Source organism: Bordetella genomosp. 11, from assembly GCF_002261215.1.
GTDB lineage: Bacteria > Pseudomonadota > Gammaproteobacteria > Burkholderiales > Burkholderiaceae_B > Bordetella_C.
In genome coordinates this window covers 1-57,141 of record NZ_NEVS01000001.1, presented here as the reverse complement: position 1 = coordinate 57,141, position 57,141 = coordinate 1, and the positions used below count along the sequence as shown (strand labels likewise).

General features: G+C 67.1%; 51 protein-coding genes. 30 read left to right on the top strand and 21 right to left on the bottom strand.

Annotation, left to right across the window (positions count from 1 at the left end):
- Positions 1-1,164: 1,164 nt before the first annotated feature.
- Positions 1,165-2,052 carry a LysR substrate-binding domain-containing protein gene (locus tag CAL28_RS00255; protein WP_094839440.1) on the bottom strand — a complete coding sequence of 296 codons (888 nt, stop codon included), beginning with the start codon at positions 2,050-2,052 and terminating at the stop codon, positions 1,165-1,167.
- A gap of 248 nt (positions 2,053-2,300) precedes the next feature.
- Between CAL28_RS00255 and CAL28_RS00250 the strand changes: the two genes are divergently transcribed.
- From CAL28_RS00250 to CAL28_RS00165, 18 genes are all read left to right on the top strand, one after another.
- Complete coding sequence (locus CAL28_RS00250) at positions 2,301-3,593, top strand: amidase (RefSeq protein WP_094839439.1); 1,293 nt, start codon at positions 2,301-2,303, stop codon at positions 3,591-3,593.
- 43 nt (positions 3,594-3,636) lie between these two features.
- On the top strand, positions 3,637-4,815 hold the full coding sequence (locus CAL28_RS00245; RefSeq protein ID WP_094839438.1) for an ABC transporter substrate-binding protein: 1,179 nt from the start codon (positions 3,637-3,639) through the stop codon (positions 4,813-4,815).
- Between the two features lie 58 nt (positions 4,816-4,873).
- Entirely contained in the window at positions 4,874-5,743 is an 870-nt protein-coding gene (locus CAL28_RS00240; RefSeq protein ID WP_094839437.1) for a branched-chain amino acid ABC transporter permease, read from the top strand.
- Positions 5,744-5,750: 7 nt separating this feature from the next.
- The gene (locus CAL28_RS00235) at positions 5,751-6,755 is read left to right on the top strand and encodes a branched-chain amino acid ABC transporter permease (protein WP_094839436.1); all 1,005 of its coding nucleotides are present in this window, start codon (positions 5,751-5,753) and stop codon (positions 6,753-6,755) included.
- Positions 6,752-7,534, top strand: coding sequence for an ABC transporter ATP-binding protein (locus tag CAL28_RS00230; RefSeq protein ID WP_094840530.1), 783 nt, complete (start codon positions 6,752-6,754; stop codon positions 7,532-7,534). Before CAL28_RS00235 ends, CAL28_RS00230 begins: the two co-directional genes overlap by 4 nt.
- Complete coding sequence (locus tag CAL28_RS00225; RefSeq protein WP_094839435.1) at positions 7,512-8,222, top strand: ABC transporter ATP-binding protein; 711 nt, start codon at positions 7,512-7,514, stop codon at positions 8,220-8,222. Before CAL28_RS00230 ends, CAL28_RS00225 begins: the two co-directional genes overlap by 23 nt.
- A 95-nt stretch (positions 8,223-8,317) precedes the next feature.
- The gene (locus tag CAL28_RS00220; RefSeq protein ID WP_094839434.1) at positions 8,318-9,229 is read left to right on the top strand and encodes a polysaccharide deacetylase family protein; all 912 of its coding nucleotides are present in this window, start codon (positions 8,318-8,320) and stop codon (positions 9,227-9,229) included.
- A gap of 496 nt (positions 9,230-9,725) precedes the next feature.
- A complete protein-coding gene (gene bcsD / locus CAL28_RS30250) occupies positions 9,726-10,199 on the top strand; it encodes a cellulose biosynthesis protein BcsD (protein WP_094839433.1) in 474 nt (157 codons plus the stop codon).
- Positions 10,196-10,840 carry a cellulose biosynthesis protein BcsP gene (gene bcsP, locus CAL28_RS00210; RefSeq protein WP_094839432.1) on the top strand — a complete coding sequence of 215 codons (645 nt, stop codon included), beginning with the start codon at positions 10,196-10,198 and terminating at the stop codon, positions 10,838-10,840. The genes bcsD and bcsP overlap by 4 nt, the downstream gene beginning before the upstream one ends.
- On the top strand, positions 10,837-11,616 hold the full coding sequence (bcsQ, locus tag CAL28_RS00205) for a cellulose biosynthesis protein BcsQ (RefSeq protein ID WP_094839431.1): 780 nt from the start codon (positions 10,837-10,839) through the stop codon (positions 11,614-11,616). The genes bcsP and bcsQ overlap by 4 nt, the downstream gene beginning before the upstream one ends.
- The gene (gene bcsA / locus CAL28_RS00200) at positions 11,613-13,844 is read left to right on the top strand and encodes a UDP-forming cellulose synthase catalytic subunit (protein WP_254925945.1); all 2,232 of its coding nucleotides are present in this window, start codon (positions 11,613-11,615) and stop codon (positions 13,842-13,844) included. Before bcsQ ends, bcsA begins: the two co-directional genes overlap by 4 nt.
- Positions 13,841-16,126, top strand: coding sequence for a cellulose biosynthesis cyclic di-GMP-binding regulatory protein BcsB (bcsB, locus tag CAL28_RS00195; protein WP_094839429.1), 2,286 nt, complete (start codon positions 13,841-13,843; stop codon positions 16,124-16,126). The genes bcsA and bcsB overlap by 4 nt, the downstream gene beginning before the upstream one ends.
- A gap of 5 nt (positions 16,127-16,131) precedes the next feature.
- Positions 16,132-17,364, top strand: coding sequence for a cellulose synthase complex periplasmic endoglucanase BcsZ (bcsZ, locus tag CAL28_RS00190; RefSeq protein WP_094840529.1), 1,233 nt, complete (start codon positions 16,132-16,134; stop codon positions 17,362-17,364).
- Positions 17,340-21,494, top strand: coding sequence for a cellulose biosynthesis protein BcsC (locus CAL28_RS00185; protein ID WP_094839428.1), 4,155 nt, complete (start codon positions 17,340-17,342; stop codon positions 21,492-21,494). Before bcsZ ends, CAL28_RS00185 begins: the two co-directional genes overlap by 25 nt.
- Positions 21,495-21,558: 64 nt before the next feature.
- Positions 21,559-22,221: an SGNH/GDSL hydrolase family protein gene (locus CAL28_RS00180; protein WP_094839427.1), complete on the top strand. Its 663-nt coding sequence runs from the start codon at positions 21,559-21,561 to the stop codon at positions 22,219-22,221.
- Positions 22,218-22,895: an alginate O-acetyltransferase AlgF gene (locus CAL28_RS00175; RefSeq protein ID WP_094839426.1), complete on the top strand. Its 678-nt coding sequence runs from the start codon at positions 22,218-22,220 to the stop codon at positions 22,893-22,895. Before CAL28_RS00180 ends, CAL28_RS00175 begins: the two co-directional genes overlap by 4 nt.
- 70 nt (positions 22,896-22,965) lie before the next feature.
- Positions 22,966-24,390 carry an MBOAT family O-acyltransferase gene (locus CAL28_RS00170; RefSeq protein ID WP_094839425.1) on the top strand — a complete coding sequence of 475 codons (1,425 nt, stop codon included), beginning with the start codon at positions 22,966-22,968 and terminating at the stop codon, positions 24,388-24,390.
- Between the two features lie 3 nt (positions 24,391-24,393).
- On the top strand, positions 24,394-25,569 hold the full coding sequence (locus tag CAL28_RS00165) for an alginate O-acetyltransferase AlgX-related protein (RefSeq protein WP_094839424.1): 1,176 nt from the start codon (positions 24,394-24,396) through the stop codon (positions 25,567-25,569).
- A 110-nt stretch (positions 25,570-25,679) separates the two neighbouring features.
- On the opposite strand, the gene CAL28_RS00160 is transcribed toward CAL28_RS00165, so the two are convergent.
- The 5 genes from CAL28_RS00160 to CAL28_RS00140 all read right to left on the bottom strand — a co-directional run bounded on the left by CAL28_RS00160 (position 25,680) and on the right by CAL28_RS00140 (position 29,724).
- Positions 25,680-26,672, bottom strand: coding sequence for an XdhC family protein (locus CAL28_RS00160; protein WP_094839423.1), 993 nt, complete (start codon positions 26,670-26,672; stop codon positions 25,680-25,682).
- A 377-nt stretch (positions 26,673-27,049) separates the two neighbouring features.
- Positions 27,050-27,355 (bottom strand): DUF4148 domain-containing protein, encoded by a 306-nt coding sequence (locus tag CAL28_RS00155; RefSeq protein WP_176463825.1) that lies wholly within the window; start codon positions 27,353-27,355, stop codon positions 27,050-27,052.
- Between the two features lie 232 nt (positions 27,356-27,587).
- On the bottom strand, positions 27,588-28,349 hold the full coding sequence (locus CAL28_RS00150) for a molybdopterin-dependent oxidoreductase (RefSeq protein ID WP_094839421.1): 762 nt from the start codon (positions 28,347-28,349) through the stop codon (positions 27,588-27,590).
- On the bottom strand, positions 28,342-28,887 hold the full coding sequence (locus CAL28_RS00145; protein WP_440588355.1) for a cytochrome b/b6 domain-containing protein: 546 nt from the start codon (positions 28,885-28,887) through the stop codon (positions 28,342-28,344). The genes CAL28_RS00150 and CAL28_RS00145 overlap by 8 nt, the downstream gene beginning before the upstream one ends.
- 210 nt (positions 28,888-29,097) lie before the next feature.
- Entirely contained in the window at positions 29,098-29,724 is a 627-nt protein-coding gene (locus CAL28_RS00140; RefSeq protein ID WP_094839419.1) for a hypothetical protein, read from the bottom strand.
- Between the two features lie 180 nt (positions 29,725-29,904).
- Here CAL28_RS00140 and CAL28_RS00135 point away from each other — a divergent pair, with 180 nt between their 5' ends.
- The 3 genes from CAL28_RS00135 (at position 29,905) to CAL28_RS00125 (ending at position 32,595) form a co-directional block, all read left to right on the top strand.
- A complete protein-coding gene (locus CAL28_RS00135; protein ID WP_094839418.1) occupies positions 29,905-30,600 on the top strand; it encodes a heavy metal response regulator transcription factor in 696 nt (231 codons plus the stop codon).
- A complete protein-coding gene (locus CAL28_RS00130; protein ID WP_094839417.1) occupies positions 30,573-32,030 on the top strand; it encodes a heavy metal sensor histidine kinase in 1,458 nt (485 codons plus the stop codon). The genes CAL28_RS00135 and CAL28_RS00130 overlap by 28 nt, the downstream gene beginning before the upstream one ends.
- 235 nt (positions 32,031-32,265) lie before the next feature.
- Positions 32,266-32,595 carry a DUF4148 domain-containing protein gene (locus CAL28_RS00125; protein ID WP_094839416.1) on the top strand — a complete coding sequence of 110 codons (330 nt, stop codon included), beginning with the start codon at positions 32,266-32,268 and terminating at the stop codon, positions 32,593-32,595.
- A 154-nt stretch (positions 32,596-32,749) separates the two neighbouring features.
- Here the strand turns inward: CAL28_RS00125 and CAL28_RS00120 are convergent, their stop codons facing one another.
- A complete protein-coding gene (locus CAL28_RS00120) occupies positions 32,750-33,460 on the bottom strand; it encodes a UdgX family uracil-DNA binding protein (protein WP_094839415.1) in 711 nt (236 codons plus the stop codon).
- Positions 33,461-33,596: 136 nt separating this feature from the next.
- Positions 33,597-34,526, bottom strand: a complete 930-nt coding sequence (locus tag CAL28_RS00115; RefSeq protein WP_094839414.1) for a LysR substrate-binding domain-containing protein — start codon at positions 34,524-34,526, stop codon at positions 33,597-33,599.
- Between the two features lie 186 nt (positions 34,527-34,712).
- Between CAL28_RS00115 and CAL28_RS00110 the strand changes: the two genes are divergently transcribed.
- The 6 genes from CAL28_RS00110 to CAL28_RS00085 all read left to right on the top strand — a co-directional run bounded on the left by CAL28_RS00110 (position 34,713) and on the right by CAL28_RS00085 (position 40,745).
- Positions 34,713-35,681 carry a Bug family tripartite tricarboxylate transporter substrate binding protein gene (locus CAL28_RS00110; protein WP_094839413.1) on the top strand — a complete coding sequence of 323 codons (969 nt, stop codon included), beginning with the start codon at positions 34,713-34,715 and terminating at the stop codon, positions 35,679-35,681.
- 30 nt (positions 35,682-35,711) lie between these two features.
- Positions 35,712-36,878, top strand: coding sequence for a mandelate racemase/muconate lactonizing enzyme family protein (locus tag CAL28_RS00105; protein WP_094839412.1), 1,167 nt, complete (start codon positions 35,712-35,714; stop codon positions 36,876-36,878).
- Complete coding sequence (locus tag CAL28_RS00100) at positions 36,875-37,930, top strand: D-2-hydroxyacid dehydrogenase (RefSeq protein WP_094839411.1); 1,056 nt, start codon at positions 36,875-36,877, stop codon at positions 37,928-37,930. The genes CAL28_RS00105 and CAL28_RS00100 overlap by 4 nt, the downstream gene beginning before the upstream one ends.
- A gap of 9 nt (positions 37,931-37,939) precedes the next feature.
- Complete coding sequence (locus CAL28_RS00095) at positions 37,940-39,037, top strand: mandelate racemase/muconate lactonizing enzyme family protein (protein ID WP_094839410.1); 1,098 nt, start codon at positions 37,940-37,942, stop codon at positions 39,035-39,037.
- Positions 39,038-39,146: 109 nt separating this feature from the next.
- Positions 39,147-40,127 carry a Bug family tripartite tricarboxylate transporter substrate binding protein gene (locus CAL28_RS00090; RefSeq protein WP_094839409.1) on the top strand — a complete coding sequence of 327 codons (981 nt, stop codon included), beginning with the start codon at positions 39,147-39,149 and terminating at the stop codon, positions 40,125-40,127.
- Positions 40,128-40,181: 54 nt separating this feature from the next.
- Positions 40,182-40,745 carry a PAS and helix-turn-helix domain-containing protein gene (locus CAL28_RS00085; protein WP_094839408.1) on the top strand — a complete coding sequence of 188 codons (564 nt, stop codon included), beginning with the start codon at positions 40,182-40,184 and terminating at the stop codon, positions 40,743-40,745.
- Between the two features lie 94 nt (positions 40,746-40,839).
- Here CAL28_RS00085 and CAL28_RS00080 read toward each other — a convergent pair whose 3' ends face one another.
- The 7 genes from CAL28_RS00080 to CAL28_RS00050 all read right to left on the bottom strand — a co-directional run bounded on the left by CAL28_RS00080 (position 40,840) and on the right by CAL28_RS00050 (position 47,431).
- A complete protein-coding gene (locus CAL28_RS00080) occupies positions 40,840-41,826 on the bottom strand; it encodes an NADPH:quinone reductase (RefSeq protein ID WP_094839407.1) in 987 nt (328 codons plus the stop codon).
- Positions 41,827-41,853: 27 nt separating this feature from the next.
- A complete protein-coding gene (locus CAL28_RS00075) occupies positions 41,854-42,615 on the bottom strand; it encodes a fumarylacetoacetate hydrolase family protein (RefSeq protein WP_094839406.1) in 762 nt (253 codons plus the stop codon).
- A complete protein-coding gene (locus CAL28_RS00070; protein WP_094839405.1) occupies positions 42,612-43,034 on the bottom strand; it encodes a nuclear transport factor 2 family protein in 423 nt (140 codons plus the stop codon). Before CAL28_RS00070 ends, CAL28_RS00075 begins: the two co-directional genes overlap by 4 nt.
- Positions 43,031-44,230 (bottom strand): alpha-hydroxy acid oxidase, encoded by a 1,200-nt coding sequence (locus CAL28_RS00065; RefSeq protein WP_254925943.1) that lies wholly within the window; start codon positions 44,228-44,230, stop codon positions 43,031-43,033. The genes CAL28_RS00070 and CAL28_RS00065 overlap by 4 nt, the downstream gene beginning before the upstream one ends.
- 26 nt (positions 44,231-44,256) lie before the next feature.
- On the bottom strand, positions 44,257-45,255 hold the full coding sequence (locus tag CAL28_RS00060) for a Bug family tripartite tricarboxylate transporter substrate binding protein (RefSeq protein ID WP_254925942.1): 999 nt from the start codon (positions 45,253-45,255) through the stop codon (positions 44,257-44,259).
- Between the two features lie 125 nt (positions 45,256-45,380).
- On the bottom strand, positions 45,381-46,256 hold the full coding sequence (locus CAL28_RS00055) for a TauD/TfdA dioxygenase family protein (protein ID WP_094839404.1): 876 nt from the start codon (positions 46,254-46,256) through the stop codon (positions 45,381-45,383).
- Between the two features lie 17 nt (positions 46,257-46,273).
- Complete coding sequence (locus CAL28_RS00050; protein ID WP_094840526.1) at positions 46,274-47,431, bottom strand: iron-containing alcohol dehydrogenase family protein; 1,158 nt, start codon at positions 47,429-47,431, stop codon at positions 46,274-46,276.
- A gap of 110 nt (positions 47,432-47,541) precedes the next feature.
- Here CAL28_RS00050 and CAL28_RS00045 point away from each other — a divergent pair, with 110 nt between their 5' ends.
- Entirely contained in the window at positions 47,542-48,447 is a 906-nt protein-coding gene (locus CAL28_RS00045) for a LysR family transcriptional regulator (protein WP_094839403.1), read from the top strand.
- Positions 48,448-48,628: 181 nt separating this feature from the next.
- Positions 48,629-49,774: a hypothetical protein gene (locus CAL28_RS00040; RefSeq protein ID WP_094839402.1), complete on the top strand. Its 1,146-nt coding sequence runs from the start codon at positions 48,629-48,631 to the stop codon at positions 49,772-49,774.
- A gap of 7 nt (positions 49,775-49,781) precedes the next feature.
- Here the strand turns inward: CAL28_RS00040 and CAL28_RS00035 are convergent, their stop codons facing one another.
- The 6 genes from CAL28_RS00035 to CAL28_RS00010 form a co-directional block, all read right to left on the bottom strand.
- Positions 49,782-50,693 (bottom strand): LysR family transcriptional regulator, encoded by a 912-nt coding sequence (locus CAL28_RS00035; RefSeq protein WP_094839401.1) that lies wholly within the window; start codon positions 50,691-50,693, stop codon positions 49,782-49,784.
- 142 nt (positions 50,694-50,835) lie between these two features.
- Positions 50,836-52,278 carry an MmgE/PrpD family protein gene (locus CAL28_RS00030; protein WP_254925941.1) on the bottom strand — a complete coding sequence of 481 codons (1,443 nt, stop codon included), beginning with the start codon at positions 52,276-52,278 and terminating at the stop codon, positions 50,836-50,838.
- A gap of 72 nt (positions 52,279-52,350) precedes the next feature.
- Entirely contained in the window at positions 52,351-53,529 is a 1,179-nt protein-coding gene (locus CAL28_RS00025; protein WP_094839400.1) for a CaiB/BaiF CoA transferase family protein, read from the bottom strand.
- Positions 53,530-53,538: 9 nt separating this feature from the next.
- Complete coding sequence (locus CAL28_RS00020) at positions 53,539-54,696, bottom strand: acyl-CoA dehydrogenase family protein (protein WP_094839399.1); 1,158 nt, start codon at positions 54,694-54,696, stop codon at positions 53,539-53,541.
- Positions 54,697-54,746: 50 nt separating this feature from the next.
- Positions 54,747-55,601 (bottom strand): FAS1-like dehydratase domain-containing protein, encoded by an 855-nt coding sequence (locus tag CAL28_RS00015; protein WP_094839398.1) that lies wholly within the window; start codon positions 55,599-55,601, stop codon positions 54,747-54,749.
- A 369-nt stretch (positions 55,602-55,970) separates the two neighbouring features.
- A complete protein-coding gene (locus tag CAL28_RS00010) occupies positions 55,971-56,303 on the bottom strand; it encodes a DUF4148 domain-containing protein (RefSeq protein ID WP_094839397.1) in 333 nt (110 codons plus the stop codon).
- A gap of 69 nt (positions 56,304-56,372) precedes the next feature.
- On the opposite strand from CAL28_RS00010, the gene CAL28_RS00005 reads away from it, so the two are divergent.
- Positions 56,373-57,124 (top strand): IS5 family transposase gene (locus CAL28_RS00005; protein WP_231885967.1). Its coding sequence is split into 2 segments (ribosomal slippage): positions 56,373-56,697 and positions 56,697-57,124, totalling 753 coding nucleotides; the frame shifts between segments, so codons are not numbered across the junction.
- Positions 57,125-57,141 lie beyond the last annotated feature (17 nt).

Below are 57,141 nucleotides of genomic sequence, written 5' to 3'. Positions count from 1 at the left end.
GATCGTCCGTCCCGGCGCGCGGGCGCCGGGCACCGCTACGCTAATCTCGTCCGGCGGGCGTTGGCTTGTGGTGTTCTTGGCGATGGCATCCGCGCCTCGCCTCCCTTCGATTCCGCTCGCTCGTCCTCAACGGGCTGGCCCCGACAGGCACCACCCCCGCCGGACTCCGGTTTGCCTTATTCACCGTTCGCTGGGACGGGCTGCGTTCTTGCGCTTCGTCGGCAGCGGATGCTGCCGTAGAAAGATTTTGTGGCGCACGTCGATCGCCGGCCGCCCAGCGCGGCCAGCGATCGCCTACACGGTACGTCATGCCGCGGGTGCTTTCGTGCGACGGTTTTGCATCCGGAGTGGATGCCGTTGCATGCGTACATTCGCATGAGCCATGGGCAAGATGGCCAACGAGCCGAGATGGTCAACGATACGCGACATGGGGACCGAGCCGCGACGCGGCCCAGGAGCGCGGACGGCACTGTCAGGATTGAGGAGTAGCCGTGGCATCCAAGCCTGTCGAGGCGTCAGGACCTTTGTGCCCGCGGCATCCAGAGCTTGCGGGGTGTCAGGACCGTCGTGTCCGCAGAATCCTGTGGCGGTGTCGAGACTGTCAGGATTTCTGTGTCTGCAGTCTCCCGACAGGACTGTCAGGATTCCTGCGTCTGCGACATTCGAGCACGTCGCATTCCACCGCCGCCCCCATCCCCACCGCCATTCGCATGCAGCCCGCCGCACTCAACTACGGCGTAGGCGCAGCGGGGCCGCGCTGGGCGGCCTCGATGCGACGTGCAATGCTGAATCTTCCAGCGGCAGCATCCGCCACCCACGAAGCGCAAGAACCCAGCTCGTCGCAGCGACCGTAATTAAGGCAAACCGGAGTCCGGCGGGGGTGGTGCCTGTCGGGGCCAGCCCGTTGAGGACGAGCGAGCGCAATCGAAGGGAGGCGTGGCGCGGACGCCATCGCCAAGAACACCACAAGCCAACGCCCGCCGGACGAGATTAGCGACGCGGTGCCCGGCGCCCGCGCGCCGGGACGGACGATCGGGCTGGCCCCGACAGGCACCACCCCCGCCGGACGGCATTAGCAAGACGCGCCCCGACAGCAACGATCAACGGATCGGCATCAGCAAAACACGCGCCGACACACCCGTCAGTTCCCCATGCCCAAGACAACTACCCTCGCTGAAGAATCCGCGCAAACGCCTGCGCGGTAGGGTTCAGATTATCCGGCCTGCGTGCGCAATACAGATCGACATCGAACGCATTCGGCAACCCCGACAACGGCCGGTACAGCACTGAATTGCGCAGGCCCGCCGCCGACTCCGGCACCAGCGCCATCCCCATGCCGCCCTCGACCAATGCCAACAGCGTCGGCAACACGCTTTCGTAAACAATGCGCGGCCGCACGTTGTGGTCCCGGAACAGCCGCGTCTGCACCGCATTGAAGTAAGAAGACGCCTCACGCTGGAAACCCACCATCGCTTGCCCGTCCAGCTTCGCCATCGGCACCTTCTCCAGCTCGCGATACGCATGATCGGCCGGCATCGCCAGCACCATTTTCTCGCGATGCACCCGCTCGAAAATCAGATCGTGCTCGATGGCGCGAGGCAGGCGACGAAAAATCGCCAGGTCTATGGTCCCCGCCATCAATTTATCCGTAATCACCCCCGTCAACTCTTCGAACAGCACCAGCTCCACCTCCGGATACTGCGCGCGGTAGCGGGCAATCGCTCCCGGCAACACCCGATAGGCCGCTGTACTCACGAAGCCTACCGCCAGACGGCCCGCGTCGCCGCTGCCGGCCCGCCGCACCGACCGCAGAATCGAATCGTTGTCGTCCACCATGCGCCGCGCGCGGTGCAGCAGTACTTCGCCCGCCTGCGTCAGCCGTACCGACCGCGTCGAACGCGCGAACAACGCCGTGCCTACTTCGGCCTCGAACTGGCGGATCAACTGGCTCAGCGGCGGCTGACTGATGTTCAAGCGAATCGCCGCCCGGCCGAAATGCAGCTCCTCGGCCACCACGATAAAGGCGCGTAGCGCACGCGAAAGAAGGGGCATCGTTTTCCCGGATTATTAGGTCGGATTCTGTCTTAATCAGTCTTTTATATTGTATTAGACATATCAATTGACGATCCATACAGTACTCAGGCTGGACGACGGCCCGAACAACCCGGGCTGTCGGCGCGACACACCGTGTGGGTCGCACCGCACCTCGCGGCCACGCGCGGATGCCCGCCGCGCGGGGCACCTGGATCGCGCGGAACGGACTGCCCCGGCCGCCACGAATACACCCACGGAACGTTGAAGTGAAACCTTTGAACCAGTTGACCGCCGTGGAGGCGGTCGCCGCCATCGAACGCGGAGAGACAACGGCCACCGCCATCGTCCAGGCCTGCCTGGACCGCATTGCCGAACGCAATGACCAGATCCAGGCCTTCGTCGCCTGCGACCCGCAGCGTGCCCTGACCGGCGCGAAACAGGCGCAAGCCATGGCGGCCGGTCCGCTGCGCGGCGTGCCTTTTGCCGCCAAGGATATCTTCGATACCGCCGACTATCCCACCGAGTACGGCTCGCCCATCTACCGCGGCCATCGCCCCGTCACCGACGCTGGCTGCGTGGCGCTGGCCCGGCATCGCGGCGCGGTGTTGATCGGCAAAGTGGCCACCGGCGAGTTCGCCACGCAGACGCCCAGCAAGGCGGTGAATCCCTTGCGGGTAACGCACACGCCCGGCGGCTCCTCCAGCGGATCGGGCGCGGCGGTGGGCGATTACATGGTGCCCGTTGCCTTCGGCACGCAGACCACCGGTTCCATCGTACGGCCCGCCATCTATTGCGGCGCCGTCGGCTACAAGCCCAGCTACGGCCTGATCGCGACCGCCGGCATGAAAGCGCTCAGCCCCTCCCAGGACACCATAGGCGTGATCACGCGCGACGTCGCCGATGCCGCCTTCTTCACCATGGGCCTGCACGGCGCGCGCGACGTCATGTCCGGCAGCATTCTGCGTCCGCGCATCGGCCTGTGCCTGTCGCGCCAATGGGACTATGCGCATCCCTCCACCATTGCCGCCATCGAGCGCGCGGCCGATACGCTGCAGAAAGCCGGCGCGCGGGTGACGCGCTTCTGGCTGCCGGCCGAGTTCGAGGCCCTGGAGGCAACGCAACTGCGGCTGTTCGCCTTCGAGGCGCGCCAGACGCTGGCGCAGGAAAGGCTGAACAGCGAAAGCCTGCTCAGCCCGCGCCTGCAGGCGCGCCTGCAAAGCGGCGCCGACATCGGCCTGGACGAGTACACGGGGATGTTGCAGCACGTCGCGCAGATGCGCGCCCGCGCCCGTTCGCTGTTCGACGACTACGACGTGCTGCTGTACCCGGCGGCCGATGGCGAAGCGGAGGCCGGGCATGCCTACTCGGGATCGCCGCGCTACGGCGCGATATGGACATTGCTGCACATGCCCTGCGTGTCCTTTCCGCTTGAAACCGGCCCGGGCGGCCTGCCGCTGGGCGCGCAATTGGTCGGTCAGTATGGGCAGGACAACCGCCTGCTGGCCGCCGCGCGATTTGCCACAACGGTGCTGGGTACCCCGCACCGTACAACCACCTGACCTCACTTCAACCGCACCGTATCCAGAACAAGGGGAATGACTCATGCATGCGAAGAAACTGCTGGGAAGCCTGATACTGACCGCGCTGGGCGCCGGCGTGGCCCTGTCCGTCCAGGCACAGGAAACGCTGAAAATCGGCGGCATCGGGCCGCTGTCGGGCGGCGGTACCGCCTGGGGCCTGGCCGTGCAGCGCGGCGTGCAGATGGCGATCGACGAAGCCAACGCTCAGGGCGGGCTGAAGATCGGCGGCAAGACGTATAAGCCCGAACTGGTGATGTACGACGATAAGTACACCGCCACGGGCGGCCGCACCGCCGCCGAACGCCTGGTCAATTACGACAAGGTGAAGTTCATCATCGGCCCCATCGGCACGCCGTCGGCCATGGCGGTGGTACCCATCACCAACCAGGCCAAGACCATCGTGCTGTCCAACGGGTACGCGCCCGACATCCTGAAGCAGGGCGGCCAGAACGGCTACAACTTCCGTTCGATGAACAGCAACGTCGAATTCGGCCCCGCCATGGTGAAGTGGCTGAAGGAAACCCATCCGACGGTGAAGAAGGTCGCGCTGATCGTCCCCAACGATGCAACGGGGCAGGTGGTGATGCCGACGCTGGGCCAGACCTACAAGGACAACGGCTACACCGTATGGTCGGAAAGCTATGAGCGCGGTTCCAAGGAATTCACGCCGCTGCTGACGCGCATGATGGCGCAGGGCGTGGACATCCTGGACTTGAACCTGAACGCGCCCGGCGAAGCGGGGCTGCTGGTCAAGCAGGCGCGCCAGATCGGCTACAAGGGCCTGATCTGGCAGGTGGGCGGCCCTGGCATCGACGAGATCAACGACATCGCCGGTCCATACGCCGAAGGCTTCATGTCCTATGACGTGTTCGACTTCCGCGAGCCCTCGGCGCAGAAGTTCATCGAAACGTACAAGAAGCACTGGGGCGGCGTCATCAACGCGCAGACCCCGGGCTGGTACAACTCGGCGAAGATCCTGTTCAAGGCGCTCGAGAATGCCGGCACGGTCACCGACACGGACAAGGTGCGCGGCGCGCTGGAAAGCCTCGGCGGCTACGACGCCGGCATTTATGGCCCGGTGGTATGGGGCGGCCAGAAGGCGTACGGCGTGAACCGCCAGCTGCTGAACAAGTTCTGGATCACGCAGATCAAGGACGGCAAGCCGCAGACCATCACTACCCTGACGCCCGTCAAGGAATAAGCCTTTTACGTCCGGTCCGGAGCCATCCCGCCGGACGTTCCGCCATCAAGGGGATTGCATGTTTTCCGCACCGGTCCTGACCCAGGTGCTGATCAACGGCCTGAGCCTTAGCGCGATCTATGTCCTGATCGCGCTGGGCTTCACGCTGTTGTTCGGCATCATGAAGGTGGTCAACTTCGCCCACGGCAGTTTCGCCATGCTGGGCGGCTATGCGCTGCATTATTACTTCGGCGAATTCAAGCTGCCCTACGTGGCGGCCATCCTGCTGGCGGGACTGACCGTCGCCACCGCCAGCATGGTGCTGGAATGGCTGGTATTCCGCCGCTTCTACCAGAAGATGTTCCAGAGCATGATCGGCCTGCTCGGCCTGGACATCGCCATCGTCTACGGCAGCGTGCTGGTATGGGACGTCTACGAACGCTCCATTCCGGCCGCGGTGGACGCCATGGTGTCGATCGGTCCGGTATCGATACCGGCCGACAAGCTGATGATCATCGGCATCGCCATCGTGGTGCTGCTGGCGTTCTGGGCCTTCATGAGCCTGAGCCGCTACGGCCTGGCCGTGCGCGCGGCCTCCGAGGACATCGAAATCGCCGAGGCGCAGGGCGTGAACACGCGCCGCATCTACCAGTTGGCGTTCTTCCTGGCGGTGTTCATGACCGCCATCGCCGGCGCGATCTATGCGCAGACCTACGCGCTGTCCCCTTTCATGGGCGACCGCCCCTTGATGGTGGCTTTCATTGTGGTGATCCTGGGCGGAATGGGCAGCATTCCCGGCGCCGCGCTGGGCGGCGTGCTGTTCGGATTCGGCGAAAGCTTCCTGTCCACCTTCTACGGGTCGGCCACGTCCACATTCGTCTCCTTCGGCGTCGTGATCGCGCTGTTGGTGGTCCGCCCCTGGGGCCTGCTTGGAAAACCGGAACGCTGAGGCCGCCATGTCGAATACTTCCTCGAACACACTTGCCGCGCGCGGTACCGTCACGGGCGGCGCCACGCGCGGAACGACGGCGCTGGGCGCCGGCGTACTGGCGACGGCGGTACTGGCCATCTTGCCGCACGTGGCCGACAACGCCTTCATCCTGGCGATCGGCGCCCTGATCCTGCTGAACATCATCGGCGCGCTCAGCCTGCACCTGATCATACGTACCGGCCACATCTCGCTGTCGCATGCCGGCTTCATGGGCGTCGGCGCCTATGCCTGCGCGCTGTCCGTGCTGAAGCTGGGCGTATCGCCCTTCGTCGGCCTGGCCATCGGCGCGCTCGCCTCGGGCCTGCTGGCCTTGCTGGTCGGTCCCATCCTGCTGCGCCTGACCGGCAAGTACTTCGTGCTGGTGACCTTCCTGCTCGGCGAGATCATCCGCCTGGTGCTGGTGGAATGGGAGAGCCTGACGGGCGGCTCCAACGGCCTGTCGAACCTGCCGGACCTGCACGCCGGCTGGAGCTCGCCGCTCGCGCAGTACTACATCGCCCTGGTCGCCGCCGTGCTGGTGGCCGCGCTGTGCGTACGTTTGCTGATGTCCGAGACGGGCCGCGCCATCGACGCGGCCCGCGAAGCGCAGCGCCTGACCGAATGCGCGGGCGTGCCGGTGTTGCGGCTGAAGGTCGGCGTCTTCGTGCTCGGCTGCGCGCTGGTGGGACTGCAGGGCGGGCTGCTGGCCTTCTTCATGCATTACATCGATCCCACCACCTTCGGCATGGCCGATTCGCTGAATCTGGTCGTGATGAATGTACTGGGCGGCATGTATCACGTGGTCGGGCCCATTATCGGCGCCGCCTTCCTGGTGGCGCTGCCGGAGCTTTTGCGCGGCTACGTGGAAATCCAGCGCATCCTGTTCGGCATCGCGCTGATCGTCGTGATGGCGTCGTTCCCGTCCGGGATGGCCGGCCTGGCCGCCATGCTGCGCGGCCTGCGCCGCGCACGCAAGGAGGCACGGGCATGAACAAACTGCTCGATGTACAGGCCATCGGCCGCAGCTTCGGCGGCCTGAAGGCGGTCGACGGCGTCACCTTCGAAGTCTACGAAGGCGAAATCCTGGGCGTCATCGGCCCCAACGGCGCGGGCAAGACCACGCTGGTAAACCTGATCAGCGGCGTCATCAAGCCTTCGCGCGGCGTCGTCGCATTCCGCGGCGAGACGGTAACCGGCATGGCGCCGTCGCGCCTGACGGAACGCGGGCTGGTGCGCACCTTCCAATCGACCGCTGTCTACGGCGCTCGCACCGTGCATGAAAACATCGTGCGCGGTTCCTACCTGACCCGCTACCCGGGCTTTCTTTCGACGCTGTTCGACACGCCGCGCGCGCGCCGCCGTCGCGCCGAATCCGATGCGCAGGTCGACGAACTGCTGGACCGCATGGGGCTGCGCGCCGTGGCCGATGCCGCCGCCGGCAGCCTGCCCTACGGCGTGCAGAAGATCCTGGGTATCGCCATTGCGCTGGCCGCGCGGCCCACGCTGCTGATGCTGGACGAACCGGTGGCCGGGCTCAGCGCCGAGGAAACCGACCAGGTGCGCGACGCCATCCTGCGCGTGCGCGAATCGGGCGTGACCGTGATGGTCATCGACCACAACATGCGCTTCATCGCCGGCCTGTGCGACCGCCTGCTGGTGGTGGCGGCCGGCCAGGAATTGACGCGCGGCAAACCTGACGAAGTGCTGCGCGACCAGCGTGTCGTCGAGGCTTATCTGGGGACTAGGAATGTCACTGCTGGAATTGCGTAATCTGGACGTGCGCTACGGCCGCGTCGCCGGTACGCGCGCGTTGAACCTGAGCATCGGCGAAGCCGAAACCGTGGCGCTGATCGGTTCGAACGGCGCGGGCAAGAGCAGCACGCTGAAGGCCATTACGGGACTGGTCAACGGCTACGGCGGCGACATCCTGTGGAATGGCAAAAGCATCAAGGGCATGGCGGCGTCGGAGGTCGTCAAGCTGGGGATCGGCTTCTCGCCGGAAGGCCGGCGCGTGTTTCCGTCGCTGTCCGTGCAGGAGAACCTGAAGATGGGTGCCTTCGGCCGCGGCGGCGACCGCCTGGGCGAACGCATGGAGCAAATGTTCGGCTATTTCCCGCGCCTGAAGGAAAGGGCGCGGCAGGCCGCCGGCAGCCTGTCCGGCGGCGAACAGCAGATGCTGGCCATCGGCAGGGCGCTGATGAGCGGCCCCAAGCTGTTCCTGCTGGACGAGCCTTCGCTGGGACTGGCCCCCATCATCGTCGAACGCATCGGCGACATCCTGCTGGAAATCCAGCAGCGCGAGGGCCTGGCCTTCGTGCTGGCCGAACAGAACGCCAATTGGGCGATGCGCGTGGCCAGGCGCACGGCCATCCTGCAATTGGGCGAAAAGGTATTCGACGATTCGTCCGCCGCGCTGCTCGAAGATCCCAAGGTACAGACCGCGTTCCTGGGCGTATGAGCGGGCCCATGGATCGTCGCGGCTTGCATCCGATCTTTCGGCGCGGCCTTTGGCGGTGACCCTTCCCTGTTGACCTTCATCATCGGATTGATCCCATGCTACTTCCCTATCACGACCGATATCCCTACAGCGCCATCGCACGGCGCCCGGACTACAGCTGGCCCGAAGGCAAGCGCCTGGCGGTGTATCTGGGCCTGAACATCGAGCACTTTGCCTTCGGGACCGGCAAGGGCCATCACCTGGGCACCGAACTGCCGCAGCCCGACGCGCGCGGCTTCGCGTGGCGCGACTACGGCAACCGCGTCGGCGTCTGGCGCCTGCTGGACCTGTTCGACGAACTGGGATTGCCGGCCGCGCACCTGATGAACACGGTCCTGTTCGACTACTGTCCCGAGGTCCTGGAGCCCATCCTGAAGCGGGGCGACGAAATCATCGGCCACGGCCGCACCAACGCCGAAGCCCAGGGCCACCTGTGGCCCGCCGACGAGGCGCGCCTGCTGACCGAAGTGCGCGAGGCCATCAAGAAGCACACCGGCCAGGACGTGCGCGGCTGGATGGGCCCGTGGATGTCCCAGAGCGCGCAAACGCCTGAACTGCTGGTGGATACCGGCTATAAGTTCGTGATGGACTGGCCGGCGGACGACCAGCCGGTGTGGATGACAACGCGGTCGGGCCCGCTGATGTCCGTGCCGTATCCGCTGGAGATCAACGACTCCCCGCAGATGCTGGTGCGCCGCCACACCGCGCAGGACTTCGAGCAAATGATCATCGAGCAGTTCGAGGAAATGCTGCTGCAGTCGGAAAAACAGCCGCTGGTCTGCGGCATCGCGCTGCACACCATGATCGTCGGCCAGCCTTACCGCCTGCGCGCGCTGCGCCGGGCGCTGAAGTACATCGTCGAGCATCCGCAGCGGGACAAGGTGTGGTTCACGCGCCCGGGCCAGATCTACGACCACTGCGCGGGGCTCAAGGACGGCGTGATGGTCCGTCCCCAGGACAAGGCTTGATGCAGCGGGAGGGAAGCCGTGCCTGCGATGCGCGGGCACGGTTTTTTTTGCCTTGCGATCGGCAAGCCGGGCATCCTTGCGGACACCGCCCGCGTCCATCACGCGACCGCTGGCGCCGGGCCGTTCGGACTACGGCCTATCGACGATCGCCGAACTGCAGACGGGCCGGTTCGAGCAGGCCCCGGCGGTCCGGCCGTTGCCTCGATCCGGGCCTTAAACCCGCGGTTCGCCGTTGGTACCACACCACAACAGGCTTCGCCACATAGCGGAAGACTCCGCATCGATCCGTTATCTTCCGTCATATTCGTGTAGATGCGGCGCAACATCCCCCTTGCCACCAGACATATATCGACAAGAACAAGGAAGTTGTGAATCTGCCCCTTTGTCTGTCTTGTTAAACAAAGATTGCTAACTCACAATTCGTTATAAGTGGTCGGTTCATCCGTTTGGCCGACAGCGTGAGGTAGTAGTTTGCAACTGGCTGAGGGGAACTCGGATGCAGGGTGCCGAACTTGAATATCTACACGGTCGCCTATGCATTCCGCAGTGGCGGGATTTTCTCCATGCCCAGGCCGAGGAATTTCGCGCGCATCTGTCGACGGCGGAACTGCGCGGATTGATGAATCGCGTCGGCCTGCGATTCGCCGCGCTTCACCCGCTGGGACCATGCGCGAGCATTGCCGATTTGCGCGATGCCATGAACGCCGTATGGAAGCCCCTGGACTGGGGCCTGGTCGAACTCGACGACCAGGACAGCGCGGCCCTAGCGATCCAGCATTTCTGCTCGCCGCTCTCCGCGGCCTTCGGCCAAGCCCATCTCGACTGGACGCCGGCTTTCCTGGAAGGCGTGTATCAAGGATGGATGTCGGCGGCCGGGGCGGGCGATGCGCTGCGCGTGCGGCTGCAACAGGCCGATCCCGGGACGGGCAGCCTGCGATTCGTATTCTCGAAACAAGGTGGCACGGCATGAACCCCGACGACGACAACGACATCGCCCGGCTGTTCGCGCAGTTCGGCGGCGACCCCGGCTCCTACCAGGAGATCGCCACGGTGGCGGCCGCGCGGGAAGCGCGCGCACGCTGGCCCGTGCTGTCGACCTTCGATCCGCTGGCCGGCATCGCGGCGCCGGCCGTGGGCGCGGACGATACTTCGGTCATCGCGCAAGCGGAACGAGCCGAAGCAAAGCGCGCGGCCGAAAGCGCGCACGATCATGATGCCGGCGCGGACAAGCCTCGCGCGCAGTTCATGCCGCCACGGCCCAAGCCGTTCAGCCGCGACATTCCGGACGCCTTCCTCGTGCCGATCGCCCCGGTGCCGGTGGAATCGCCGGCCGCCCGGGCGGCGCATACGGACGCGCATACGGCAGTCGCGCCGCTGCTGAAACCCGCCGCGATCGACGAAGCCGCCAACGAGGCAGCCGCCCCGGCGCTGCGCGCCGAGCCGACGATCGCCCCTGCCCCCGGCGCCGAAGCGGCCGTGCCCGCCGCCTCCGGCGACGCACCCGCGCCAGCCGCCGGCACCGATCCGTTCCGCCGCCTGGCCGCCCGCGATGACACGCCGGCCGGCTCGCCGCGCCTGCCCGATTTGTTCAACCGGTTGCTGTCATCGTGAAAACGATCGCGGTGATATCCGCCAAGGGCGGCGTAGGCAAAACGACGATCAGCGCCAACATGGGCGCCGCGCTGGCCCGCATGGGCCATCCCGTCGTCACGGTCGACCTGGACCCGCAGAACGCGCTGCGCCTGCATGTCGACGCCCCGCAGGGCGGCCTGGACGGGCTGGCCCGCGCCACCTTGTCGCATCGGCCGTGGGGCGACGCGCGCGTGGCCGGCAAGAACGGCCTGGACGTGCTGCCGCATGGACAGTTGCCGGAAACGGACCGCCAGCGACTCGAACACCTGCTGCGCGACGAACCGACCCTGCTGGCGACACGGCTGCGCGACATGCGCCTGCCCGACGACGCCATCGTCCTGATCGATACGCCGCCCGGTCCATCGGTCTATACGCGCCAGGCGATCGCCGCGGCGGACCTGGTGCTGGCCGTGACGCTGGCCGACGCGGCGTCGTACGCCGCGCTGCCGGCCACCGCATCGATGGTCGAAGCCTACGGCGCGAAGAATGAAAACGGCGAAACGCCCTGCGTCTATGCCATCAATCAGGTCGACCAGTCGCGCCGGTTGGCCAAGGACGTCATCCAGGTCATGCGCCAGAGCCTGGGAACACGCACGGTCGGCGTGATCCACGACGACGAGTCGGTGCGCGAGGCCCTGGCCTGCCACATGAATGTGCTGGACTACGACCCCCATGGCCGCGCCGCGCGCGACCTACAGCAATGCGCCCAGCACGTGCTGACGCGCCTGGAAAATCCGCGGAGCCGCACGACATGAAGCGCCGGCAGCAATCCTTCCATTACCCGCCGGAAGGCCCCGCGCCCGGCGACCGCCTGCTTCAGCGCGGCGTGTGGACAAGCCGTCCGCTGCGCGCGGCGATCGCCGTGCTGGCGGCCCTGCTCGTGTGGCTGACGATCGTCATCCCGCTGACGCTGGAACAGCAACTGGTGTTCTGCGTGGTGACCTTCCTGTTCGCGCTGTGCGTGCGCCGCGTGGCCGGCCAACTGACCGTGCTGACGCTGATCGTGCTGTCGTGCACGGCATCGCTGCGCTACATGTACTGGCGACTGACCGCCACCCTGGACTTCGATAACCTGACCGACATGCTGTTCGGCTGGGGACTGGTGCTGGCCGAATGCTATGCGCTGGCCGTCCTGCTGCTGGGATATCTGCAGACCGCCTGGCCGCTGCGCCGCAAGCCGGTGCCGCTGCCCCGCGACAGCAACCTGTGGCCGTCGGTGGACATCTTCATTCCGACCTACAACGAGCCGTTGAACGTCGTGCGGCAAACCGTCTATACGGCGCTCACCATGGACTGGCCGGCCGACAAGCTGCGCGTATACCTGCTGGACGACGGCCGGCGCGACGCCTTCCGGGAATTCTGCGAGGAAGTCGGCGCGGGCTACATCACGCGCGAAGACAACCGCCACGCCAAGGCCGGCAACCTGAACTGGGCGCTGAAGCAGACGCAGGGCGAGTACGTCGCCATCTTCGACTGCGACCACGTGCCGACGCGCTCCTTCCTGCAGATGTGCATGGGCTGGTTCCTGAAGGACGAGAAACTGGCGATGCTGCAGACGCCGCACTTTTTCTTCTCCGCCGATCCTTTCGAAAAGAACCTGCGCACCGGGCGCGCCGTCCCCAACGAGGGCGAACTGTTCTACGGGCTGGTGCAGGACGGCAACGACTTGTGGAACGCGGCGTTCTTCTGCGGCTCCTGCGCCATCCTGAAGCGCGGCCCGCTGGAAGAAGTGGGCGGCGTGGCCGTCGAGACGGTGACAGAGGACGCGCACACCGCCCTGAAGCTGAGCCGCGCCGGCTACAACACCGCCTTCCTCGGCATTCCGCAGGCGGCCGGGCTGGCCACCGAAAGCCTGTCGGCCCACATCGGCCAGCGCATACGCTGGGCGCGCGGCATGGCGCAGATTTTCCGCGTGGACAATCCCCTGGCCGGCAAAGGACTGAGCTTCGGCCAGCGCCTGTGCTACCTGAACGCGATGCTGCACTTTTTCTATGGCCTGCCGCGCATCGTCTTCCTGACCGCGCCCCTGGCCTACCTGTTCTTCGGCGCGCACGTGTTCCAGGCGTCGGCCTTGATGATCACCGCCTACGCGCTGCCGCACCTGCTGCATGCCAGTTTGACGAACTCGCGCATACAGGGGCGCTTTCGCCATTCGTTCTGGAACGAGGTCTACGAATCCGTACTGGCGTGGTACATCATGCGCCCCGTGATGCTGGCGCTGATCAATCCCAAGCTGGGTAAATTCAACGTCACCGCCAAGGGCGGCGTGATCGAGCAATCCTACTTCGACTGGACGATGGCGCGGCCCTATATCGTGCTGCTGCTGCTTAACCTGGCGGGCATGGCCGCCGGCCTGGCGGCACTGGCCTTCGGACACGGCGACACCGACGTCAAGACCACCATCTGCATCAACCTGGCCTGGACGGTCTACAACATCGTCATCACCAGCGCGAGCGTCGCCGTGGCGGCGGAGAACCGGCAGCTGCGCGGCGATCCGCGCGTTGCCGCGCAGCTGCCCGCCATGGTCAGGCTGCCCGATGGCAAGACCGTCGCGTGCGAAACCAGCGACTTCTCGCAGACCGGGCTGGGGCTGGTCCTGCCCCGCGGCGCGCGGGTGGCGCTGCACGAACAGGTGCAGATATCGATCTTTCGCGGCCGGGAGGAAGGCGTCTTTCCCGCCACCGCCGTATTCAGCCGTGACGAAAGGGTGGGCCTGCGCTTCGATGCGCTAAGCGTCGCCCAGCAGGTCGAGCTGGCCCAGCTGACCTTCGCGCGCGCGGATACCTGGGCGTCCGGCTGGGGCAATCGCAAGCCCGATGCGCCGCTGGCGGCCCTGCTGGAAGTCACGAAGATCGGCGCGCATGGCTTCGCGCTGCTGCTGCGCCATTTTTTCCACGAACGCTTCCGCGCGCACCGGCGCGCCGAGGCAGCCACGCCCGCCGTCGCGGCGCAAACCTCCACCGGCACTGCGAGAGATCGATGACCGTGTTCCACAATCGCGTCCACCGCGCCCGCCGCGGCCTGTGCGGCGCGCTCGCCGGCACGCTGCTGGCCGGCGCATTCCATAGCGCCGGCGCGGCGCCGTCCGACCCCGTGCCGGCCACGGGGACCGCCGCGCCGGCGGCTTCCGCGCCCGCCGGGGCGCCGGCGGCGGATGGCTCGCGCACCTATTCGCTGACCCTGAAGCAACTGGGCGCGCAGTATCCGCTGAACATGACGGGCGTGGATGGCACCAACGGCGTGCCGTTCAGCGTGCGGGCGGACGAGGTCGTCACCGGCGCGAAGTTGAAGCTGGACTACGCCTATTCGCCGGCACTGCTGCCAGACCTGTCGCACATCAACGTCATGGTCAACGGCGAAGTGGCCTACAGCATCCCCGTGCCGAAAGAAGATGCCGGGAAGAACCTGCAGCGCACCGTGGACATCCCGGCGCGCCTGATCACCGACTTCAACCGGCTGAATCTGCAGCTGATCGGCCACTACACGATGCAGTGCGAAGACCCGCTGCACTCCAGCCTGTGGGCCAACGTCGGCAACGAAAGCGTGCTGGAATTGACGGTGGCGCCGCTGCGCATGCGCAATGACCTGTCGACCCTGCCGCTGCCGTTCTTCGACCGGCGCGACGTGCGGCGGCTGGTGCTGCCCATGGTCTTCGCAGGCACGCCCGATCCCGCCACGCTGGAAGCCGCCGGCGCGCTTTCGTCGTGGTTCGGCGCGCTGGCGGATTATCGCGGGGCGCGTTTTCCCACGACGCTGGGGCAGTTGCCGAAGACCGGCAATGCCGTCGTGCTGATCGCGGGCGGCGCGGCCGTGCCGGGCTTGCAAGCCGGCGCCGTCAGCGCGCCCACCGTTTCGGTGGTGGACAATCCCAACGATCCGCACGGCAAGCTGCTGCTGGTCCAGGGGCGCGACAGCGCCGATTTGAAGACCGCCGCGAACGCCCTGGTGCTGGGCGGCCAGACGCTGTCGGGCCAGGCGGCCACCATCACCAAGCTGCAGCCCCTGACGGCCCGCAAGCCTTACGACGCGCCGAACTGGCTGCCCAGCGACCGCCCGGTGAAGTTCGGCGAACTGGCGGACGGCCGCGCCCTGAACGTCGCGGGCTATCGCCCGGACCTGATCCGTCTGAACCTGCGCGTGCCGCCGGACCTGTTCAACTGGCAGAACAAGCGCGTGCCGGTGGACCTGAAGTACCGCTATACGCCCAGGCCGACCAGCGACAAGTCGCTGCTGACGGTCAGCCTGAACAACCAGTTCGTGCAGGCCATCCCGCTGCCGGCCGTGGCCGCCGCCTCGATCGCCGATAAGCTGCTGCCGGACTCGACGCTGCCGGCGGAAAAACGCCTGGAGCTGCCGCTGTTCCTGCTGCCGCCGCGCTCGCAGCTGCAGCTGTACTACTCCTACGACGTGCTGAAACAGGGCGACTGCAAGGACGCGCTGCTGGACAACGTGCGCGGCGCCATCGATCCGGATTCGACGATCGATATTTCGCATATCCCGCATTTCATCGCGATGCCGGACCTGAATGCCTTTGACAAGGCCGGGTTCCCGTTTACGCGCATGGCCGACCTGTCGCAGACCACCGTGGTCCTGCCTGACCGGCCGTCGGAGTCCGACTACAGCGCCTACCTGACCCTGGTGGGCCACCTGGGCGCCTCCACCGGCTATCCCGCCACCGGCATTACCGTGGCACAGCCGGGTCAGGCAGCCAAGCTGGCGGACAAGGACCTGCTGGTGATCGCCTCGGGCGACAACCAGCCGCTGCTCAAGCAATGGGCCCAGTACATGCCGGCCTCCATGGACGGCAAGGAAAAGCGCTTCAGCATATCGGACCTGGTCTATCGCACGACGTCATGGCTGGGCGCGCGGCCGCAGCCGCGCGACACGCTTTCCTTCAACAGCGATAGCGCCGACGCGATGCTGGCCGGATTCGAATCGCCGCTTACCGCGGGACGCAGCGTGGTGGTCGTGTCGGGCAACAAGCCGCAGGGCCTGTCCGACGCGCTCGACGTACTGATGGACGACAGCAGCGACGACCGCGGCATCAAGGGTTCGCTGGCGCTGGTGCGCGGCAAACAGGCGGAAAGCCTGCTGGCGGAAGACAGCTATTACGTCGGACGGCTGGGCCCGGTGGAATACGCGGAATGGTTCTTCAGCCGCCATATGCTGGTTTTCCTGGCCTGCTGCCTGCTCGGCGCGCTGCTGCTGGCGTCCGTGCTGTACTGGTCGCTGCACGCCCGCGCGCAGCGGCGCCTGAAGCGCTGATGGACATGCAACGGCCACGCACGCATCGCCTGCTCGCGCCCGGCGCCTGGCGGCGCGCGTGCGCCCTGCTGGCCCTGTGCGTGCCCTGGGCCGCCGGCGCCGCGACCTGCGATGCGCAGCCCTGGCCGCTCTGGGAAGACTTCCAGGCGCGTTTCATCCAGCCCGACGGACGCGTGCTGGACGCCAGCACCCCGCAGCGGCATACCTCTTCCGAGGGACAGTCGTACGGCATGTTCTTCGCGCTGGTGGCCGGCGACCAGCCCACATTCGATCGCCTGTGGCAATGGACCGAAGCCAACCTGGCGGGCGGCGATATCGGCAAGCGCCTGCCGGCCTGGTTCTGGGGCCACGCCCCGGACGGGACCTGGCGCGTGCTGGACGCGAACGCCGCCTCGGATGCCGACCTGTGGCTGGCGTACGACCTGCTGGAAGCCGGCAGGCTGTGGGGCAGGAAGGACTACGCGGCGCGCGGGCAGGCCCTGCTCGCGCGCATCGAGAAAGAAGAGATCGCGGATCTTCCGGGCCTGGGCAAGATGCTGCTTCCCGGCCCGATGGGCTTCGTCCTGCCGGGCGGCATCACGCGCCTGAACGCCAGCTATCTGCCGCCGCCCGTGCTGCGCAGGCTGGCGACGGCGGGCCAGGCCGCGGTCTGGCATGACGTCGCGCGCAACACGCCCGCCGTCTATGCCGCCGGCCTGGACACTGGCTACGTGCCCGACTGGGTGGCCTATGTCGCGCCCGCCGCGTCCGCCGCGAAGGCGCCGCACGGCCGCTTCGCCACCGATCCGGTCAAGGGCGACGTCGGCAGCTACGACGCCATCCGTGCCTACCTGTGGGCGGGCGTGACGCCCGACGACGATGCGCTGGCGTCGCCTTTGCGCCAGGCGACGCGCGGGCTTGCCACCGCGACCGCCGTACTGGGATATCCGCCGGAATCCGTCCGCACGGCCACCGGTGTCGCCGAGGGCACGGGCCAGTTCGGCTTCTCCGCGGCGCTGCTGCCCTATCTGCAGGCCACGAACCGGGCGGACCTGCTGGCCGCGCAGCGCGCACGCGTGCTGGCGCTGCTTGAACAGGCCCGCGCCAAGGCCGACGCGACCGGTTCGCAGGCGCCTTACTACGACTATGTCCTGACGCTCTTCGGCCTGGGCTGGAGCGAAGGACGCTACCGCTTCCGTACCGCCGGTACCGTACAACCTTCCTGGGAAAAATCATGCCGCCGCGTCTCAGCTCCCTAGCCGCCGGCCTGCTCGCCGCGTCCATGCCCCTAGCCGCATGGGCGCAGGACAGCGCCATCGACGTGCTGGTGAAACAAGGCCAGTACTGGCAGCAGCGCAACAATGCGGAGCGCTCCGGCGAGGCCTGGCAAAAGCTGCTGCGCATCGATCCGAACCAGCCGGACGCGCTGTACGGCCTGGGCATCGACGCGGTCAAGGCCAACAAGCCGGCCGACGCGCGCAAGTACCTGGATCGGCTGCGCGCGGTGGACCCCGACAGCCTGCGCGTGGCGCGCCTGAACCAGGCCATCGAACTGGGCAGCGGCGAAGGCAAGCGCAGGCTGGAGCAGGCCCGGCTCGCGATACAGTCCAACGACCCGAACACGGCCCTGGAAAACTATCGCGCGGCGTTCAAGAACGTCCCGCGCCCGACGGGCGACATTGCGCTGGAATACTACAGCCGCCTCGGCTATACGGCGGCGGGACGCGCGGAGGCTCTGCGCAACCTGCAGCGCCTTTCGCAGGAAGACCCGGGCAATAACGAAATCCGCCTGAACATCGCGCAGATCACGGCGCTGGACGAGAAGCAGCGCGCGGACGGCATACGGGCCCTGGAAAAGCTGTCCACGCTGCCCGACGTGGGCGGCGCGGCCACCGAAAGCTGGCGCGAGGCGCTGGGCTATCTGGGCAATCCGCCGCGCAAGGTCGATGCCCCCCTGTTCGAGGCCTACCTGAAGGCGCATCCGGAGGACGACGAGATCCGCCAGCAGTACGCCAATATCGGCAAGGCGCCCGCCGCCGGCGCGACGCCGGCCGATCCCTTGCGCACGCGCACGGATGCCGGACTGCGCGCCCTGAACCAGGGCAATATGGCCGCGGCCGAAACGGAGTTCAATGCCGTGCTGCGGGCCCGGCCCGACTACGCCGACGCGCTCGGCGGCCTGGGCGTGGTGCGACTGCGCCAGCAGCGCTTCGACGACGCCAGGACGCTGCTGGAACGCGCGGTGCGCAACGGCGGCGCGCGCTGGAAGACCGCGCTGGAGAACGCCGCGTACTGGACGCTGGTCACCCGCGCGAACGCGGCGCGGCAGGCCGGCGACACCGCCGGCGCGGACCGCCTGCTGCGGCAGGCCATGAACGTGTCGCCGCGCGATCCCGCGGCCGCCACGCAGCTTGCCGCCATCGCGGCCGGCGAGGGCAGGCTGGACGAAGCGGAACGGCTGTATCGCGGCGCGCTGGCGGTAGCGCCCGACGATGCCGATACCCTGCGCGGACTGGTGTCGGTGCTGGCCCGCAACGGCAAGGAGAGCGAAGCGCGCCGCATGATCGACGGCCTGACGCCGGCCCAACGGACGGCGGTCGGCAACGCCGACATCCTGCGTGCCGCATTGGACGACGGCCGCGCCAAGGCCGCGCTGGCGCGCGGCGACGACGCGACCGCGCGGGCGGCGCTGCAACAGGCCGTGAAGGAGGATCCGGCCGACCCATGGATACGCGTGTCGCTCGCCCGGCTGTACCTGAAAGCAGGGGATAAAACGCGCGCGCTCGCCGTCATGGACGAACTGACAGCGGCGCGGCCGGGCGACGACCAGGCCCTGTACGCCAGCGCGCTGGTCTCGGCGCAAGCCAAGGAATGGGATCGCGCGCTTGCCGCATTGCGCCGCATCCCGGAAGCCGCACGCACTGCCGACGTGGCGCTGCTGGAGCGCCGCACCTGGGTCCAATCGCAGGCTGCGCTGGCATCGCGCATGGCCAAGAGCGGCCGGCGCAAAGAAGCGCTGAACCTGCTGGCGCAAAGCACCGCCTACGCCGGACAGGACCCCGACATGCTGGGCGCCCTGGCGCTGGCCTACGTCGACGCGGGCGACACGGCTACCGGCACGGCCATGCTGCGCGACGCGATGGCGCGCGGCAATCCGCCGCCGGCGCTATCGCTGCAATACGCGTCCCTGCTGCTGAAGACGGGGCGGGATGCCGAACTGGTCGATGTGCTGCGGTCGCTGCAGCGGCAGCGCCTGAGCCAGGCCGACCAGGACAGCTTCGACAACCTGCGGGTCCTGTATATCGTGCGGCAGGCCGAAGCCTTGCGCCAACGCGACGACCTGGTCGCCGCCTATGACATCCTGGCGCCCGTCCTGCAGGAGCGCCCCAACGACCCCCTGGTGGTCGTCACGCTGGCCCGCATGTACGCCAGCGCGCAGGAATACCCGAAGGCGCTGGATCTGTACAAGAAGCTGCAGCGCAGCGATCCCGGCAACGTCGACGTGCAGCTGGGCGCCGCGCAGATGGCCAACCGCGTCAAGGACTACGACTACGCGGACAGCGCCGCGCAGAAGGCGATCGCGCTGGCGCCCGATAGCCCGGACGTACTGGCCTCCGCCGCGCGCATCTATCGCGAACAGGGCAAGACGTCGAAGGCCGCCCAACTGCTGAAAGCCGCCTTGGCGGCGGAACAATCGGGCGGCAATGGCACGCGCGTGGCGGACGCCTCGCCCGCGGCGGGCAATCCCTTCATCGGACTGCCGGGACAACGCACGCAATCGACCCTGGGCATGGCGCCGCTGCCGATGCCCGAAGCGCTGGCGAGCGCCGGCGCGACCAGCGCTGGCCAGGGTGCCTATATTCCCGCCCCGGCTTCGTCGCTGCAACCGCCGGCGCCCTACCAGGCACCCGCGGGATCGGTGCAATACGCCTATGCGGATACCGCGGCGCCGGGTTATGCGCCAACGCCGGCTTATGCGCCAACGGCAGGTTACGCACCCGCACCGGGTTATGCGCCGCCACCGGGCTACGCGCCGGCACCGGCTTATGCCCCCCCGGGCTACGCCGCCGCCCCCGGCTATGCGGCGCCGCGCGCGGACGGCTACGGATATGCGCAGGCCGCCGGCACAAGCGGCGGCCGCGCCGCGGCGCCCGCTGCCCAGCCCGCCGCACCGCCCTCCATACAACAGGAGCTGGACCAGCTCATGCGTACCGCCACGCCCTATGCGCAGGTCGGCCTGCTGGGCCGCAACCGCAACGGCGAATCGGGCATGGGCAAGCTCAACGACATCGAAGCGCCATCCGAAGCCCGCCTGCCGGTGGGCGACGGCAATCTCACCTTGCGCGTCACGCCCACCACCCTGCAGGCCGGCTCAATCGGCCAGGGCTATGGCGCCAACAGCCGGTTCGGCGGCGGCCCGGCCGCGGCGCTGGCCCAACAGAACGGCACGACGGGATCGGCGGGATCGCAAAGCGACCATGGCGTCGGCCTGTCCGTGGGCTACGACACCAACGGCCTGTCCGCCGACCTGGGCACGACGCCCATCGGCTTTCGCTACACGAACGTGGTCGGCGGCGTGAAGCTGAATCGCCCGCTCAACGATAGCGGCCTGTCCTATACGGCCGAGCTGTCGCGCCGCCCGGTCACCGACAGCCTGCTTTCCTTCGCCGGCGCGCGCGATGCCCGCACCGGCCAGTCCTGGGGCGCGGTCGCGGCGACCGGCGTCCGGCTCCAGCTGACGCAGGACTATGGCGACTACGGCGTATATGGCTATGGATCCTGGCAATCGCTGGACGGCCGCAACGTCGAATCGAACACCAAACTGGAAGGCGGTGTCGGCCTGTACAAGTACCTGCTGCGCGATACCAACTACCAGCTGACCAGCGGGCTGAACCTGATGGCCATGTCCTATGACAAGAACCTCAGCTACTTCACCTACGGCCAGGGCGGCTACTTCAGTCCGCAGGAATACTACGCGCTCAGCGTGCCGGTGAACTGGGCGCAGCGGCAAGGCAACTTCAGCTACCAGGTGCGCGGATCGCTGGGCCTGCAGTACTTCCATACAAGTTCATCGCCGTACTTCCCGACCAGCGGCAGCCTGCAGAGCGCCGCCAACGCGGCCGCGGCCATCGCTTACGCGCAGGGGCAGACCGGTTCGCCGGATGCCCGCTACGACGGCCAGAGCAAGACCGGCGTGGGCTACAGCCTGGCGACCAACGCCGAATACCAGGTCGGTCCGCAGTTGTTCCTGGGCGGCATGGCAGGCATCGACAACGCGCGCGACTACCGCCAATGGGTGGGCGGCCTGTATGCCCGCTATACCTTCGACGCCATGCCGGGCGGCGTCAGCCTGCCCGCCAACACCTTCAAGTCGCCGTACACGCAGTAAAGGCCCGCGCACCGTTTCGTCCGCGCCGCCGGATTCCTGTTTATTTTCGTAGAGAGATATTTTTATGCTACCTGCCGTTCTCGCCGGACTGTCCATCCTTATCGTGGGCGACAGCCACATGACCGTCCCCACGCACCTGATCACCACGCTGCACGACGACCTGGTGCAACAGGGCGCGCACGTGCATTCGCTGGGCATCTGCGGCGCGAATGCCGGCGACTGGACCAAGGTCACGACCGGCACCTGCGGCGGCGCCGAACGCGTGGACAAGGGCCCGATCAAGGTTCTGGGCGCCAACCCGCAGACCCGGCCGATCAAGCAACTGATCGCCACCGACAGGCCGAACATCGTCATGATCGTCATGGGCGACACCATGGCCGCCTATGACAAGCCGGACTTCCCCAAGACCTGGGCGTGGCAGCAGGTGACGGCGCTGACGGGAGATATCGCCGCCACCAACACCGCCTGCATCTGGATCGGCCCGGCCTGGGGCAGCGAAGGCGGCAAATTCGGCAAGACCTTTGCCCGCGTCAAGCTGATGTCCAGCTTCCTGGCGGCCAATGTCTCGCCGTGCGTCTATATCGATTCGCTGAACTTCTCCAAGCCGGGGCAGTGGGGCACGGTCGACGGCCAGCACTTCACCGCGCCCGGCTACAAGCAGTGGGGCGATGCCATCACCAAGGCCGTCCTGGACCTGCCGCTGGTCAAGGGCATGGAGAAAAAATGAAGCCCATCCGCCATTGCGTGCTGGCCCTCGCGCTGGCCGCGGCGCCCCTGGCCGCCGCCAGCGCCGCCGAGACCCAGTTGTATGAAACCGGCCCGTCCGAAGACGCCTCGTTCCTGCGCTTCGTCAATGCCACCGCCACGCCCGTCACCGTGGTGCCGGACAACCGCCAGACACGCATCGTGCTGGACGCGGCCCGGCCGGCCACCGACTTCCTGCCGGTGAAGGCCAACAGCGCGATCGCCGGCGCGATCGAGCAGGGCAGCGCCCGCGCGGCGGTATCGGTGCGCGTGGCGCCGGGCGCCTTCGCCACCGTGGCCGTGCTGCCCGACGGCAAGGACGGCATCAAGACCGTCACGGTGGCCGAACAACCGGACGACTTCAACGGCCTGAAAGCGTCGCTGGCTTTCTACAGCCTGGATCCGTCCTGCGCGCATGCCGGCCTGCAGGCGGCGGGGCGGGGCATCGCCATCGTCGACGACGTCGCGACGGGCACGCTGAAGCGTCGCGCCATCAACCCCGTCGCGCTGTCGGTGCAGGCGGCCTGCGCGGGCCAACCCGCCGGCGCGCCGCTGGACCTGGGCCAATTGCAGGCGGGCAAGCGCTATAGCGTCCTGGCGATCCCCGGTTCGTCCGGCACCCGCTTGATACGCGTCGACGACACGCTGGCGCGCTGATCTTCCTGGCGACATCGCGGGCCGCCGCCATCCATCCGCGGCCCGGGCTTATCCTGCATCCGGTCACTCCATGGTTTTCGCGTCGCTGGAATTCCTGACGCTGTTCCTGCCAGCGTTCCTCATCGTCTACGTCCTGGCGGGCGTGGGGGGTGGCCGCGCCGTGTACCGGCGCAACGCCGTGCTGCTGGCATCCAGCTGGGTGTTCTACGGCTGGTGGAGCCCGGAGTTCCTATTCCTGTTCATCGCCCTGACGCTGCTGGGCTGGCTGGGCGGGATCCTGATCGACAAGGCAGGCGACGGACGCCGCCGCGGCTGGACGCTGGCGATACTGATCGGCATCGCGCTGGGCACGCTGGGCTGGTACAAGTACGCCAACATCGTGGTCGACACGCTGAACACGGCAATCGGCGCGGCCGGCGGGCATCCCGTCGGCTGGCAGCGCGTCGTGCTGCCCATCGGGCTTTCCTTCATCGTCCTGCAGTCGATCTCCTACCTGATCGACGTGTACCGCCGCACGGTGCCGGCCGACTACAGTTTCGTGACCTTCGGCGCGTACCAGGCGATGTTCGTCCACTTGATCGCCGGCCCAATCATCCGCTACGACTGGGTCAAGCGCGAGCTCATCGCGCGCACGGTGGACTGGCCGCAGTTCGCGCTGGGCGCGCGGCGCTTCATGATCGGCATCAGCATGAAAGTACTGATCGCCGATACGCTGGCGCCACTGGTCGACACGGCCTTCGCGCTGCCGCATCCTTCGCTGGCCGATGCCTGGCTGGGCTGCCTGGGCTATACGCTGCAGCTGTTCTTCGATTTCGCCGGCTATAGCGCCATGGCGATCGGCCTGGGGCTGATGCTGGGATTCCACTTCCCGGAAAACTTCCTGCATCCCTACCTGGCGCGCAGCATCCAGGACTTCTGGCGGCGCTGGCACATATCGCTTTCCACCTGGCTGCGCGACTATCTGTACATCCCGCTGGGCGGCAATCGCCACGGCGTCGCGCGCACCTACCGCAACCTTCTTCTGACCATGGCCATCGCCGGCCTGTGGCACGGCGGCGACAGCTGGAATTTCCTGCTGTGGGGCATCGCGCACGGCCTGGCGCTATGCGTCGAACGCCTGTGGATCAACAGCGGCTTGCCCGCGCTGCCGCGCCTGCCTGCCCGCGTGCTGACGCTGCTGTTCGTCATGCTGGCGTGGACCATCTTCCGCGCCCATACTTTCGAGGGCGCGCTGGCCATGTACGCGGGCCAGTTCGGCCTGCACGGCATCGCCCTGGGCGACGAGATGCGGCTGGCGCTACGGCCCGTCCACGTCATGACGATAGCGCTGGGCGTTTTCTGCGCCTTCGCGCCCGCCCTGGCCCCATGGATGGAGCGCTTCCGGAATCCGGCCGTGCTGACCGCGGGCGCGCTGTGGCCGGTCATGGGCTTTCTGTTTTCCTTCGCGCTGATCGCCAGCCGCGGCGCCGTGCCGTTCCTGTACTTCCAGTTCTGAGCCATGACGCCAAGCGCTCCTCCCATCGACCATCCCAGCCGCATCGCGCGCTGGACAAGCCAACTGGCCGGCGCGGCGCTGGTTCTCTTCCTGCTGGCCGGCCTGGTCACAACCGTCGTCCAGGCGGCCCGCGGCACGCTGGATCTGCTCCCGCAAGGCTTCAACTGGCCCGCTTTCATGCACGGCGACACCACCCGCGCGCTGGCCCACGCCCTGTCCGATGCGCCGCTTCCCGCCGAGTCCGCCAGGCTGGAACGCGGATTCAGCTGGATCGTGGCCGGCGACCTGGGTCCGCGCGTCCGCCAGGGCTGCCCGGGGTGGCTGTTCCTGACCGACGAGTTCATGCGCTATCCGCACGCGGAAGACAACGCGCAATCGCGCGCGCGGGAAGTCGGACGCGTCAAGGACGAATTGGCTGCGCGGCATATCGCGCTGGTCGTGGCGGTGGTGCCCGACAAAAGCCGCATCGCCGCCGATCGCCTGTGCGGCCTGCAGCGGCCCGCGGCATCCGCGCCGCGCCTGGATCGCTGGGTCGCGCAACTGCGCGCCGAAGGCGTGGACGCCGTGAACCTGGCGCCTGCCCTGGCGGCGGTCGATGGCGCTGGCGGTAACGATGGCAACGGCGGCAATATGTCCGGCGCCTATCTGCGCACCGACACCCATTGGAACGAAGCCGGCGCGGCGCGGGCCGCCGCCGAGCTGGCCCAGGCAATACGCCGGACCGGCGTGGACGTGTCGCCTCGCACGGACTGGACCGTGCAGACCGGCATCAAGACCGTGCCGGGCGATCTGATCCGCCTGGCCGGCCTGGACTGGCTGCCCCCGGCCCTGCAACCGCCGCCGGACATCACGCGCGTATCGGTCTTCACCCAGGCGCCCCAGCCCGCGGGCACGAGCGGCGCCGACGATCTTTTTGGCGATAGCAATCTGCCCAACACCGCGCTGATCGGCACGTCCTTCTCGCGCAACGGCAATTTCGTGCCCTACCTGGAACGGGACCTGCACGCACGCGTTCCCGATTTCGCGAAAGACGGCGGCGACTTCGCCGGGGCCGCCAATGCGTACTTCGGCGGCGCCGCCTTCAAGCAGACACCGCCGAAACTGCTGATCTGGGAAATTCCCGAACGCGTGATCGAGGCGCCGCGCAATGGCGACACGATCGCGCTCGGTCCGCGTTGACACGTATCGCCACGGCCAGCTGCCGGTGCCTTGCCGCCGGTGCCCTTACCCCAGCGGCTTTACCGCCAAGCGCCAACGCCAGGAGCCGTTAACGCCAGCCGTCTTTGGCGCTAGGAGCCTTCGCGCGACGCCGTGGAAGGATTGGGCGTGCACGCCGCAGCGCCGCCCAACGTATTGCGCACCCATACCAGCTCGGCGGCGATCGCCACCGCGATCTCCGCCGGCGTGCGGCTGGCGATACGCAATCCCACCGGTCCATGCAGGCGGCCGATTTCCTCGTCGGAAAGATCGAACAGGCGCAGGCGTTCGCGGCGCTTGGCCTGGTTGGGCGCCGAACCCAGCGCGCCCACATAGAAGGCGGGCGACTTCAGCGCTTCGAGCAAGGCCATATCGTCCAGCTTGGGATCGTGCGTGACCGCCACGATGGCGGTGCGTTCGTCCGTGCCGATCTCGTTCACCGTGTCGTCCGGCATCGATGTCAGCAGGGTCACATTCGGCAGGTTCCAGTCCGCGAAGAACTCTTCGCGCGGATCGCATACCATCACGTGGAAATCCAGCGCCGAGGCAATCTCGCTCAGCACCCGGGCCGTCTGGTTGGCGCCGATGATCAGCAACCGCCAATGCGGTCCGTAGACCGAACGAAACGTGCGGCCATCGAAGTCCGGACCGTCGATGGGGCTGGCCGGGGCCAATGAACAGACCCCCGTCTGTAGATCGACGGTACGCATCACCAGGCGATGGGCGCGCACGTCGGCCAGCACCGGATCCAGCCATACCGTATCCAGCAGCGGCTCCACCACCAGGCGCAGCGTGCCGCCGCAGGGCAGGCCGAAGCGCGCGGCCTCTTCGCTGGTGATGCCGTACGTCACCCGGTCGGCCATATCCGGCAGCGTGCCCGCCACCGCGCGCGCGATCAGGTCGTCTTCCACGCAGCCGCCCGACACGGAGCCGACCAGCCTGCCGTCGCCGCGCAATGCCGCCAACGCCCCCGCTTGCCGGGGTGCCGAGCCCCACGTCTGTACAACGGTAATCAGGTGTACGCGATGGCCTTCCGCGACCCAGTCGCGTGCGTGCTGCAATACATCGATATCCAGGGAATTCATGAAGCGCCCTTCCGAAAGGCCCCTAAAGCCTGCCGCGCCCAGCGTCGCGGCACGACATGTGATGGCGCCCCCCTTACCGAGGCGCCGCCGGGAACGGCTACTTTACAAGAGGCGGCCATGAGCGTCGATGCCGAGCCGTGGAGGCCGCGCCGGGCACCCCAAAAAACATCGGCCCCCGTGAGGGGGCCGACGTACTGCGCCGAGAGGACTGCCACTTACAGCACCCCCCGCCTCTCGCCGGGGGAACCGTTCATCCGTGCGGGCATGAACGGCCGGACTTCCTGATGGCGCGGTCCGCGACACTTGCCGGACCCCGATGCTGACCGGTCTCCCGATCGCGCGATCACGCCACCCGTGGCTGGAATCGCCGTCGGTGCTTACGCACCCTGGAACGGCTGGTTGTTCGTGTCACCGAAATCCGAGCCCAGCGCGATCTGCGCGCGGCTCACGCCGCTGTCGGCTTGCGCGGTGAAGGGCACGTTGTTCGATTCGCGGTTGCCCGTCAGGCCGGCTTCGCGGGCCTGGGCCAGATCGGCCAGCACTTGCGAACGGCTGACGCTGCTGGCGGCTTGCCCATACACGCCCTGGAAGGGCACATTGTTGGGCTCGCTGTTGGCCGCTTGCGCGGCGCCGATCGCGGCGAAGGAAAGAATCAGAGCGGAAACGATGGTCTTGGCTTGCATGGCAGTACTCCTAGTCCTGGTTAAGTGATCCGGGCCGTACATCGCGATTTCGTTCAGTTGGGAAGTTCGCGATGTCCGTTGCTGTTCCCGATGAAACGCATTCTGCGCTTCCAAGACCTAGGGATAAACCCTTGCAATCGAAATTCATCTTTCCAGATTCCGCACTAATCCACCACTATTCCATTACGCCGACTATTGAATTCATAAACGCGGGCTATTGCACCTTGCCCCGCTAGATGCCGCTGAACCAGTTGTAGCCCTGGTCCTCCCAGTACCCCCCGGGATAGGTGTTCGTGACGAACATCGCCACGATGTGCTTGGGATTCTTGAATCCCAGCTTGGTCGGAACGCGCAGCCGCAGGGGCTGCCCGTAGTCCGCCGGCAGCGCCGCGCCGCCGAAATCCATCGCCAGGATGGTCTGCGGATGCAGGGCCGTCGGCATGTCTATGCTGCCGTAGTAGCGGTCGGCGCACTTGAAGCCGACATAGCGTGCGGTAAGGTCGGCGCCCACGCGTTGCAGGAAGGTCTTCAGCGGAATGCCGCTCCACTGGCCGATGGCGCTCCAGCCTTCGATGCAGATCAGGCGCGTGATCTGCGCGGCCTGCGGCAGCTGGCGCAGTTCTTCCAGCGTCCACGCATGCTTGTCGGACACCATTCCCGATACTTCCAGGCGCCAGGCCGAGGTATCGATGTCAGGCACGCTGTACTCGGGGTAATAGGCATTGAAAGGGAAGGGATCGGTGATCTGGCTCGCCGCGTAGGTCGGCGCCAGCTTGTCCGGATTGAACAGCCAGGCCTGCACGCGGTCGTTCCAGCGCGACATGGCCCACAGCACCTTGTCGAAGGTATCGCCATCCTGCATATTGCAGCCGCTCATCATGGCGAGCGCGCCCAGCGAAAGTCCGCCGCGCAGCAGCAGGCGGCGCTGCGCGCGATACAGTTGGCTGCGCTGGGCGGGTTCCAGCACCAGGCGGGGATGTTTGCGTTCAGGCATCGCGGCCTCCGTGGGCGCGGCCGGTAATCATCGGCGGCAAGGTGCGCGGCACCACGATTACCAGCAGCAGATGGACCACGACGAACAGGCCGATGCCCGCCATGGCGCAGAAATGTACGACACGCGCGGCCGCGAAGCCGCCGAACAGGTCCGTCAGCCCGCTCAGTTGCACGGGTTTCCAGATCGCCAGGCCGGACAGCACGATCAGTACGCCGAGCAGCAGCACACCCAGGTACAACGCCTTCTGCACGGCGTTGTAGCGACCCGGCGTATGGGGCAGGCGCAGCCTTAGCGCGGCCACGGCATCGCGGGCCACGGCACGCGGACGCACATCGAGCATGTCCCGCCGCAAATGGCCGGAAAGCACGCCGCCGGCCAGGTACACCAGCCCGTTGCCGACCAGCAGCCACATCACCGAGAAATGCCAGATGGTGGCGGCACCCAGCCAGCCGCCCAGCGTCGCCCATTGCGGGAAGCTGAAACCGAAGATGGGCGAGGCGTTGTAGATGCCCCAGCCGCTCATGAACATGCAGGCCATGGCATAGACGTTCAGCCAATGGGTGATCCGTACATACAGGGGATGGACGCGGCGCACGGGCGCGCCCGCCTCGCGAAACGAGCTCAAGGACAAGAGTAGCCTCCGGTGCGCGGCGCGCCGGGACATCCGGCGCGCCATAGCGGCAAGGGAATGGGCGGCGCATCGATGCCGTCGCGCCGGGGCGCGTGGCCATGCGCGGCCCGTTCGGCCTTACATCGGCGGAATCGTGCCGTCCTTGCCCGCGACGATGGTGCTGGCCGTCAGGCTGCCGTCGGCGTTCTTGGTGGGAAACACCAGGACGGGCGCGCCGGTCTTCAACAGGGAACGGTCACCGGGCTCCATGTAGACGATGGGAACATCGGGCGGCACGACCACCGTCTTTTCGCCGTCCTTGTACTTCACCTTCATGGTCGTGCCATTGGTGCCGACCAGGCTGCCGACGGTACCGTTGGTCATCTGTCCGACCTTGCCGTCGGAGCCTTCCCAGGGCCTGTTGCCTTCCCCGGAACCGCGCAGCGACGCCGCGAAGACGTGCACTTCCAGCGCCTTGAGGGTGCCATCCGGCTGCGGCGTGGCCGCGGTGCCGATGAAGCTGTCGGGCTTGATGTCGCCGAGCTTGGCCAGCGACACCGCGCGTACGGCGACATTGGCGGGAATCGCCAGGGTCACGTCCTTGCCGTTGCGCGCCTTGACGACCAGCGTCGACTCGCTCACCTGTTCGATCTTGCCGCGTACAGCCAGGCGGTTGGCCGGCGCCGGCTGCGCCTGTGCGGCGGCCATGCCGCCTGCCAGCAGCATGCCGGCACACCACGCTCCGATCCGATAACGCTTGTTCATCCGATTCTCCATCAAGCTATGGCGGACCACGAATCCGGACCGCCCGGGAAAGTCCCCGCAGGGACGACGGTCTATGGTGGCGCTCGCATAAGGACGCCAACATGACGCCAGGATGACAATAATGTCATGAAGCGCCGGGCCCAAACCGATAGAATCGGCGCGAGGCAATAGAGGTGCGGTGTGCGCATACTGGTAGTCGAGGACGATCTTAAAACCGGCGAATACCTGAAAAAGGGGCTGGGCGAATCGGGCTACGCCGTGGATCTGGCGCGCCACGGCGCCGATGGCCTGCATCTGGCGCTGGAGCAGCGCTATGACCTCATCGTGCTGGACGTCATGCTGCCGGGCATGAACGGCTGGCAGATCATGGAAACGCTGCGCAAGCACCAGGACGTCCCGGTGCTGTTCCTGACCGCGCGCGACCACCTGCAGGACCGCATACACGGCCTGGAGCTCGGTGCCGACGATTACCTCGTCAAGCCGTTCTCCTTCACGGAACTCGTCCTGCGCATACGCACGCTGCTGCGGCGCGGCGTGGCACGCGAAGCCGAGCAGCTGCGCCTGGCCGACCTGCACATCGACGTACTGCGGCGGCGCGTCGTCCGCATGAATACCGCCATCGCCCTGACGGCCAAGGAATTCACCTTGCTGCATCTGCTGGTGCGCCGCGAGGGCGAAGTCCTGTCGCGCGCCATCATCGCCTCCGAAGTCTGGGACATGAACTTCGACAGCGATACCAATGTGGTCGATGTGGCGATCAAGCGCCTGCGCGCCAAGATAGACCGGCCCTTCGACCCGAAACTGATACACACGGTACGCGGCATCGGCTACGTCTGCGAGGTACGCGAATGCGCGGACAACGCCGACACTCCCTGACCCTGCGCACCGCGCTGGTGTTCGCGCTGCTCGCGGCGCTGGTCGTCAGCATGGCGGGCATATACCTGTACAAATCCCTGGAAGCCAGCCTGATCGTGCGCGGCGATGTCGGCCTGGTCGGACGCGTCGAACGCTACCGCACGCTGCTGCGCGACACGCTGACGCTGGACGAGATCCGCGCCCGGCCCGCCCTGTTCGAAAACATGCTGGGCAACGAGCAGGACATACTGACGTTCCGCATGCGGGATTCGGAACCCGTCATGGACATCAATCCCGGCAGGCAGACCCTGCCGCCGATCACGCCCGTGGCGCAGGACCGGCCGCTTACCGTGGCCGACGTACATCCGGCGCTGACGGCACAGGGCGGCCGCATGCGCGTCGTTGCCGCGATGACGCGCACCGTGGACGGCCGGGCGGTGGAAGTCCAGGCTGCCCACCTGCTGCTGAGCGAAGCCCGCATGCTGCGCGTCTATCGCGGACAAGTCGCGCTGGCGGCGGTCGCGGCCTTCCTGTCCATCGCGGTGCTGGGCTACCTGGCGCTGCGGCGCGGCCTGCGGCCGCTGCGCACGATGGCGGCCCAGGCCAGCCGGATCACGCCGGCCCACCTGGACCAACGCCTGAAACTTGCCGACACGCCGCACGAACTGCGCGAAGTCGCCGCGTCCTTCAACGCCATGCTGGACCGCCTGGCCGACGGCTATGAAAGGCTGACGCAGTTTTCCGCCGACCTCGCCCACGAGATCCGCACGCCGATCGGCGCGCTGATGGGAAGCTGCCAGGTCGCCCTCTACCAGCGCCGCACGCCGGAAGACTACGAAAGCGTGCTGGCGTCCGGCCTGGAAGAACTCGAACGCCTGTCGCGGCTGGTGGAAAACATCCTGTTCCTGGCGCGCGCGGACAACGCGCAATCGGCGCTGGACCACACCCGTCTGGACCTCGCCTCGGAACTGCGCCGCGTGGCGGAGTATTTCGAAGGACTGGCGGAAGAACGCGGCATCCGGCTGCAGTGCAGCGCAAGCGGCCATCTGCATGCGGACGTCATCCTGTTCCGCCGCGCGCTCGGCAACCTGGTGGCCAACGCCGTGCGTTATGCCGACGCCGATAGCACTGTCACGATCCGGGCCGAAACCTGGCCCGATTCCGTCTGTATCCACGTCGACAACCGGGGCGCCCCCATCCCGCCCGACCGCCTGGACAAACTCTTCGATCGCTTTTATCGCGCGGACCTGTCACGCAGCGCGGGCTCGGACGCCAGTGGACTGGGGCTGGCCATCGTGCGCGCCATCATGACGCTGCATGGCGGTAGCGCCCAGGCGCAATCGTCCCCGGACGGCCATATCCGCTTCACGCTGCGCTACCCCGCGGCGCCGGTCGCGCAGGCAGGCCCCGGGCAGGCGGACAGCGGCCGCGCCGCGCGCAATGCGCCCTGAAGCGCGTGGCGGCGTTGAATAAACGAATAACCAGCGACCGGGGCTACATAGACCAGCACTATCGATTTATACTTTTTTACACGGACACTTTCTTCTATTAGTCCTGGAATTGGAAAAGTGAATTCGTCGACCAAGGGTTTATCCCTATGATGTTGACGCGCACAATATCCACACGTCGGGAACAGGGCGCACCACAACCAGCGCCGTTCCCCCAACCGACTAATGGAGAAGTGCCATGAAAATCCAAACCCTCGTTTCTTCCGTCGCCCTGTCCCTGGCCCTGGTGGCTGGCGCCCAAGCGGGTACGCCCCGCGGCGACACCGACAACACCCCGTTCCAGGGCGTATACGGCCAAGTCGACAGCAATGCCGCCAGCCGTAGCCAAGTCGCGGCAGACCTGGCGCAAGCGCGCGCGGCCGGCCTGACCGGCAATGCCGATGTGGACAATGCCCCGTTCACCGCCCAGGCCGACGTCCCCTCCGTGCCCGCCACGGTCGCCGCCGGCGGTGTGCATGGCGACGTCGCCTTCGGCGATCTCGATAACCAGCCGTTCCAAGGCGTTTAAGCCGGAACGGCGCGGCGCCGGCGGACACGCCGGCCGACCAGACCGGCCGCCCGCCCAAAAGGCAGGTGGCAGCCCCGAAGAGAGGCGGGGCGTCTTCCGGTGCTCCTCTCGTGCAGTACCCATCGGCCCCGCCCTCACGGGGCCGATGTCTTTTTCAGGCGCCCGCCGCGGGGGTTTGCCCGTCGCCGGCATCGCTGGCGATGCGTCCCGCCCGCTGCAGTGCCTGCACCAAAGCCGCATACGCCATTTCGCGCGAGCGCGGATCCGGCGCGCGCAATATGAAGGAAGGATGGTAGGTGGGCACGACGGTCAGGTCGCCGATGCGGACGGGCTGGCCCAGCATTGCCGTCAACCGCACATCGGCACGCTGCATCAGCGCCCTCAACGCGGTGGCCCCCAGCGCCACGGCAACGCGGGGTCGCACCGACGCCAGTTCCTTCTCCAGCCAATAGTGGCAGGCCTGGACTTCCCGCTGGGCAGGCGTCTTGTGCATGCGCCGCTTGCCGCGCGGAAACCACTTGAAGTGCTTGACGGCGTTGGTGATGAAGACGTCGTCGCGGCGCACCCGGGCCTCGTCCAGCGCGCGATCCAGCAGGTTGCCGGCCGGCCCGACGAAGGGTTCGCCGGCCTTGTCCTCCTGGTCTCCCGGCTGCTCGCCCACCAGCAGGATAGCGGCGCGTTTCGGACCGCGGCCCGGCACGGGCTGGGTCGCATCGTGCCATAAGGCGCAGCGGCGGCATTCTTCCAGCGTGCGCGGCTGCTGCGCGGGCTGGGCCAGGCTGTCATCGCCGCCGGCGGGTTTTGCTCGGGCAGGTACCGCCGCCCTGGAAGGCGCAGGCTTTTCTTCTTTGGGACGTGTGGTCATGGCAAGGGCTCGCACAAGGTCGCGCGGCGGACGGTGACCAGCGCACCGCCGCGGCGCCGCGTCCCATGACGCGCAAAAACCGCACCCGATACGGCCCGGCTGCGCCCGCTCCCCGGCCAGACAGGCCCGTCCGCGGCTAACCCGGGCCGGCCGCCCCCGTGGCATGCAGGCGAGCCGTCATCAGAAAGGCCTGCGCCGCATCGCTGAGCCGTTCAGCACGATACGCCGCGCAGATCCTCACGCGCAGCAAGTCGGCATCGGCGACGATGGGCTTGCACGCCGTCGCGCCAGTGGCCAGGGCAACGATGGAGCCCGGCAGGATGGATACCCCCACGCCGCCCGCCACCAGTCCCAGTACCGTCGAAATCTGCACCGCCTCCTGCGCAATGCGGGGCTCGAAACCCGCCTGCCGGCACAGCGCCGCGATGCGCGACGAAAGCGTCGGTACCCCCTGCGCGGAAAACAGCACGAAGGCATCGTCGGCCAGGTCTTCCAGGCGTATGCGCGATTCACCGCTCAGCCTGTGCCCGGCCGGCAGCACCGCCACCAGGTTGTCCACCACGATGACCTCGGTCGATACGTCCGGCTGCAGGTCTGCCGGGGTCACCAGGAAACCGATATCCACGATATCCGAATTGATCATCCCGGCGACCTGCATGGAACTGCCCTCGTGCAAGGCCAGCTCCACCCCGGCAAAGCGTTCCCGAAAGGCCAGTATGACCTTGGGCAGCAGCGCGATCATGGCGGGCCCGATGAAACCCACGTGCACGGTGCCGAGTTCGCCGCGACCGGCGCGCTGCGTGCGTTCCAGCGCCCGGCCGGCCTGGTTCAACAGCCGCACGGCTTCCAGCTTGAAAACCTCGCCGGCCGGTGTCAGCCGCACGCCGCGCGGCGACCGCTCGAACAGTTTCGCCTGCACCAGGGCCTCCAGGCGCATGATGGCCTGGCTGAGCGGCGGTTGCGCCATGTGCATCTGCTCCGCCGCCCGCCGAAAGCTCAGCGTTTCGGCCACTGCCAGGAATTGCCGGACCATGCGTAGGTCCAGATTGGATGCGCGCGTCGACATGGAAGGTTCGGGCCGTCCGTGATCCGGTTGCAGTGCAGCGCCGCACGCGGTGAAACGCTTCGCGTATCGCGCAGGATTATTTTGGTATTAGACCATCGCGGACACCCCTCCTAAGATGCGGCAATAGTCGACCGGAACGCGACGAGCCCATCCTGCGGCGCGCGACGTCCCGGCAAGGAGACAACCATGCGCCGTTTGCTATCGACCCTGGCCTGCCTGACGGCATGCGCCGCCACCCACGCCGCGGAACCCGGCTTCCCGACACACACGATCACCCTCGTCATCGCCTCTCCGGCCGGATCCACACCGGATACCGGCATGCGCGCGATCGCGCCGGCCATGGCGCAGGCGCTGGGCCAGCCCGTGGTGGTGGAAAACCGCCCGGGCGCCAATGGCCAGATCGCGGCGCAGGAAGTCCTGAAGAACCCGCCGGACGGCTATACCGTACTGGTTGCCGCGGGCAGCACCATGGCCATCAATCCGCACGTCTATCCGCGCCAGGCCGTCGACGTGCTGAAGGACCTGAAGGCGGTCGGCAAGCTCTATTCCACCGACTTCTTCCTGATCGTGCGCAGCGACAGCGGCATCGATTCGATGGCGGCGCTGATCGCCCGCGCCAAACAGAAGCCCGGCGCGCTGGTGGCCGCCAACAGCGGCCCCGGCAGCGCCGCCCAACTGGCGACGGAAGTCCTGAAGCAACGGACCGGTGCCGACATCTACCAGGTTCCCTTCAATGGCAGCCCCGCGGCGGCGCTGGGGGTCGCGGCCGGCAACGCCGACATGCTGATCGAAACCCAGGCCGTTACCCAGCCCTTCGTCAGCGCCGGGCGAGTCAGGCGCCTGGCCACCACCGGCCACGCGCGGTCGGCGGCCTTCCCCGACATTCCGACGATGGCCGAGGCGGGCGTACCGGGCATGGAGATTTCGTCATGGGCCGGCATGTTCGCCCGGTCGCAGGTACCGGCCGATCGCGTGGACCGGCTGAATGCCGCGCTGAACCGCGCGCTGGCGGCGCCGGAGATCCAGGCGGTGCTGCGCGGCGGCGGGCTGGAGCCGGGCGGAGGATCCAGCGCGGCGTTCCAGCAGGAATGGCAGGCGCAATCGCGGCTATGGGCCGACGTGGTCGCGCGCTCGCCCGGCCTGACCAATCGTTGAACGCCGCTCGACAGAACCGCAGGATATCCGATGCCCCCACAGTCTTTCCCGCCCGCCATGCCGCCCAGCGCCGTCCACATCGCGCGCATCCAGGTCTACGTTTTCCAGGACGATGCGCCGCCCGCGGTCGAATCCTCCTTCGGTACATCGACGCAACGCACCTCGACCCTGGTCAAAGTGGAAGATGGTGCCGGCCATCATGGCTGGGGCGAAATCTGGAGCGGCCATCCGCCCTTCGGCGCGTATCACCGCGCCTCGATCCTCGAAAAGCTGGTGGCGCCCCGCGCGGTGGGCAGGACGATCGACGCGATTCCGGCGTTGCTGGATGAACTCGCGACGGCCATGCTGCCCATGCTGCGGCTGGCGGGCGAACCCGGCCCCATCGCCCACGTGCTGGCGGGCCTGGACTGTGCCCTCTGGGACCTGGCCGCGCGCGCGCGCGGCATACCGCTGTACCGCTTGCTGGGCGGCCAGGCGCGCCGCCTGCCCGTCTATGCGAGCGGCGTGTCCCCGGCGATATCGCAACGCGATCTGGATGCGCTGCGCGAGCGGGGCTTTCGCGCCTTCAAGTTCAAGGCCGGCTTCGCGGACGACCGCGCGCTCGATGCCCTGGAGGCAACCGTGGGCGGCCTGGCATCCGGCGAGAGCGCGATGATCGATGCCAACTGCGGCTGGGATGTGGACGCCGCGCGGCGGGCGCTGGACCGCATCCGGCCGCTGCCGCTGCAATGGGTGGAAGAACCCATCGGCCCCGAACGCCCCGCGTCGGAATGGCAGGCGCTGCGCGCCGCCGGACACCGCCTGGCGGCGGGGGAAAATTTGTTGACACTGGACGCCTTCCGCGCCGCCTTCGACTGGCTGGACGTGGTCCAACCCGACCTGGGCAAGTGGGGAGGCGTCAGCGGGGTGCTGCCGCTGGCGCGCGAAACCTTGGCGCGCGGCAAGCGCTATTGCCCGCATGCCTTCGGTTCGCATATCGGCGCCGCGCTGGCCGCGCACGTCCTGTGCGCCGCGGGCGGCGACGGCGTGCTCGAACTGGACGCCAATTCCAATCCCCTGCGCACGCTCGGCGCAGCGGGCTTCCCCACGCCGATGGACGGCCACGTGTCGCTGCACGACGCGCCCGGCATCGGCATCGATGCGGACCCGGAGGCACTGAGCGCCTATGCGGGACGCCATACGGTCATCGCGCCATGAACACGGAACCGGCAGGTCTGTTGCTTTCGAAAACCCTTTGCGACGAGATGGGCGACCGTCTGCTTGCCCTGGCGCGCGCCGCCGGGCATCCGTTGCGCCTGATCGTCGCGCCCGGCCAGCCCGGGCTGGCCCTGTCCGCGCAGGACCAGGCATCGATACGGCTGGGCTTCTTCTCGCGCGACATCATGCAGGGCAGCAGCAAGGACGCGCCCAGCCCGGCCAGCCGGGCCTTCTTCGACGCCTTCGATGCCGCGCCGCATGCCCAGTGGCTGCACGTCTGTTCCGCCGGAATCGATAACCCCCTCTACCAGCACACGCTGCGGCGCACGGTACGCCTGACCACATCGTCGGGCGGCAATGCCGTCCCGATCGCCCAGACGGTGGTCGGCGCCATGCTCTGCCAATCGCGCGGATTCACGTATTGGCTGGACGCGCAGGCGCAGCGGCGCTGGCAACCCCTGGCCGCCGCGCACATGGCGCGCGACCTGCATGAACAGACGGCGCTCATCGTCGGCCTCGGCCCCATCGGGCGAGAGATCGGCCGGCTGCTCAAGGCCGTGGGCCTGGCAACGATAGGCGTGCGGCGCGGCACCGGCGCGGTGCCGCACTTCGACCGCGTCTGCGGCCTGGACGCGCTGGACGGGCTGCTGCCATCATGCGACTGGCTGGTGCTGGCCTGCCCGTTGACGCCGGAAACGCGCAACCTGCTCGATGCCCGGCGCATCGACCTGCTGCCGCCCCGCGCGGGCGTCGCCAACATCGGACGCGGCGAGCTGATGGACGAGAACGCGCTGGCGGCCGCCTTGCGTGACGGCCGGCTGCGCTCGGCCTACCTGGACGTCTTCGCCACCGAGCCGCTGCCCGCCGACTCGCCGCTATGGACCGCGCCGCACACCTGGATATCGCCGCACAACGCCGGCGCCTCGCCGGGCAATGCCGCGCGCTTCAACGAGATCTTCCTGCGCAATTTCATGCACTGGCTGAATGGCGAACCCCTGGCCAACGACGCCACGCCCGCCGCCCGCGACGGCGCCACCGCTACACGGAATTGAGCCCGCACCATGAAGATCGTTTCCATCGAGACCCTGCCCATCGCGGTCCCCTACGATAGCGGCGCCGCACCGCTGCCGCTGGGCGGCAAACCTCGCACCGAAATGGAGAGCCTGCTCGTCAGGGTCACCACCGATAGCGGCATCGTCGGCTGGGGCGATGCCTTCGGCGTGCGCATCTGGCCGGTCACGCGCCTGTTGATCGATCGGCTGGCAGCGCCGCTGTGCATCGGCGAAGACGCGCTGCGGCGCGAGGATGTCGTCGACAAGCTCGTCCGCACCCTTTATCACTTCGGCCGCGCCGGTCCGCTGCAATACGCGATATCCGCGATCGACATCGCGCTGTGGGACATCGCCGCCAAGGCCGCCGGCCTGCCGGTGCATGCGCTGATCGGTCCGCGGCGCACGGCCGATATCCCCGTCTATGCCAGTTTGCTGCCGTACCGCGACCCGGCGCTGGCCGCGCGCTTTGCCGCCCGCGCCGTCGACCAGGGCTACCGCTACGTCAAGCTGCACGAACGCGACGTGCCTTCCGTGCGCGAATCGCGCGCCGCGATCGGCCCGCACACGGGCCTGATGGTAGACCTGAACTGTCCCTTCGACCTGCGCCAGGCCGAGCAGTTCGCCCGGGACGTCGCGCCCTACGACCCCATGTGGCTGGAAGAGCCGCTGTTCCCGGTGGACGACTTCGACGCGATGGCGGAGCTGGCGCGCCGCATCGATACGCCGCTGGCCATGGGCGAGAACGTCGGCAACCCGGTCGAATTCCGCCGCGTGCTGGACAGTACCGGCATTGCCTACGCGCAGCCCAGCGCCATCAAGACCGGGGGCATCACCGCCTTGCTGGAAGTCGCGCGCGACGCGGCCCGCCGGGGCGTGCGCCTGATGCCGCACAGCGCCTACTTCGGCCCCGGCCTCCTGGCTACCATGCACGTGCTCTCCACCCTGGAAACCGATCCGATACTGGAACGCTTCTACTGCGAAATGCCGGTGGAGCTTTCCGGCGGCGCCACCCTGCCGCGCAACGGCACGGTGCGCGTGCCGGACGTGCCAGGCCTGGGTTTCGAACCCGATCCGGAGGTCCTGCGCCGATACGCGGCCACGGCTTGACCGCGCCGACGGCGATCCCGCCGGCTGCGGCATGCGCCGCGGCACGGCACACCAACGCGACCGGCCGACAGGCGCCGGCGCGAACCCCGAATAAAAACGAGGAGACACCATGAACCCGCGCAACCTGCCGCGTATCGCGGCTCTGGCGCTATGCTGCGCGCTTGCCCCGGCCAGCCACGCCGCCGATCCCTTCCCGTCGCAGCCCATACGCATCATCGTGCCCTACGCACCCGGGGGCGCCTCCGACGTCGTGGCGCGCCTGCTCGCCAGCACGCCGGGCGGCGGCCTGGGCGAGCGCATCATCGTCGAAAACCGCGCGGGCGGGGCGTCGGTCGCGGGCACCAACGTCGTCGCGACCGCGCAACCCAACGGCTACACGCTGGGCATGGTGGACAGCGCCTTTCCGATCAACGCGACATTGCTGGGCGGCAAGCTGCCCTACGACACCCGCAAGGACTTCCGCGCCGTCATCCTGGCGGCCACATCGCCCATCGTGCTGTCCGTGAACAAGGACGTCCCCGCGCGCAACGTCGCCGAACTCATCGCACTGGCCAAAAGCCATCCCGGCCGGCTCAATTTCAGTTCCGCGGGCAACGGCACGGCGCTGCACCTGGCGGGGGAACAATTCAACATGGTCACCGGCGCGGGACTGGTCCACGTTCCCTACCGGGGCGGCGCACCGTCGGTCATGGCGGTGGTCGCCGGGGAAACGCAGGTCAACTTCTCCGCCCCGTCCACCGTGCTGCCGCATATCCAGTCCGGCCGCCTGCGCGCCCTGGCGGTCACCGGCCCGCACCGGCTGGCATCCCTGCCGGACGTCCCCACCTTCGCGGAAGCCGGCCTGCCCGCCGTCGCGGGCGTCATCTCCTACGGGGTGATCGCGCCCAAAGGCGTGCCGGACGACGTCGTGCAAAAACTGGCCGCGGGCTTCGACGCGCGATTGAAAGCACCGGATACCGCCCGCCATATCGCCGACCTCGGTTTCGAGGCCGCGGGCGGCGGCCCGGATGACTACGCCAAATTCCTTGAGCGCGCGATCGATACCTCGCGTGAAATCATACAGAAGGCGCATATCACGAATGGCGACTAGTGGCGTAGATTTCGGCTTACGCGCCGGCTCCCCGGCGCGAAACCGGGAGGCCGCATGGATGTGCAGCCGCAGCTCGACTACAAGCAGGTCTTCATGCTGGCTCCAGCCGGACTATGCGTGTCGCGCTGGCGGGTCATCGCGCACGCCAACGCCCGCCTGGAGGCCATCTTCCGCTATCCGCCCGGACAGCTGAACGACACCTCCTTCGACGCCTTGTATCCCTCCGGACGCGATGTCGCGCGCGCCAGCGAAAGCGCCGGGTCGGCGCTGAACGCCAGGGGCATCTACGCCTGCGAGCGGATCATGAAGCGGCTGGATGGCGAACTGTTCTGGTGCCGCCTGATCGGCCGTTCCCTGACGGCCGGCGATCCGCTCGCATCATGCCTCTGGACCTTCGAAGACCTGAGCGTGCCGCATCCGGTGTCCCCGTCGCTGACGGATCGCGAACGCGAGATCGCGCTACTGATCGCCGAAGGCAAAACCAGCAAAATGGTCGCCCGCCACCTGAATTTGAGTCCGAGAACCGTGGAAATGTACCGCTCCCGCCTGATGACGAAGTTCTCCACAACGACTTCCTCGGCCCTGGCGGGAAGGCTGATGCGCCCCGGAGAAAACTGAACGCGCGGCACGACGCCGGCCCGCGACACCCGCGAACGGCGTGGACGCAACCGCCATCGCCGGCAATGGAGCCAGCCGCAACGCCGACAGACATTCAGTCCGGCAAAGCCACCACCACATTGCCCAGGACCCGGCCCGATTCCACCGCTTCGTGCGCGCCGGCAATATCGTCGAGCTCGAACGCCGGCGCGACCAGATGCGATAACGCCCCATCCCGCAACAATGCGCTCAAGGCGTCCACCGCGGCCCGCCGTTGCGCCGGCAACAAGTCATAGACCAGAAAGAACCGCAGGCTCAGCGAGCGGGGCAGCCACGCACCGAAGTTCAAGGGAATATCGCCCCGCTGGTTGGAGCCGTACACCGCGATCACGCCATGCGCGGCCACCGCCCCCGCCGGCACCAGGCCCGCGGTCGTGGAAAAATCCATATCGACGATCGCATCCACGCCGCGGCCGCCCGTCAGCGCCAGCAGGCGCTCGGCGACCGGCTCCTGCTTGTACAGGATGTTGTCGGTCACGCCCACCTGTTCCAGGCGCCGCGCTTTTTCCGCCGACCCTACCGTCGTGATCACGCGGGCGCCGCGCAGCCGCGCCATCTGCGCCGCGTAGTACCCCACGCCCGACGCGCCGCCCGTCACCAGCACCGTCTTGCCCGCGACATCCCCCAACAGGATCACGCCATGCATCGCGGTCAGGCCCGGTATTCCCATGCACGCGCCGGCCTCGAACCCGACATTGTCCGGCAGCGGCACGGCCTGTTCCGCGGACAGCGCAATGTATTGCGCCGCGGTTCCCATCGGACGCTGCCACTGGCCGTTCCAGATCCAGACCCGTTCGCCCAGCCGGCTCGCCGGCACGTCGCTGCCCACGCGGTCGATCACGCCCGCTCCGTCGCTGTGCGGCACGATATACCCCTGCGTCACCGGCCGGCTGCCCGCGCGCGATTTCACATCGGAGGGGTTCACGCCGGACAGCGCGAGCTTCACCCGCACTTCGCCCGGACCGGGCTCCGGCGTGGGCAGGTCGGTCACTTGCAGGACGTCCCGTGCCGGTCCGTTCCTGGAATACAGGGCTGCTCGCATGATCGACTCCTGAAGAGGGCGGCGTGCTCAGTTTCCGCGCACGAAGCGGTTGGTCAGTGTACCCAAGCCTGTTATCGAGATGTCCACGACGTCCCCATCCCGCAGGTCCGGCGAATGGCCATCCGTGCCCATCCACAGGATATCGCCCGGATACAGCGTCAGGTACCGGCTCATGGTGCTGATGAAGCGGTCGATGCCGAACAGCATATCGTTGGTCCGGAAGCGTGTGCTTTCCTCGCCGTTCACGGACACCACCGTTTCCATCGCGTCGACGTCGGCCGCGGTTTCTATCCACGGCCCCATCGGCTTGAAGGTGTCGCTGTTCTTGGCCCGCCAGAACGTCCGGTCCGACGCCTGCCAGACCCGTTCGCTGACGTCGTTGCCGATGGTATAGCCCAGCACGCACTCGCGCGCCTGGGCCTCGCTCACGTTGTGCGCCTTCTTGCCGATCACCACCACCAGTTCGCCTTCGTAATGCACCTTGCCGGCATCCGCCGGCATGATCACGTCCTGGCCATGGGCCACCAGCGCATTGTTGGCGCGATAGCCGACGTCCGGCTGCGTCGGGATCTTCAGGCCCTCGGTGCCGATGTGCGTGACGTAGTTCAGCCCGACGCAGTAGAAGGTGGGCGGGATCACCGGCACTTCCACGCGCACGTCGGCCAGCCGGACGATGTCGCCGGTCTTCTCATAGCCCTGGAAGGGATCGCCGCGTACCGCGACGATCCGGTCGTCTTCCAGAATGCCGTAGCCGGTACGGCCGGCCTGCGTATAGCGTAGCCATTTCATCGCGTTGTCCTCGCGAAACTGGGTTCGTCATTGCGCATGCGGTCGATCAGCCATGCGCCCTCCATGCAGGTCAGCTCCACGTGCATCGTCCTTATGTTTTCGATGCCGGAAAGCGGCGCCGCGCCCTCCAGGGGCGCGCCGGCATCGTGCCGCACCACCAGCATATAGCCGCGCATGACGCAGCGGTCGTCCTCCGCCCGATCGGCGAACAGATTGCTGATCAGATGGTGGATGCGCATCGTGCGCGAGCGGCCTGCCAATGCCTGCAGCACCGCCTCGCGGCCGTGCAGGACCTTGCCCTGCCGATGCCACACCGCGGCCGGGCTCATACGGCTGACCAGGCTGTCATAGGCGTTATCGTCCAGGTCACGGAAAAACCCCATGACCTGGTTGCGGCACAAGCTGATGGTGTCGTTCATTGCGGCTCCTTTGCATGCCGGCGGATGGAATCGGGCAGGCCATGCGGCAGGCTCAGGACATCCCGCGTGATGTCCGCCAGTGCCGGCGTGCCGCACAACTGCATGGTTCGGGTCAACTCGTCGCGCAGGATGTCCAGCGCGCGCCGCGCGCCGTCCAGTCCGCCCGCCAGCACGCCGTACAAGGTCGCGCGGCCCGTCATCACCCCGGCCGCGCCCAGCGCCAGTGCCTTGTAGATGTCGCTGCCGCGGCGCACGCCGCCGTCCAGCAGCACCGGCACGCGGCCGCCGGCCGCCGCGACGATGCCGGACAACGCGTCCAGCGTGGCGATGCCGGTGTCCAGCTGCCGGCCGCCATGATTCGAGACCACCAGTGCGTCGGCGCCCAGTCCGACCAGCGATTCGACATCGGCGGGATGCACGACACCCTTGACGATCAGCCGGCGCGGCCAGCGATCCCGGATGCGCGCCAACGCGGCCAGGTCGAACGAGGGATCGTAATTGCGCCCCGCCACGGACTGCATGGCCTTGCGATCGCTTTCGACCCTCTTCATGCCCGCCAGGCTGGGCATGACGGGCGGCCGGCGGACCAGCATGTCCAGCGACCACGCCGGGCGCCGCGCGAACTGCCAGAAGTTGCGCGGCGTGATCTTCATGGGAAAGCCCAGTCCGTTGGCCAGGTCGCGTTCGCGCTTGCCGCCCACGGGCAGGTCCACCGTGATCATCAAGCCTTCGTAACCGGCCGCCAGCGCGCGGCCGACCAGGTCGTCCAGGCGCGCCTTGTCCTGCAGGATATAGGCCTGGAACCACAGGCGCCCGGGCGCCTGTTCCGCGATCTCCTCGATCGATGCGGTCGCCGACGTCGACAAGGCATAAGGCAGGTCCAGGCCGGCCGCGGCACGGGCCAGCGCCACGTCGCCGCCGCGCCAGCCGAAGCCCACCGCGCCGGTCGGCCCGATGGCCAGCGGCAACTGCGCGGCGCGGCCCAGCAAAGCGGCGCGCGCGTCGACGCGGGACACGTCGCGCAGTACGCGCGGCACCAGGCGGACGCGGCGGAAGGCATCCATGTTGTCGCGCAAGGTGATTTCATCCTCGGCGCCGCCCTCGAAGAAATCGAAGACCGGCGCCGGCAGCCGGGCGCGCGCCGCCGCGCGCAGGCGATCGATGGAATAACACTCGTCCAATACGGCTTTGCTCACGGTGCGGGCATCCTTGCGGCGGGCGCTCAATTGCCGGTGTCGTCCGCGGTCACGTTGCCCTTCCTGATGACGTCGGCCCAACGGGCCTTGTCCTCGATCAGGAACTGGCGGAAATGCTCGGGACTGTCCGCCACCACCTTCGCGCCCAATTGCGCCAGTTGCTCGCGCACCGCCGGCTTGGCCAGGGCATCGACCGCCGCCTTGTTCAGCTTATCGACGATGGGCTTGGGCGTACCGGCCGGTGCCAGCATGCCGATCCACGGCGCGCCCTGCTCGAAGCCCTTGAAGCCCAGGCTGTCCATGGTCGGCACGCCGGGGAAATCCTTCTCGGGCTGCTCCGTGCCGACCGCCAGCACGCGCAGCTGCTTGGCGGCGACATAGTTGGCGATGCCCACGCTGGGATAGAACATGAAGCTGATGCGGCCCGCCACCATCTCCTGCAACGCCGGGCCGTTGCCCTTGAACGGCACATGGACCATCTTGATCCCGGCCTCGGTGGCCAGCATTTCGGCCGCCAGATGCGCGGACCCGCCCACGCCGGACGAACCGAACGTCAGCTTGCCGGGATGTGCCTTGGCATCGGCGATCAGGGATTTCAGGTCCCGGTACGGCGAGTCGTAGTTCGTCACCAGCAACATTGGATTGTTGGCGAAGTTGGTGACCGGCGCGAAAGCCTTGACCGGATCGTAGTCGTAGCGCTTGGGATAAAGCAGGGGATTCACGTTCAGCGTCAGCGACGTGACCAGCACTTTGTAGCCGTCGGGCGGGGCGCGCATGACATCGGCGGCCGCGATGGATGCGCTGGCCCCGGGCTTGTTTTCCACCACGACGGACGCGCCCAATGCCTCGGACATTTCCTTGGCCATGACGCGCGCGACCACATCCGTCGGGCCGCCCGCCGCATAGCCCACTACCATGCGTATCGGCCGCGAGGGATACTCGTCGGCGCGCGCGGGCGCCGCCATCAGCAGCGTGCTCGCCAGCGCCACGGCCAGTGCCCGGCCGGCCAGGTATCGTGTTTTCATGTCTGTCTCCTTGTTGTGGGCGGCATGGCCGCCATCCTGGCCGGTGCCCGCAAGGGCGCCCGGCCGGTCGCGCATCGCACGGGCCGCCGATGCGCCGCCGGCCCGTGCGTCCTATCCCGCCGTTTTCAGTACAGCTCGGGGAAATACTTGTCCGCCATCACCTGGCAACGCTTGATCAGGCGCGGCTCGTCGGGCCGGTAATCGGCCACCGCATTGTGGATCGTGCCCATGTTGTCCCACATCAGCACGTCGCCCTCGGCCCAGTTGTGGCGGTAGCGGTACTGCTCCTGCAACTGATGCCGGAACAGGAACGCCAGCACCTCTTCGCTGCGCGCCGCCGGCATTTCATTGATACGCATCGAATAGCCGGGATTGGCGTACAGCACCTTGCGCCCGGTGATGGGATGCGTCAGGAAAACCGGATGCGATACCGGCGGCTTGCGCCGGCGCTGCTCCTCCGTCAGCGGCGGACGCGTGCTGCCCTTTTCCCTGCGCATCATTTCCCAGAACTTGTTGAAGTCATGGGTAATGGTCATGCCGTCCAGTTCGCTTTTCAGCGCCGGCGGCAATCCCTCATAGGCCGCATGCATATTGCAGAACTCGGTGTTGCCCAGCGGCTTGCCATCGCGCATGGGGATGCGTATGCCGTACAGCACATTGCTGAAGGCGATGGTCCGGCTGTACGACATGTCCGTATGCCAATCCTGGCCCGCGTCGCTCAGGCCGATGGGCTTGCCGTCCTCCACGATATTGGACAGGATCATGACCTCCGGGATGCCCGGCTCGTGGTACAGATTCGCCACATTGACTTCCAGCGTGCCGAAGTTTTCGGAGAACCGCTTCAAGGCGGCGGCGTCCAGCCGTTGGCGGGGAAAGCACACGACGCCATAACGACCCAATGCCTGCTCGATCGCGCGATAGTCCTGCGGCGACAATGCCCGGGCCAGGTCCATGCCTTCGATGCGCGCCCCCAGCGTGGCGCCGCTGCCAACGATATCCATAGTGTCTCCTGCTGTGTCTAGAAGGCCTGGCGCAGGATGGCGAGCACTTCGCTCGCGGCCGCGACAGGACGGGGATTCAGTGCCAGACCGCGTTCGCCCATGACGTGCGCGGCGATGTCGGGCAGGGCGGCCTCGGGTACGCCGATGTCGCGCAGGCGACGCGGCAGCGCCAGCGCGTCGGCGGTAGCCGCCAGCCATTCCGAAAGACTGGGGTGGCGATGTCCGGCCAACGTGTTCACGCGCTCCAGGGCGGGCGCCAGCAGCGGGGCGGCAACCTCCTCGTTGAACCGCAATGCATGCGGCAGGATGACCGTATTCACCAGCCCGTGCGGCAGGTTCATACGGGCGCCCAATACATGGCAGATCGCGTGATGCAGGCAACTGCGTGCCATCGCCAGCACCATGCCGGACAAATGTCCCGCCGCCAGGATCAGGCGCCGCTGCGCGGTCTCGTCCGGCAAGGGCCGGGCCAGCGCCTGCTGGAACAGGCCCAGCCCCTGCACCGCCATGCCGTCGGACACGATGGAGCGGCCCTTGGAATACAGCCCCTCCAGGCAATGCGCGATGCCGTTCATGGCCGTATACCGCATGGTCGCCAGCGGCACGTCACCGCTCATCAGCGGATCGATAAGGATCGCCGCGGCGGACACCTGGCGGTTCCAGAACATGCGCTTTTCGTGCTCGCCGTCGCGCACGCCGAACGAGGAGGTGGCTTCCGCCCCCGATGCCGTCGTCGGCACGGCAACGATGGGCAGCTTCGGCCGGATGCGGCGCGGGATTTCGATCCTCGCCGGCGGATGGAACACGGTGACATGGTCGGCCAGGATGCCTCCCTCGGCCAGCAGCAACACCAGGGCCTTGGCCGAATCCGCCACGCTGCCGCCTCCGACGGCCACCACGCAGTCGGCGCCGAAGCGGGCCACTTCCGGCGCCATTGTTTCGATTAAACTGACACTCGAATGCGGCGGGATGCCGCGGCGCTGCAGCACGGCCATGCCGTCAAGCGACTGCAGCAACGCCGCGTAGCCCGGCGTGCCGGCGATGCGGTCCTGCAGCAGGACCACCGGCCGGGCCAATCCACGCGCCCGCAGCTCCTCGCCCACAGCGCTCGCCACGCCTTCGCCGAAGCGCACATGGGTGCCGTAAAGGTGGTAGTCGAAATCGCCTGGGATCATGGGATGCGCGCGCTGCATTCGGCAAAATGGGTCGCCCAGTGTAGTAAGCGCGCACGGCGCGCAGAAGGGCCGCGCCTCGAAATCATATTTTCCAAAATGGAAACAGACGTATGGACCTGATCGAGTGCATGGAGGTCTTCCAGGAAGTGGGCAGAAGCCTCAGCTTCTCCAAGGCCGCGGAAAGCCGCGCATCCAGCCGTTCATCCGTCACCAAGAAGATCGCCTGGCTGGAAGGCTACTTCGGCGTGCAGCTGTTCAACCGCAATACCAAGCACGTCAGCCTCACGGAAAGCGGGCGGCTCCTGCTCGAGAACGCCGATGCGCTGTCGCTGGCCACACGGAATCTGAAGGAGCTGGTCCAGGGACCGGTGCGCACGCCGACCGGCCGCATCCGGCTGGGCACGCCGCCGTCCTTTGGCGCGGTGCACCTGGCCCCGGCCATCGAGGACTTCCTGCGCCGTTATCCGGCGATCAAGATATCCCTGCTGCTGGACGATGGCCGCAGCGACCTGATCGCGGAGAACCTCGACCTATCGGTACGCATCGCGCCGCGCCTGAAGGACACCAACCAGATCGCCTACCTGATCACCGTCGTTCCGCAGGTCATCGTCGCCACGCGCGCCTATCTGCAGGCACATGGCACGCCGTCCACCCCCAAGGACCTGGAGAACCACAACTGCCTGGTGCACAGCCTGAAAGCGCCGACGAATATGTGGACGTTCACCGATCGCCGCGACAACACGCAGGTGGTCCATGTTTCCGGCACGTTCAGCTCCAACCTGGGCGAATCCATCATGCACCTCGCGATGCTGGACCACGGGATCTCCATGCACCCCCGCTATATGGTCGAAAGCGCCGTGCGCGCCGGCACGCTGCAGGTCGTGATGCCCGAGTACCGCCCCGAAGGGCTGGATATCTACGCCATCGTGCAAAGCCGGCGGCATTTGCCGTACAAGGTGAAGCTGTTCGTCGAACACCTGCGGCGCTGGTTCAAGGATGCGGCGTGGAAGCAATAGGCGCGCACGGGACGCGGCCGTAATTTATCCGGACAACATGCAACCGCCTGCGCGGTGACCGTCACAGGCGGCACCATGGACTCGCGCAAGCGCGCCGTAACCTTGCAACGCCGCCCGTATCGCGGGGTGTTAGTTTGGCGAGGACCATCCAATCCCGCCACGCTGGAAAGGCATCCCCGACATGAACCCAGGCCACGATGAAACGACCGCATCGCCCGCCGGCAGCTGGAACCTGGGCGAACCTATCCTCAGCATCCAATACGACGCCAGGAACGACTGCCTCTATGCGCTCGGCAGAACCAGCCTCTACAGGAAGGACCGAAACGGCCAGGACTTTCGCAAGGTGCTTGTCATCGCCACGCCGGAGTCCGGTGCGCCCAAGCGCGAGTGCTACTCCTTCTGCAGCAGCGGGGATACGATCTTCGCCACCCTGATCGGCGTCGACGCGCGCGTCATCAACGCCGCATGGGTAGGCGATGCCAGCCAACCCGCATCCGGCCGGCTGGAAACGCGATTCAGCGGCCTGATGACCATGTTCGCCCAATCCGAGCACAACGCCTGTTTCGACGACCAGGGAACGCTCTATATCGCCAGCCCCGAGACCGTGCTGTATTCGACCGACAAGGGCCGGACCTACCGACCCCACGCCTATATCAACCAGGAGTTCGGCAAACTCAAAGGCCCACGTCCGCAGGCACGGATCCAGAATATCAAGGCCGCCTTTCCCGGCCGTACATCGGCGTTCATCGGGACGACGTTGGGGGCGCTGTGCTGCTACGAGGGCGACGATACCGCCGACACCATCGCGTACTACAACCCCGCCGTAACGAGCACCGTCAACTATGCCTACGATGCCCAGTTCGACCATCTGGTCAGCTGGCTCTATCTTTCGCCGCAAGCCCCGCAGGCGCTGTATTCCGTCAACATACGGATGCTGCAGGCGCACAACGACGACCCCAAGTTCACACTGGGCCCCGGTTCCCTGGTGAACGCACCCCAATATGCGGTGGACCCGGATATCACCGCGATCGCGGTTTCTTCCACGACCAGCTACACCGGGCCGAATTTCTATCTTGCCGTTCGGCCCCTGGGCGGTCCGGCCCGCCAGGACGAACCGTCATCGGACAGTGCCTTGAGGCAGGTCCTTTTCTTCTCGCGCCAGGAACCGCTGGAGCCGGGTATCGAAACCGGCGATGGATTTCCGGCACGGCTGGCGCCTTTGCCCGTGCGCTGCATGCACCAGTACGCGGCCCAGCTCTATATCGGCACCGACAGCGGGATACTGCAATACCAGGAAACCGACATCATGCCGTCCTTCCCCGCATAGGGCCGCGTCAGGCACGCTCGGCCGATGCGGCGGCGGCATCGGCCATCAGCCTTTCCACCAGCGCGCGCGCGAATGGCGGAAGGTCCGCCAGGGCGCGCACGCAGATCTTCAGCTTGCGCTCGGCCCATGGGTCGTTCAGCGCGATAAGGGAAATGGACATGGATCGCGCGTGGCGTCGCGCGATCGATTGCGGTACGACGCCTATGCCCACACCGGCTTCGATCATGCGGCAGGCCGCCTCGAAATTGCCGACCTGTATGCGCAGCTTGATGCGGCCGCCCAGCGCCTGGGCCGCATTGTCGATGAACATGTGGATGGCGCTGGACGTCGGCAGGCTGACGTAGTTGTCGCCCAGCGTTTGCGCGAAATCCACCGACCGCTCCTGCGCCAGGGGATGGCGCGCCGCTGTCACGAGGACCAGGCGATCGTCCAGATAAGGCAGCATCTCCAGCTGTCCCGCATGCACATTGCCCGCGACGATACCGATATCGGTCGCGCCGTCGGACACGCCCTTGACGATCTCGCCGCTCAGGACTTCCCGCAGGTCGATGTTCACGTCAGGATAATCGCGCAGGAAGGTGCTGAGCGCGGCAGGCAGGAATTCGCTGATGGCGGTGGTGTTGGCCCAGATGCGCACGTGGCCCTTGATTCCCTCGCCGTATTCCTGCATATCGCCGGCCAGGTGCTGGACCCGTTCGAGCACCAGGCGCGCGTGATGGACGAAGGCTTCGCCCGCCGGTGTCGGGGTCATGCCCTGGCTGGTGCGATAGAGCAGGGGAAAACCCAGGTCGCGCTCCAGGTTGCGGATGCGATTGCTGGCCGCCGGCGGCGACAGGTGCGAGCGCTCGGCCGCGCGCGCCAGGTTGCGGGTATCGGCAAGATGGACGAGTAGACGCAGGTCGACGAAATCGAAGTGCATGTCCGCGCGGCGGGGTAGACAGGAACATCCCCATGGTAACCGAGCGGCCGCGGACGATTCGCCGCCGGGATGCCTGCCTGTTGCCGCACCGGCCGCCGTGGACGGCAGGCCGGCAGGCGGCGGCGGAACGGCGTGCCGAGGCCTACGCGGACCGCCCCGGCGCGAACACGCTGCCGACGTTGGGCAGCGCGGCGATCTCCCAGGCACGGTCCAGCATTGCCTGCGCCTGCGGCGCTTGCGCGCCGCCCGCGAACGCGGCCAGGCGCAGGAATTTGGCCGAGATTTCCTCGCGCGACAAGGTATTGCCGGGGTCGCCTTTCGGCTCGTCCACGCGCCCCTGCAGGATACGGCCATCCGCCAGTTCGACGCTGACCTTGCCTATCCAGCGCGCGGGATACGCGCGGTCGACCTCTTCGTCCAGGACCATGGCAACCTTGTCGCGGAAGGCCGCGATCTCCGGCGCGTCGTAGCCCTGCTCGAACTCGTGCACACCCGCATAGCCGCGATGCGCGACGATGCCCAGCACCGTGCCCATATTGAACTTGGCCTGGTGCACGGTGTGCGGCACGCGCACATTGCCCAGCACATCGATTGCGCCCTGATGCACGCGCGCTGTCACATGGACGATGTCATGCACCCGCACGCCATGTTCGGCGATCACGGCCAACAGGGCGTCCGCCGCCGGATGCGTGTGGCGGCAGGCCGCGTGGTATTTGAACGAGGTTTCCATCGTCGCCCAACGCTGGCCCAGGCGGTCCAGCAGCCGCGCCGGGTCGGCGTCGCTGGACATGCCCGCCGCCATGCCTTGCGCGCCCTCGAGGATACGCGCCGCGCCGCGAAAGCCGTCGGCCGCCAGCCGCGCCGCCATCAGCCCGTTGGCCGCCGCCATCGCCGTATGCAACTGCTTGGAGTCGGCCGCGTCGCGCAGGAATTCCCACAGGCCGCTGGCCTGCGTGCCGGCCGAACCGAAGGCGTGCAGCATGCCGGCCTCGTCCAGGCCCAGCAGCCGTCCCGCGGCGGCGGCGGCGGCCAGGGTACCCACCGTGCCGGTCGTGTGGAAGACCTTGTAGTGGGACCGTCCCATGTACTCGCCGATGCGGATGCCCACCTCGTAGCCCGCCACCGCGGCGGTCATCATCTCGCGTCCCGATGCGCCCGATTCCTGCGCCAGCGCCAGCACGACGGGAAAGACCACCGTTGCGGGATGCAGCACCGACCCGTTATGCACATCGTCCTGCTCGACGAAATGGGAGGCGGCGGCGTTCACCATGGCGGCGAAATAGGCGGGCGCCCCGCCGCGGTCGATCAGGATTTCCGACGGCCCCTCGCGCCCGCCGGAAGCCCGCGCGAACCGCGCGATGCTCTCGACCGGCCGCGCGCCCTTGCCCGCCAGGGCCGAGCCCAGCCAATCCACGTACAGGTTCACCGCGCGATCCACCACCGCGGCGGGAATCGCCTCGAAACGCAACCCGGCGGCGAAAGACGCCAGCGCGCGGCTGGGATGATCCGGATCGGCCGGGGCGGGCGCGGAGGCGCCCGTGCGGATTCCCGGCTGGCCGGGACTGCGTTGATCGGTGTACATCATCGGTCTCCTCCAAGAAGAACCACGGCACAGGGTTGCCACATCGCATCCGCCCGCCGTGCCGTGCGGTTTCCTTCACACCACGCCGGCGGCGCGCAGCGCCGCGATCTCCGCCGGCGCATAGCCCAACCCGGCCAGGATGGCGTCCGTATGCTCGCCCAGCGCTGGCACCGGATCCATGCGCGCGGGCACGCCCTGCGCCATCCCGGGCGGCAGCAGCGCCGCGATGGCGCCGCCGGGGGCATCCACCTGCCGCCAGCGCTCGCGGGCGCGCAGCTGCGGATGCTCCCAAACTTCCTGCATGGTGTTCATCCGCGCATTGGCGATACCCACCGCGTCCAGCCGTTCCACGACTTCCGCCGCCGTCAGTCCGGCGAACGCCGCGACGATCAGCGCGCGCAAAGCCTCGCGCGCCGCCGACCGCGCCGAGTTCGTGGCGAAGCGCGGATCGCCGGCCAGATCCGGCTGGCGCAGCACGCCCTCGCAGAACAACTTCCACTCGCGTTCGTTCTGCAGGCCCAGCATGACCGTCCTGCCATCGCCGGTCGGGAATGGTCCATAGGGATAGATGGTCGCGTGGGATGCGCCCGCGCGCGGCGGCGGCGGCTGGCCGTCCATCGCGTAGTAAAGCGGATAGCCCATCCATTCCACCATGCTCTCCAGCATGGACACATCGATGCGGCAGCCGCGACCGGTGCGGCCGCGCAGCAGCAGCGCGTTCAGAATATTGCTGTAGGCATACATGCCGGCCGCGATATCCGCGATGGAACAGCCCGCCTTGGCCGGCTCGTCGGCCGTGCCCGTCACCGACAAAAAGCCCGATTCGCTTTGTATGAGCAGGTCGTAGGCCTTGCGGTCGCGATACGGGCCGTCGGCGCCGTAGCCGGATATATCGCAGACGATCAACCGCGGATGCGTTTCCGACAGCGCCTCGTAGCCCAATCCCATGCGATCCGCCGCGCCGGGCGCGAGATTCTGCACCAGCACATCGGCCTCGGCCACCAGGGCGCGCAGGATGCGTTGCGCCTCGGGTTGCTTCAGGTCCAGCGTCAGGCTTTCCTTGGACCGGTTCGTCCACACGAAGTGCGAGGCCTGTCCATGCACGCGTTCGTCATAGCGGCGCGCGAAATCGCCCACGCCGGGCCGCTCGATCTTGATCACGCGCGCGCCCTGGTCGGCGAGTTGGCGCGTGCAGAACGGCGCGGCGATGGCATGCTCCAGGGCGATGACCGTGATGCCGTCCAGGGGTCTCATATTCACGTCCTAGAAAGACCGGGGCAGGCCCAGCACATGTTCCGCCACATAGGAAAGAATCAGGTTGGTCGAGATCGGCGCCACCTGATACAGCCGCGTCTCGCGGAACTTGCGCTCCACGTCGTATTCGCTGGCGAAACCGAATCCCCCATGAAACTGCAGACAGGCATTGGCGGCCTCCCAGGAGGCGTCCGCGGCCAGCAGCTTCGCCATATTGGCTTGCGCGCCGCATGGCTGGTGGGCATCGAAACGCCGCGCCGCGTCGAAGCGCATCAGGCTGGCGGCTTCCACGTTGATATAGGCGCGCGCGATGGGAAACTGCACGCCCTGGTTCTGCCCGATGGGCCGGCCGAAGACCACGCGGTCCTTCGCATACGCGCTGACCTTGTCGACAAACCAATAACCGTCGCCGATGCATTCGGCCGCGATCAGGGTGCGCTCGGCGTTCAGGCCGTCCAGGATGTACCTGAAACCCTGCCCCTCCTCGCCGATGCGGTTCTCCGCCGGGATCTCCAGGTTTTCGAAGAACAGCTCGTTGGTTTCGTGGTTGACCATATTCCGGATGGGACGCACCGTCAGGCCCTTGCCGATCGCCTCGCGCAGATCCACCAGGAAGATCGACATGCCTTCGGATTTCCTGGCCACGTCCGCCAGCGGCGTCGTGCGAGCCAGCAGGATCATCAGGTCCGAATGCTGTACCCGCGATATCCATACCTTCTGGCCATTGACCACATAACGGTCGCCGCGGCGTTCCGCGGTGGTCTTGATACGGGTGGTATCGGTGCCGGTCGTCGGCTCGGTCACCCCCATCGATTGCAGGCGCAGCTCGCCGCTGGCGATCCTGGGCAGATAGGCGCGCTTCTGTTCGTCGGATCCGTGGCGCAGCAGCGTCCCCATGTTGTACATCTGGCCATGGCATACGCCGGCATTGCCTCCGGAACGATTGATCTCTTCCATGATGACCGAGGCCTCGGTCAGGCCCAGGCCCGAACCGCCATATTCCTGCGGGATCAGCGCGGCCAGCCAGCCGGCCCGGGTCAGCGCATCGACAAAGGCCTCGGGATAGCCGCGCGCTTCGTCGATCTCGCGGAAGTATTCCGGCGGAAACTGCCCGCACAGATCGCGGACCGCTTCGCGGATGTCCTGGAAGGATTCCTGTGGGTTCATATCCATTGCCGCTTCTTCAAGAATGGGATCATTCGACCGTCGGGATGGCGTCATTCGACCGTGGCGGTGGCCTGCATGCCGAGGTTTCCTTCATGGTCGCGCGTCCACAAGGCAATCTCGCCCTCGCTTCCGGGCTTGCCGCATACCGTCAAGGCATTGCCCGCGAAGCAGGGCCGCATCGCGCGAAAGGCAAACCCGCGCAGACGCGCGTCGGGCAGCTGCCGATGCACCAGGTCCACCAGCAGCGTCGCGATCAGCGGCCCGTGCACGATCAGGCCGGGATAGCTTTCTTCCCCCGTCACATAGGGGTGGTCGTAGTGGATGCGATGGCTGTTGAACGTCAAGGCCGAATAGCGGAACAGCAGTACGGGATCCGGGTGCACGGTACGCGACCATGCCTCGCCTTGCGGCGCGGGCGCGGGGCGTTGCGCGGACCCGGCCGCCGCGGCGGCGGAAGGTGGCGAGGCATCGCGGTAGACGATGTCGTGCTCTTCCTCTATCCGCGTTTCGCCGTCGACCGCATAGCGATGCTGTACCGTCACGAAGACCAGCCTTCCGCTGCGGCCGGTCTTGTCCTCGATATGCGCGATCGTCGAAGTCCGCGTCGCCCGTTCGCCCTCGCGCAGGGGCGCATGGAAGGTCAGCCGGCCGCCTGCCCACATGCGCCGCGGCAACGGCACCGGCGGCAGGAAACCGCCGCGTCTGGCATGCCCGTCCGGGCCCACCTCTGACATGGGCGTCACCGGCAGGAAATACATCCAATGCCATAGCGGCGGCACCAAGCCGCGCGGATCCGGACGTTCCAGCGTCGCCGCCAGCGCAGCCAGGGGAAAAGGGGTGATCAGGTCCTGGACCGTCTCGGTCTTGTCCAGCCAGTCTTCGAGCGGGGCGGCAGCGTCCGGCATGCGAATGGTCTCCGTCACGGGTTCACCCTTGGACTATGCACCCGGCGGACGCGTTCGCGAAGTCGTTTTTGCTTAAGCCGGCATTCCGCCACGATTAACCGGCCCGGCGCCGATTGAAGTGAAAACCCCCACGCTGCGCCGGCAAGCCGCAAAAAAAATCGGCCCTCGCGGGGAGGGCCGATGTACTGCGCCGAGAGGACTGCCACTTACAGCATCCCCCGCCTCTCGCCGGGGGGAACCGTTCATCCGTGCGGGCATGAACGGCCGGACTTCCTGATGGCGCGGTCCGCGACACTTGCCGGACCCCGATGCTGACCGGTCTCCCGATCGCGCGATCACGCCACCCGTGGCTGGAATCGCCGTCGGTGCTTACGCACCTTCGAACGGCTGGTTGTTCGTGTCGCCGAAGGCGATGCTCGTCGCGGTGTCGGCGTGGTCGATACCGGCCGCCACTTGCGCACGCGTCACGCCGCTGTCGGCTTGCGCCACGAACGGCGCGTTGTCGCTGTCGGCATTCGCCGTCAGGCCGGCTTCGCGGGCTTGGGCCAGATCGGCCAGCACTTGCGAGCGGCTGACGCTGTTGGCCGCTTGCCCGTACACGCCCTGGAAGGGCACATTGTCGGGCTCGCTGTTGGCCGCTTGCGCGGCGCCGATCGCGGCGAAGGAAAGAATCAGAGCGGAAACGATGGTCTTGGCTTGCATGGCAGTACTCCTAGGGTGTGTTAACAATCGTTTGCTATGATTTGAGGAGCAAAACTACAAATCTGTGCAATGGCGAGAGAGCTTCTAAGTGACGCCAAATGGGCAAGGATCGAGGCGATGTTGCCCGGCAAAGCCAGCGACAGCGGAGTCACCGCAGCAGACAATCGGCGATTTATAGAAGCCGTTCTGTGGATCGCCCGAACAGGCTCACCCTGGCGTGATCTGCCCACAGAGTTGGGCAACTGGCACAGCACATACACGCGCTTTAATCGTTGGTGCAAACGCGGCAGATGGCTGGGCATCATGAGCGTGCTGGGGGTGGACCAGGATTTGGAAGCCCTCATGATTGACAGCACCATCGTCAGAGCCCACCAACATGCAGCGGGAGCCCAAAAAAAGCAGGCGATCAAGCCCTTGGACGCTCCAGAGGCGGGCTGAGTACCAAAATCCATGCGGCAGTCGATGCGCTGGGCAACCCGCTGCGCTGTTTGCTCAGTGGTGGACAGGTAAGCGATGTGACGCATGCGCAGGCATTGATAGAAGGGTTTGAAGCCGATGCCGTGCTGGCAGACAAAGGCTATGACGCCAATCATGTGCTGGAGTACCTTGCGCAGCGCGATATTGAGGCGGTTATACCGCCCAAAGCCAATCGCGTGGAGCAAAGAGAGTATGACCGTCATGTGTATAAGGATCGCAATTTGGTGGAACGGTTCTTCGGTCGTCTCAAGCAGTTTCGCCGCATCGCCACGCGATACGAAAAACTGGCGCGTAACTTCTTTGGCATGCTCAGTCTCGCTTGTGCCTATATCTGGTTGGCTTGATTGTTAACACACCCTAG

What these genes read in the sequence shown, in the direction of transcription:
- CAL28_RS00015 (WP_094839398.1), bottom strand. Translation starts at nt 55,601, where the DNA reads ATGCCGGACGCTGCCGCCCCGCTCGAAGACTGGCTGGACAAGACCGAG.
- CAL28_RS00145 (WP_440588355.1), bottom strand. Translation starts at nt 28,887, where the DNA reads ATGGCCTGCATGTTCATGAGCGGCTGGGGCATCTACAACGCCTCGCCC.
- CAL28_RS00140 (WP_094839419.1), bottom strand. Translation starts at nt 29,724, where the DNA reads ATGAACAAGCGTTATCGGATCGGAGCGTGGTGTGCCGGCATGCTGCTG.
- CAL28_RS00010 (WP_094839397.1), bottom strand. Translation starts at nt 56,303, where the DNA reads ATGCAAGCCAAGACCATCGTTTCCGCTCTGATTCTTTCCTTCGCCGCG.
- CAL28_RS00235 (WP_094839436.1), top strand. Translation starts at nt 5,751, where the DNA reads ATGTCGAATACTTCCTCGAACACACTTGCCGCGCGCGGTACCGTCACG.
- CAL28_RS00060 (WP_254925942.1), bottom strand. Translation starts at nt 45,255, where the DNA reads ATGAAAACACGATACCTGGCCGGCCGGGCACTGGCCGTGGCGCTGGCG.
- CAL28_RS00100 (WP_094839411.1), top strand. Translation starts at nt 36,875, where the DNA reads ATGAACACGGAACCGGCAGGTCTGTTGCTTTCGAAAACCCTTTGCGAC.
- CAL28_RS00025 (WP_094839400.1), bottom strand. Translation starts at nt 53,529, where the DNA reads ATGAGACCCCTGGACGGCATCACGGTCATCGCCCTGGAGCATGCCATC.
- CAL28_RS00220 (WP_094839434.1), top strand. Translation starts at nt 8,318, where the DNA reads ATGCTACTTCCCTATCACGACCGATATCCCTACAGCGCCATCGCACGG.
- CAL28_RS00020 (WP_094839399.1), bottom strand. Translation starts at nt 54,696, where the DNA reads ATGAACCCACAGGAATCCTTCCAGGACATCCGCGAAGCGGTCCGCGAT.
- CAL28_RS00160 (WP_094839423.1), bottom strand. Translation starts at nt 26,672, where the DNA reads ATGAATTCCCTGGATATCGATGTATTGCAGCACGCACGCGACTGGGTC.
- CAL28_RS00080 (WP_094839407.1), bottom strand. Translation starts at nt 41,826, where the DNA reads ATGCGAGCAGCCCTGTATTCCAGGAACGGACCGGCACGGGACGTCCTG.
- bcsA (WP_254925945.1), top strand. Translation starts at nt 11,613, where the DNA reads ATGAAGCGCCGGCAGCAATCCTTCCATTACCCGCCGGAAGGCCCCGCG.
- bcsP (WP_094839432.1), top strand. Translation starts at nt 10,196, where the DNA reads ATGAACCCCGACGACGACAACGACATCGCCCGGCTGTTCGCGCAGTTC.
- CAL28_RS00130 (WP_094839417.1), top strand. Translation starts at nt 30,573, where the DNA reads ATGCGCGGACAACGCCGACACTCCCTGACCCTGCGCACCGCGCTGGTG.
- bcsB (WP_094839429.1), top strand. Translation starts at nt 13,841, where the DNA reads ATGACCGTGTTCCACAATCGCGTCCACCGCGCCCGCCGCGGCCTGTGC.
- CAL28_RS00030 (WP_254925941.1), bottom strand. Translation starts at nt 52,278, where the DNA reads ATGATGTACACCGATCAACGCAGTCCCGGCCAGCCGGGAATCCGCACG.
- CAL28_RS00075 (WP_094839406.1), bottom strand. Translation starts at nt 42,615, where the DNA reads ATGAAATGGCTACGCTATACGCAGGCCGGCCGTACCGGCTACGGCATT.
- bcsZ (WP_094840529.1), top strand. Translation starts at nt 16,132, where the DNA reads ATGCAACGGCCACGCACGCATCGCCTGCTCGCGCCCGGCGCCTGGCGG.
- bcsD (WP_094839433.1), top strand. Translation starts at nt 9,726, where the DNA reads ATGCAGGGTGCCGAACTTGAATATCTACACGGTCGCCTATGCATTCCG.
- CAL28_RS00050 (WP_094840526.1), bottom strand. Translation starts at nt 47,431, where the DNA reads ATGATCCCAGGCGATTTCGACTACCACCTTTACGGCACCCATGTGCGC.
- CAL28_RS00240 (WP_094839437.1), top strand. Translation starts at nt 4,874, where the DNA reads ATGTTTTCCGCACCGGTCCTGACCCAGGTGCTGATCAACGGCCTGAGC.
- CAL28_RS00070 (WP_094839405.1), bottom strand. Translation starts at nt 43,034, where the DNA reads ATGAACGACACCATCAGCTTGTGCCGCAACCAGGTCATGGGGTTTTTC.
- CAL28_RS00085 (WP_094839408.1), top strand. Translation starts at nt 40,182, where the DNA reads ATGGATGTGCAGCCGCAGCTCGACTACAAGCAGGTCTTCATGCTGGCT.
- CAL28_RS00055 (WP_094839404.1), bottom strand. Translation starts at nt 46,256, where the DNA reads ATGGATATCGTTGGCAGCGGCGCCACGCTGGGGGCGCGCATCGAAGGC.
- CAL28_RS00255 (WP_094839440.1), bottom strand. Translation starts at nt 2,052, where the DNA reads ATGCCCCTTCTTTCGCGTGCGCTACGCGCCTTTATCGTGGTGGCCGAG.
- CAL28_RS00150 (WP_094839421.1), bottom strand. Translation starts at nt 28,349, where the DNA reads ATGCCTGAACGCAAACATCCCCGCCTGGTGCTGGAACCCGCCCAGCGC.
- CAL28_RS00120 (WP_094839415.1), bottom strand. Translation starts at nt 33,460, where the DNA reads ATGACCACACGTCCCAAAGAAGAAAAGCCTGCGCCTTCCAGGGCGGCG.
- CAL28_RS00155 (WP_176463825.1), bottom strand. Translation starts at nt 27,355, where the DNA reads ATGCAAGCCAAGACCATCGTTTCCGCTCTGATTCTTTCCTTCGCCGCG.
- CAL28_RS00115 (WP_094839414.1), bottom strand. Translation starts at nt 34,526, where the DNA reads ATGTCGACGCGCGCATCCAATCTGGACCTACGCATGGTCCGGCAATTC.
- CAL28_RS00180 (WP_094839427.1), top strand. Translation starts at nt 21,559, where the DNA reads ATGCTACCTGCCGTTCTCGCCGGACTGTCCATCCTTATCGTGGGCGAC.
- CAL28_RS00165 (WP_094839424.1), top strand. Translation starts at nt 24,394, where the DNA reads ATGACGCCAAGCGCTCCTCCCATCGACCATCCCAGCCGCATCGCGCGC.
- CAL28_RS00040 (WP_094839402.1), top strand. Translation starts at nt 48,629, where the DNA reads ATGAACCCAGGCCACGATGAAACGACCGCATCGCCCGCCGGCAGCTGG.
- CAL28_RS00095 (WP_094839410.1), top strand. Translation starts at nt 37,940, where the DNA reads ATGAAGATCGTTTCCATCGAGACCCTGCCCATCGCGGTCCCCTACGAT.
- CAL28_RS00185 (WP_094839428.1), top strand. Translation starts at nt 17,340, where the DNA reads ATGCCGCCGCGTCTCAGCTCCCTAGCCGCCGGCCTGCTCGCCGCGTCC.
- CAL28_RS00045 (WP_094839403.1), top strand. Translation starts at nt 47,542, where the DNA reads ATGGACCTGATCGAGTGCATGGAGGTCTTCCAGGAAGTGGGCAGAAGC.
- CAL28_RS00245 (WP_094839438.1), top strand. Translation starts at nt 3,637, where the DNA reads ATGCATGCGAAGAAACTGCTGGGAAGCCTGATACTGACCGCGCTGGGC.
- CAL28_RS00035 (WP_094839401.1), bottom strand. Translation starts at nt 50,693, where the DNA reads ATGCACTTCGATTTCGTCGACCTGCGTCTACTCGTCCATCTTGCCGAT.
- CAL28_RS00170 (WP_094839425.1), top strand. Translation starts at nt 22,966, where the DNA reads ATGGTTTTCGCGTCGCTGGAATTCCTGACGCTGTTCCTGCCAGCGTTC.
- CAL28_RS00230 (WP_094840530.1), top strand. Translation starts at nt 6,752, where the DNA reads ATGAACAAACTGCTCGATGTACAGGCCATCGGCCGCAGCTTCGGCGGC.
- CAL28_RS00175 (WP_094839426.1), top strand. Translation starts at nt 22,218, where the DNA reads ATGAAGCCCATCCGCCATTGCGTGCTGGCCCTCGCGCTGGCCGCGGCG.
- CAL28_RS00105 (WP_094839412.1), top strand. Translation starts at nt 35,712, where the DNA reads ATGCCCCCACAGTCTTTCCCGCCCGCCATGCCGCCCAGCGCCGTCCAC.
- CAL28_RS00110 (WP_094839413.1), top strand. Translation starts at nt 34,713, where the DNA reads ATGCGCCGTTTGCTATCGACCCTGGCCTGCCTGACGGCATGCGCCGCC.
- CAL28_RS00125 (WP_094839416.1), top strand. Translation starts at nt 32,266, where the DNA reads ATGAAAATCCAAACCCTCGTTTCTTCCGTCGCCCTGTCCCTGGCCCTG.
- CAL28_RS00090 (WP_094839409.1), top strand. Translation starts at nt 39,147, where the DNA reads ATGAACCCGCGCAACCTGCCGCGTATCGCGGCTCTGGCGCTATGCTGC.
- CAL28_RS00225 (WP_094839435.1), top strand. Translation starts at nt 7,512, where the DNA reads ATGTCACTGCTGGAATTGCGTAATCTGGACGTGCGCTACGGCCGCGTC.